The sequence below is a fragment of the Serratia montpellierensis genome (assembly GCF_020858655.1).
In the GTDB taxonomy this organism is placed as follows: Bacteria; Pseudomonadota; Gammaproteobacteria; order Enterobacterales; family Enterobacteriaceae; genus Serratia; species Serratia montpellierensis.
Map to the genome: position 1 here is coordinate 170940 of NZ_VOSN01000002.1, position 57261 is coordinate 228200.

At 60.3% G+C, this 57261-nt stretch carries 52 protein-coding genes, 1 tRNA gene and 1 pseudogene (1 of these 54 cut by a window edge); 16 read left to right on the plus strand and 38 right to left on the minus strand.

All coding sequences use genetic code 11. The features are described 5' to 3' along the window. Both FUU19_RS02075 and speFL read right to left on the minus strand, forming a co-directional pair. A partial coding sequence (locus FUU19_RS02075; protein ID WP_304622304.1) for an Orn/Lys/Arg decarboxylase N-terminal domain-containing protein occupies positions 1-936 on the minus strand: 936 nt, incomplete at its 3' end. Between the two features lie 273 nt (positions 937-1209). Beyond that, a complete protein-coding gene (gene speFL / locus FUU19_RS02080; protein ID WP_004933443.1) occupies positions 1210-1314 on the minus strand; it encodes a leader peptide SpeFL in 105 nt (34 codons plus the stop codon). A gap of 433 nt (positions 1315-1747) precedes the next feature. Here speFL and FUU19_RS02085 point away from each other — a divergent pair, with 433 nt between their 5' ends. Beyond that, a complete protein-coding gene (locus FUU19_RS02085; RefSeq protein ID WP_230491065.1) occupies positions 1748-2188 on the plus strand; it encodes a YhbP family protein in 441 nt (146 codons plus the stop codon). 30 nt (positions 2189-2218) lie between these two features. After that, a complete protein-coding gene (locus FUU19_RS02090; RefSeq protein WP_230491066.1) occupies positions 2219-2851 on the plus strand; it encodes an NAD(P)H-binding protein in 633 nt (210 codons plus the stop codon). On the opposite strand, the gene phnP is transcribed toward FUU19_RS02090, so the two are convergent. Genes phnP through phnF form a run of 11 tightly spaced genes read right to left on the minus strand, consistent with a single transcriptional unit; the run spans position 2808 to position 11111 of the window. After that, positions 2808-3590, minus strand: a complete 783-nt coding sequence (gene phnP, locus FUU19_RS02095) for a phosphonate metabolism protein PhnP (RefSeq protein ID WP_230491067.1) — start codon at positions 3588-3590, stop codon at positions 2808-2810. The two genes, FUU19_RS02090 and phnP, sit on opposite strands and share 44 nt — an antisense overlap. Before the next feature lie 12 nt (positions 3591-3602). Further along, entirely contained in the window at positions 3603-4205 is a 603-nt protein-coding gene (locus FUU19_RS02100) for a DapH/DapD/GlmU-related protein (RefSeq protein WP_230491068.1), read from the minus strand. Next, positions 4202-4771 carry a ribose 1,5-bisphosphokinase gene (gene phnN / locus FUU19_RS02105; protein WP_202670146.1) on the minus strand — a complete coding sequence of 190 codons (570 nt, stop codon included), beginning with the start codon at positions 4769-4771 and terminating at the stop codon, positions 4202-4204. The genes FUU19_RS02100 and phnN overlap by 4 nt, the downstream gene beginning before the upstream one ends. Further along, complete coding sequence (phnM, locus tag FUU19_RS02110) at positions 4771-5907, minus strand: alpha-D-ribose 1-methylphosphonate 5-triphosphate diphosphatase (RefSeq protein WP_015376433.1); 1137 nt, start codon at positions 5905-5907, stop codon at positions 4771-4773. Before phnM ends, phnN begins: the two co-directional genes overlap by 1 nt. Further along, entirely contained in the window at positions 5907-6611 is a 705-nt protein-coding gene (gene phnL / locus FUU19_RS02115) for a phosphonate C-P lyase system protein PhnL (RefSeq protein WP_047729228.1), read from the minus strand. Before phnL ends, phnM begins: the two co-directional genes overlap by 1 nt. A 16-nt stretch (positions 6612-6627) precedes the next feature. Next, the gene (phnK, locus tag FUU19_RS02120) at positions 6628-7416 is read right to left on the minus strand and encodes a phosphonate C-P lyase system protein PhnK (RefSeq protein ID WP_038879071.1); all 789 of its coding nucleotides are present in this window, start codon (positions 7414-7416) and stop codon (positions 6628-6630) included. Further along, positions 7416-8276 (minus strand): alpha-D-ribose 1-methylphosphonate 5-phosphate C-P-lyase PhnJ, encoded by an 861-nt coding sequence (locus FUU19_RS02125; RefSeq protein ID WP_016929301.1) that lies wholly within the window; start codon positions 8274-8276, stop codon positions 7416-7418. The genes phnK and FUU19_RS02125 overlap by 1 nt, the downstream gene beginning before the upstream one ends. Next, positions 8269-9354, minus strand: a complete 1086-nt coding sequence (locus FUU19_RS02130) for a carbon-phosphorus lyase complex subunit (protein ID WP_089195397.1) — start codon at positions 9352-9354, stop codon at positions 8269-8271. The genes FUU19_RS02125 and FUU19_RS02130 overlap by 8 nt, the downstream gene beginning before the upstream one ends. After that, positions 9354-9935 carry a phosphonate C-P lyase system protein PhnH gene (gene phnH, locus FUU19_RS02135; RefSeq protein ID WP_230491070.1) on the minus strand — a complete coding sequence of 194 codons (582 nt, stop codon included), beginning with the start codon at positions 9933-9935 and terminating at the stop codon, positions 9354-9356. Before phnH ends, FUU19_RS02130 begins: the two co-directional genes overlap by 1 nt. A 3-nt stretch (positions 9936-9938) precedes the next feature. Next, positions 9939-10382: a phosphonate C-P lyase system protein PhnG gene (phnG, locus tag FUU19_RS02140; protein ID WP_019453314.1), complete on the minus strand. Its 444-nt coding sequence runs from the start codon at positions 10380-10382 to the stop codon at positions 9939-9941. Next, positions 10383-11111, minus strand: a complete 729-nt coding sequence (phnF, locus tag FUU19_RS02145; RefSeq protein WP_015376439.1) for a phosphonate metabolism transcriptional regulator PhnF — start codon at positions 11109-11111, stop codon at positions 10383-10385. Between the two features lie 227 nt (positions 11112-11338). Here phnF and FUU19_RS02150 point away from each other — a divergent pair, with 227 nt between their 5' ends. Then, positions 11339-12394 (plus strand): permease, encoded by a 1056-nt coding sequence (locus FUU19_RS02150; protein WP_230491071.1) that lies wholly within the window; start codon positions 11339-11341, stop codon positions 12392-12394. A 231-nt stretch (positions 12395-12625) separates the two neighbouring features. Beyond that, the gene (locus FUU19_RS02155) at positions 12626-13069 is read left to right on the plus strand and encodes an acetyltransferase (RefSeq protein ID WP_202670142.1); all 444 of its coding nucleotides are present in this window, start codon (positions 12626-12628) and stop codon (positions 13067-13069) included. 19 nt (positions 13070-13088) lie between these two features. Here FUU19_RS02155 and FUU19_RS02160 read toward each other — a convergent pair whose 3' ends face one another. The 4 genes from FUU19_RS02160 to FUU19_RS02175 all read right to left on the minus strand — a co-directional run bounded on the left by FUU19_RS02160 (position 13089) and on the right by FUU19_RS02175 (position 17854). Next, positions 13089-13673, minus strand: a complete 585-nt coding sequence (locus tag FUU19_RS02160; protein ID WP_043139204.1) for a helix-turn-helix domain-containing protein — start codon at positions 13671-13673, stop codon at positions 13089-13091. Between the two features lie 250 nt (positions 13674-13923). Beyond that, positions 13924-14388 carry an anaerobic ribonucleoside-triphosphate reductase-activating protein gene (nrdG, locus tag FUU19_RS02165; protein WP_060434026.1) on the minus strand — a complete coding sequence of 155 codons (465 nt, stop codon included), beginning with the start codon at positions 14386-14388 and terminating at the stop codon, positions 13924-13926. A gap of 168 nt (positions 14389-14556) precedes the next feature. Further along, entirely contained in the window at positions 14557-16695 is a 2139-nt protein-coding gene (gene nrdD, locus FUU19_RS02170) for an anaerobic ribonucleoside-triphosphate reductase (protein WP_004933403.1), read from the minus strand. Positions 16696-16939: 244 nt separating this feature from the next. Then, entirely contained in the window at positions 16940-17854 is a 915-nt protein-coding gene (locus FUU19_RS02175; RefSeq protein ID WP_047572942.1) for a LysR family transcriptional regulator, read from the minus strand. Positions 17855-17959: 105 nt separating this feature from the next. On the opposite strand from FUU19_RS02175, the gene FUU19_RS02180 reads away from it, so the two are divergent. Next, a complete protein-coding gene (locus FUU19_RS02180) occupies positions 17960-18484 on the plus strand; it encodes an NAD(P)H-dependent oxidoreductase (RefSeq protein ID WP_141971246.1) in 525 nt (174 codons plus the stop codon). Between the two features lie 28 nt (positions 18485-18512). Here the strand turns inward: FUU19_RS02180 and treC are convergent, their stop codons facing one another. From treC to treR, 3 genes are all read right to left on the minus strand, one after another. Then, positions 18513-20177 carry an alpha,alpha-phosphotrehalase gene (gene treC / locus FUU19_RS02185; protein WP_230491072.1) on the minus strand — a complete coding sequence of 555 codons (1665 nt, stop codon included), beginning with the start codon at positions 20175-20177 and terminating at the stop codon, positions 18513-18515. A 67-nt stretch (positions 20178-20244) separates the two neighbouring features. Continuing rightward, entirely contained in the window at positions 20245-21660 is a 1416-nt protein-coding gene (treB, locus tag FUU19_RS02190; RefSeq protein WP_019453304.1) for a PTS trehalose transporter subunit IIBC, read from the minus strand. A 129-nt stretch (positions 21661-21789) separates the two neighbouring features. After that, complete coding sequence (gene treR / locus FUU19_RS02195) at positions 21790-22737, minus strand: trehalose operon repressor TreR (protein WP_230491073.1); 948 nt, start codon at positions 22735-22737, stop codon at positions 21790-21792. Positions 22738-23160: 423 nt separating this feature from the next. On the opposite strand from treR, the gene mgtA reads away from it, so the two are divergent. The 4 genes from mgtA to FUU19_RS02215 all read left to right on the plus strand — a co-directional run bounded on the left by mgtA (position 23161) and on the right by FUU19_RS02215 (position 29526). Further along, on the plus strand, positions 23161-25869 hold the full coding sequence (gene mgtA, locus FUU19_RS02200; protein ID WP_230491074.1) for a magnesium-translocating P-type ATPase: 2709 nt from the start codon (positions 23161-23163) through the stop codon (positions 25867-25869). A gap of 211 nt (positions 25870-26080) precedes the next feature. Next, positions 26081-28477 carry a family 20 glycosylhydrolase gene (locus FUU19_RS02205; protein ID WP_230491075.1) on the plus strand — a complete coding sequence of 799 codons (2397 nt, stop codon included), beginning with the start codon at positions 26081-26083 and terminating at the stop codon, positions 28475-28477. 141 nt (positions 28478-28618) lie between these two features. Further along, complete coding sequence (locus FUU19_RS02210) at positions 28619-29197, plus strand: hypothetical protein (protein ID WP_230491076.1); 579 nt, start codon at positions 28619-28621, stop codon at positions 29195-29197. A 62-nt stretch (positions 29198-29259) separates the two neighbouring features. Continuing rightward, positions 29260-29526 carry a hypothetical protein gene (locus tag FUU19_RS02215; RefSeq protein WP_197780727.1) on the plus strand — a complete coding sequence of 89 codons (267 nt, stop codon included), beginning with the start codon at positions 29260-29262 and terminating at the stop codon, positions 29524-29526. Positions 29527-29573: 47 nt separating this feature from the next. Here the strand turns inward: FUU19_RS02215 and ridA are convergent, their stop codons facing one another. The 5 genes from ridA to argF all read right to left on the minus strand — a co-directional run bounded on the left by ridA (position 29574) and on the right by argF (position 34736). Continuing rightward, positions 29574-29960 carry a 2-iminobutanoate/2-iminopropanoate deaminase gene (gene ridA, locus FUU19_RS02220; RefSeq protein WP_004933379.1) on the minus strand — a complete coding sequence of 129 codons (387 nt, stop codon included), beginning with the start codon at positions 29958-29960 and terminating at the stop codon, positions 29574-29576. 157 nt (positions 29961-30117) lie between these two features. Then, complete coding sequence (gene pyrI, locus FUU19_RS02225; RefSeq protein WP_038879023.1) at positions 30118-30582, minus strand: aspartate carbamoyltransferase regulatory subunit; 465 nt, start codon at positions 30580-30582, stop codon at positions 30118-30120. Between the two features lie 12 nt (positions 30583-30594). Next, a complete protein-coding gene (gene pyrB, locus FUU19_RS02230) occupies positions 30595-31530 on the minus strand; it encodes an aspartate carbamoyltransferase (protein ID WP_147823134.1) in 936 nt (311 codons plus the stop codon). A gap of 424 nt (positions 31531-31954) precedes the next feature. Further along, entirely contained in the window at positions 31955-33523 is a 1569-nt protein-coding gene (locus tag FUU19_RS02235) for an ABC transporter substrate-binding protein (protein ID WP_230491077.1), read from the minus strand. A gap of 193 nt (positions 33524-33716) precedes the next feature. After that, positions 33717-34736 carry an ornithine carbamoyltransferase gene (gene argF / locus FUU19_RS02240; RefSeq protein ID WP_230491078.1) on the minus strand — a complete coding sequence of 340 codons (1020 nt, stop codon included), beginning with the start codon at positions 34734-34736 and terminating at the stop codon, positions 33717-33719. Between the two features lie 162 nt (positions 34737-34898). Between argF and rraB the strand changes: the two genes are divergently transcribed. Continuing rightward, positions 34899-35324 (plus strand): ribonuclease E inhibitor RraB, encoded by a 426-nt coding sequence (gene rraB / locus FUU19_RS02245; RefSeq protein ID WP_004933365.1) that lies wholly within the window; start codon positions 34899-34901, stop codon positions 35322-35324. 178 nt (positions 35325-35502) lie between these two features. Continuing rightward, positions 35503-36267 carry a tRNA isopentenyl-2-thiomethyl-A-37 hydroxylase MiaE gene (gene miaE, locus FUU19_RS02250; protein WP_015376459.1) on the plus strand — a complete coding sequence of 255 codons (765 nt, stop codon included), beginning with the start codon at positions 35503-35505 and terminating at the stop codon, positions 36265-36267. 15 nt (positions 36268-36282) lie between these two features. On the opposite strand, the gene FUU19_RS02255 is transcribed toward miaE, so the two are convergent. The 5 genes from FUU19_RS02255 to pepA all read right to left on the minus strand — a co-directional run bounded on the left by FUU19_RS02255 (position 36283) and on the right by pepA (position 43754). Continuing rightward, a complete protein-coding gene (locus tag FUU19_RS02255; RefSeq protein ID WP_230491079.1) occupies positions 36283-37890 on the minus strand; it encodes a GMC family oxidoreductase in 1608 nt (535 codons plus the stop codon). Positions 37891-38116: 226 nt separating this feature from the next. Further along, a complete protein-coding gene (locus FUU19_RS02260) occupies positions 38117-38620 on the minus strand; it encodes a GNAT family N-acetyltransferase (RefSeq protein ID WP_004933360.1) in 504 nt (167 codons plus the stop codon). Between the two features lie 199 nt (positions 38621-38819). Beyond that, complete coding sequence (locus tag FUU19_RS02265; protein WP_063918055.1) at positions 38820-41696, minus strand: valine--tRNA ligase; 2877 nt, start codon at positions 41694-41696, stop codon at positions 38820-38822. 12 nt (positions 41697-41708) lie between these two features. After that, positions 41709-42158 carry a DNA polymerase III subunit chi gene (locus FUU19_RS02270; RefSeq protein WP_004933353.1) on the minus strand — a complete coding sequence of 150 codons (450 nt, stop codon included), beginning with the start codon at positions 42156-42158 and terminating at the stop codon, positions 41709-41711. A gap of 84 nt (positions 42159-42242) precedes the next feature. Then, the gene (gene pepA, locus FUU19_RS02275) at positions 42243-43754 is read right to left on the minus strand and encodes a leucyl aminopeptidase (protein ID WP_230491080.1); all 1512 of its coding nucleotides are present in this window, start codon (positions 43752-43754) and stop codon (positions 42243-42245) included. Positions 43755-44036: 282 nt separating this feature from the next. On the opposite strand from pepA, the gene lptF reads away from it, so the two are divergent. Next, positions 44037-45131, plus strand: a complete 1095-nt coding sequence (lptF, locus tag FUU19_RS02280; RefSeq protein WP_141971221.1) for an LPS export ABC transporter permease LptF — start codon at positions 44037-44039, stop codon at positions 45129-45131. Next, positions 45131-46201, plus strand: coding sequence for an LPS export ABC transporter permease LptG (gene lptG, locus FUU19_RS02285; RefSeq protein ID WP_019453290.1), 1071 nt, complete (start codon positions 45131-45133; stop codon positions 46199-46201). Before lptF ends, lptG begins: the two co-directional genes overlap by 1 nt. A gap of 61 nt (positions 46202-46262) precedes the next feature. On the opposite strand, the gene FUU19_RS02290 is transcribed toward lptG, so the two are convergent. Then, complete coding sequence (locus FUU19_RS02290; RefSeq protein ID WP_049271167.1) at positions 46263-47021, minus strand: DeoR/GlpR family DNA-binding transcription regulator; 759 nt, start codon at positions 47019-47021, stop codon at positions 46263-46265. A gap of 200 nt (positions 47022-47221) precedes the next feature. Here FUU19_RS02290 and FUU19_RS02295 point away from each other — a divergent pair, with 200 nt between their 5' ends. Further along, a complete protein-coding gene (locus FUU19_RS02295; RefSeq protein ID WP_033636878.1) occupies positions 47222-47938 on the plus strand; it encodes a helix-turn-helix transcriptional regulator in 717 nt (238 codons plus the stop codon). Here the strand turns inward: FUU19_RS02295 and FUU19_RS02300 are convergent, their stop codons facing one another. The 5 genes from FUU19_RS02300 to deoC all read right to left on the minus strand — a co-directional run bounded on the left by FUU19_RS02300 (position 47939) and on the right by deoC (position 53863). Further along, positions 47939-48631 (minus strand): acyl-homoserine-lactone synthase, encoded by a 693-nt coding sequence (locus tag FUU19_RS02300; RefSeq protein ID WP_080287126.1) that lies wholly within the window; start codon positions 48629-48631, stop codon positions 47939-47941. A gap of 1200 nt (positions 48632-49831) precedes the next feature. Then, positions 49832-50224, minus strand: coding sequence for a VOC family protein (locus FUU19_RS02305; RefSeq protein ID WP_230491081.1), 393 nt, complete (start codon positions 50222-50224; stop codon positions 49832-49834). Position 50225: 1 nt separating this feature from the next. Continuing rightward, complete coding sequence (fucP, locus tag FUU19_RS02310) at positions 50226-51557, minus strand: L-fucose:H+ symporter permease (RefSeq protein ID WP_230491082.1); 1332 nt, start codon at positions 51555-51557, stop codon at positions 50226-50228. Further along, positions 51554-53083: a xylulokinase gene (locus tag FUU19_RS02315; protein WP_230491083.1), complete on the minus strand. Its 1530-nt coding sequence runs from the start codon at positions 53081-53083 to the stop codon at positions 51554-51556. The genes fucP and FUU19_RS02315 overlap by 4 nt, the downstream gene beginning before the upstream one ends. Before the next feature lie 66 nt (positions 53084-53149). Beyond that, entirely contained in the window at positions 53150-53863 is a 714-nt protein-coding gene (deoC, locus tag FUU19_RS02320) for a deoxyribose-phosphate aldolase (protein ID WP_255703031.1), read from the minus strand. A gap of 279 nt (positions 53864-54142) precedes the next feature. Here deoC and FUU19_RS02325 point away from each other — a divergent pair. After that, positions 54143-54227: transfer RNA gene (locus FUU19_RS02325), tRNA-Leu, on the plus strand. Positions 54228-54433: 206 nt separating this feature from the next. Then, positions 54434-55694, plus strand: a pseudogene (locus FUU19_RS02330) (tyrosine-type recombinase/integrase). Between the two features lie 162 nt (positions 55695-55856). Here FUU19_RS02330 and FUU19_RS02335 read toward each other — a convergent pair. Together FUU19_RS02335 and FUU19_RS02340 are read right to left on the minus strand one after the other, a co-directional pair. After that, complete coding sequence (locus FUU19_RS02335; RefSeq protein WP_230491084.1) at positions 55857-56882, minus strand: Shedu immune nuclease family protein; 1026 nt, start codon at positions 56880-56882, stop codon at positions 55857-55859. Further along, positions 56872-57261: the 3' end of a hypothetical protein gene (locus FUU19_RS02340; RefSeq protein WP_087763045.1), read on the minus strand. It continues 1830 nt past the right edge of the window; only the last 390 of its 2220 coding nucleotides appear in the window; its start codon lies beyond the right edge, outside the window — the gene reads right to left on this strand; the stop codon is at positions 56872-56874. Before FUU19_RS02340 ends, FUU19_RS02335 begins: the two co-directional genes overlap by 11 nt.

Here is a 57261-nt window from a genome sequence, read left to right on the forward strand (position 1 = left end):
ATCGCACAGGTGGCCAATCTTGTCGACCACCTGGCGGGCGTTGTAGATGGTGCCGTCGTAGGTGCCGAGCTGGATGATCGCCAGGCGGAACGGGCGGGCTTCGTTGGCGCGTTCCGGCGCCACTTCGCGGATCTGCTGGCGCAGGTAGCGTTCGTCGAAGCAGTGCGCGTCGATGCCGCCGATAAAGCCGAACGGGTTGCGGGCGGTTTCCAGATACACCGGCGTGGCGCCGGCCTGGATCAACGCGCCGTGGTGGTTGGATTTATGGTTGTTGCGGTCGAACAGCACCAGGTCGCCGCGCGTCAGCAGGGCGTTGGTCGCCACCTTGTTCGAGGCCGAGGTGCCGTTGAGCACGAAGTAGGTCTTGTCGGCGTTGAACACCTTGGCGGCGTGCTGCTGCGCGGCGCAAGGCGCGCCTTCGTGGATCAACAGATCGCCCAGTTTGACGTCGGCGTTGCACATGTCGGAGCGGAAAAGCGTTTCGCCGTAGAAGTCGAAGAACTGGCGGCCCGCCGGGTGTTTGCGGAAGAACTCGCCGCCCTGATGGCCGGGGCAGGCGAAGGTGGCGTTGCCCATTTCTACGTATTGCGTCAGCGTGTTGAAGAACGGCGGCAGCAGCTCGCTCTCATATTTGGTGGCGGCGGCCTCCAGCTGTTTGCCGTAGAACTGGGTATTCTTGCCACACAGTTCAAACACGCCGTGTAGCGCCGGCAATACGGCGTTATCCAGCTCTTCTTCGCAGCAGACGGCGACGAACAGCGGGATGTTCAGGCCGTGTTCTTCGATGCGCGCCACCATGCCTTGCGTGACGTCGTCTACCGACAGCACGATGGCGGCGACGTCATTGAAATCGCTGTGATGCACATCGACGATGTCGCGTTCAGTTTCAAAGCAGCCGAGGGTTTGGGTGTTGGCGGCAATTTTTAAATTTTTCATTTTTCTCATTCTTCAGGCAAAGGCAGTCCGCCGGCAAATAATTCCATTTGCCGTTAACGCCTTCACGAAAATAAAGGTGTGCGAGAACCCAGTGATGCCGAAAGGCATTAACTGTGTTCGTTGTTTTATTTGGCTTGGATGCGCTTGGCCGAAATTAAAAATGCATTGCGTGTCCTTCCCGGTTAGCGAGAAAGAGACATTATCACCGGAGTGCGGAGAATAAGTAAAAACGCAAAGACACTCTTATCAACGGCGTAAGAGCGAAGGGGAGGGTTATCTGTAGTTGAAGAATGCGAAGCTAAAGCAGCTGCGATGAGCCATCATCATAATATGGGTTGTACGCCTGATGTGTGCCATTTTTCGGTTATTGTTTTCCATTTTCTAATCCACCTTGCTGAGTGAAAAGATGGCGCTATTTTAGCGCAAGATTCGCTGAAAATCGTGATGAGAATCACATAAATGCCGGTTTTGATAAATAACTATTCACCGGTTATGCAATGTGTTGCATAAGTATCATCCGGGTGCAGAGGTTGGCATGTAAATGAATTGCTAATGTTCGCGAGCCCTGAACGCTTAATTTCAATGGCGCTCGGGAAGGAATAAAAAAAGCGGTCAAATAACCGGCTGCATAACGATCAAATAAATCTGTATTGTGTTATTTATGTTATCAACCTGCTTTATGCTGAAATAAATAAAAATTCACTATCTGTGTTTTTATATTCATTTTTGTTTTTTGGCGATTATCGTTATTTGTGACTCGCTTCAACAACGCAGGGTAAGATGAGGCGAGTGAACAGGGAGGCGATTGACCTTGAATACCCCAGAACAACGGCAGCAGATTGCGGATTTCATCGGTAAGCAACACGTCTTGACGCTGTGCGCCGGCGACGGCCTCGACATGTGGTGCGCCAACTGTTTTTACGTGTTCGACGCCGCGACGATGGCGCTGTGGCTGATGACCGAACCGCACACCCGCCACGGCGGGCTGATGCTGAACAACGGCCGGGTGGTTGGCACCATCGCGCCGAAGCCGAAAAGCATCGCGCTGATCCGCGGCGTGCAGTACCGCGCCGAGGCGGTGCTGCTGAGCGGCGAAGAAGCCGAGGCGGCGCGGGCGCGTTACTGCAAGCGCTTCCCGATCGCCAGGGCGATGAAGGCCTCGGCTTGGCGGCTGGATCTGCACGAGGTGAAGATGACCGACAACACCCTCGGCTTCGGCAAGAAGCTGCACTGGGCGCGGTCTATACTTTAAGTCGACGTATCGATTACAACGGGAGATTGCATGGCGCGAGCACTGTTAGTCGGCGCAACCGGGCTGGTGGGGCGCGAGTTGTTGCAGCTGTTGCAAAGCGATCCGCAGATAACGGCCATCGTGGCGCCGACGCGCACGCCGTTGCCACCGCACGGCAAGCTGACCAATCCGGTCGGCGATGCGCTGTTCGAACTGCTGAGTAGCCTGCAGCAGCCGGTCGATCTGGTGTTCTGCTGCCTGGGCACCACCCGCCGGGCGGCGGGTAGCGCCGATGCCTTCCGCTACGTCGATTATCAACTGGTGGTGGAGAGTGCGCTGACCGGCCGCCGCTTGGGGGCGCAGCACTGTCTGGTGGTAAGCGCGCTGGGCGCCAACGCGGATTCCACCTTCCTGTATAACCGCACCAAAGGCGAGATGGAGCAGGCGCTGCGCGAACAGCACTGGCCGCGCCTGACGCTGGTGCGGCCTTCCATGCTGGTGGGGGATCGCCCCGCGCCGCGCCTGATGGAGCGCCTCACGCTGCCGCTGTTCAGGCTGCTGCCCGGCAAATGGCGCGCCGTCGCCGCCAAAGACGTGGCGCAAACGCTGCTGCAGCAGGCGTTCACGCCGGGCGAAGGGATCAGGGTGCTGGAGTCGGATCGGCTGCACTGCTACCGAGGCTGACGCTGAGGTGATCGAACGCCAGCTCCAGCCCGGCGGGCAGTTCATTGTCCAGCAGCCACAGATCGAGATGATGGCTGATGTGTGTCAGCAGCGTGCGTTTGGGCTGCAGCAACCGCTGCGTCTCCTGCGCGCGGGTCAGATCGTTGTGGTTGCGCGGCGCCTGCGGCTGAGGCGGCAGGCTGCAATCGAGCACCAGCAGATCCAGCGCCACGTTTTGCAGATAGTCGGCGGTGGCCGGCGGCAGGCCGACGGTGTCGGTCAGGTAGGCCAGCGCAGCGCCCGCCGCCTGGATCAGATAGCCGTGGGTCAGCTTGGAGTGTTGCAGCGGCAGCGGGGTGATGCGCATGCCGCCCAGCTCGACGGTGGCGAAGGGCGCCAGCGGCGGCTGAAACGCCAGAATGCCGGGGTGTTTGAACAGGTCGTCGCAGCCCTGTTCATCCGGCGGGCCATACACCGGAATGGAATTTCCGCACCCCCATCGCAAAGGAAATAACCCCTGAACGTGATCCATGTGGTAATGTGTCAGTAAAAAACGTTGAATTTGCCCCGCCGAAAATCGCCGCTCCAAAGTCGGCAATCCCGCATCCAATAAGGTCGTTTCCCCCTGATAGTTAAGCATGGCGCTGCACGCTCGCCGCCGAAATGCCGGCTCGCGCCGCGCCCGTTGGCAGATCGGGCAGTCGCAGCCGAACACCGGCACCTGCTGCGCGCCGCCGGTGCCGAGAAAGGTCAGTTGCATCGCTCCCCTCCGTTAAAGATACTTCTGCGCAAAGCGGTTGATGTCGCGAAAATCCGCCAGCCGCGCCTGCAGCGTGGCGTGATCCCAGTGCCACCACTGGCTGCGTTCGATGCGTTCTATCAGCGCATCGTCAAAGCGCATGCCGATCTTTCTGGCCGCCACGCCGGCGACGATGCTGTAAGGCTCCACGTCCTTGGTGACCACCGCCGCGCTGCCGATCACCGCGCCGTTGCCGACGCTGACGCCCGGCATCAGAATGGCGTTATGGCCGATCCACACGTCGTGGCCGACGGTGACGTGGTGCTCGCGCCGCCAGTCGAAGAACGCCGCGTCGTCTTCCCCCAGCCCGTATTCGGAAGCGCGGTAGGTGAAGTGATGCTGCGCGATGCGTTGGTAGGTCGGGTGGTTGCCGGGATTGATGCGCGCATAGGAGGCGATGGAGACGAACTTGCCGATGGTGGCGTAAAAAATCTGGTTGTGCCCGGCGGTGTAGGAGTAGTCCCCCATCTCCACCTCTTCCAGGATCGCATCGTCGGCCAGGTGCACATACTGGCCGAGCCGGGTGCGGTTAAGGGTCACGTTGTCGCCGATTTTCGGCTGGGCAAAGTCGTTCATGGCGTCGCATCCTGAGCTTGTCGGGTAGGGGTGGGCAGCAGCGCCAGCAGCGCCGCCAGGGTGTCGTCGAGTGGGCCGTCGTTGTGCAGCACCCGGCAGCCGGCGGGCAGACTCTGCTGATATTCCGCCGCCCGCGCCAGCCGCTGCTCGATCTGTTCGGCGCTTTCTCGCCCCCGATCCTGCAGGCGCCGGCGCAGGATCGCGGCGTTGACCTGCAGGCATACCGGCAGCAGCTGCGTACCATAGCGCTGCTGCGCCTGCGGCAGGTGGGCGCGCGAACCGTTGACCGCCACGTCGATCCCCTGCAGCAACCAAAGATCCACTTCGATCCCGAACGCGTAGTGCTGCTGGTGAGCCTGCCAGTCGAGCGCGAACAGCCCTTTGGCGCGGCGGCGTAGAAATTCCGGTTCGCTCAGCGCGATGTGATTCTCGCAGCCGGCGTCCGCCGGCCGGGTGATGTAACGGTGCGCCACCAGCGGCGCGCGGTCGGCGTCGGCCCGCAGTGCGGCCAGCAGGCTGTCCTTGCCTGCGCCGGAAGGCCCCATCAGGTAGATGAGCCGCGCCATCAGAACACCTGCCTACCCTGGCGCCACACGTTCTGCACATAAACGTGCTCGCCGTGCGGCCGCGCCAGCACCAGATCCGCCCGCAGCCCTTCGGCGAGGGTGCCGCGATCCTGCAGATCCAGCGCCCGCGCCGGGTTGCGGGTGATCATGCGCACCGCCTGGGGCAGATCGTAGGCGTTGCGTTCGTCCGCCGCGAGGCGAAACGCCGCGTCCAGCAGGCTGGCCGGGTAATAATCGGAAGAGAGAATATCCAGCACGCCCAGCGCCGCCAGGTGGTGCGCCGCCACGTTGCCGGAGTGGGAACCGCCGCGCACGATGTTCGGCGCGCCCATCAGCACCTGCAGGCCCTGCTGGTGCGAGGCGCGGGCGGCCGCCTCGGTGGTGGGGAACTCGGCGATCGCGCTGCCCAGCGCGCAGGATTCGGCCACGTGCGCGGCGGTGGCGTCGTCATGGCTGGCCAGCGAGATGCGGCGCGCGCGGCAGTGGGCGGCGATCGCCTCGCGGTTCGGCGCGGCCCAGCGGGCGGACAGGGCGACCTGCTGCTCCTCGTACTCGCTCATCTGCTGGTCGTTGAGGTGGTACTTGCCCTGATAATATTCGCGGTACTTTTCGCGCGAGGCGAACTGGCGCTGGCCCGGTGAATGGTCCATCAGCGACACCAGCGACACGCCCGGCTTGTCCATCAGCTGTTCGAACAGCGGCAGCGTGCTCTCGTGCGGCAGCTCGCAGCGCAGGTGCAGCCGGTGCTCGGCGCGGTTCACCCCGGCGCGCTGGCTGTGGATCACCGCGTCGATCATCTTCTGCAGGTTTTCAAGCCGGTGGCCGCCGTCGCGCACGTCGCCGATCGCCACCGCGTCCAGCACCGTGGTGATGCCGTTGGCCACCATCAGCGCGTCGTGGCTGCTCATCGCCGAATGGGCCGGCCAGTCGACGTTCGGGCGCGGGGTAAAGAACTTGTCCAGGTTGTCGGTATGCAGCTCGATCAGCCCCGGCAGCAGCCAGCCGCCATCGCCGTCCAGCGCCTGCGGCAGCCGGCTCGGGCCGTCGGCGAAGCTGCGGATCACGCCGTCCTGCATCTCCAGCGAGCCTTGCACCACCTGGTCATCCAGCACCAGCTTAACGTTATTGACGATCATCAGAGGGCCTCCAGCGCCTGTGGCGCCTGCATGTCATAAAGCCGGTCGGCGACCTGTTGGCGGACGCCTTCATCGTGGAAAATGCCGACGATCGCCGCGCCGCGCGCCTTGGCGCGTTCGATAAGCTGCACCACCGCCGCGCTGTTGCGGCTGTCGAGCGAGGCGGTCGGTTCGTCCAGCAACAGAATGGGGTAATCGACGATAAAGCCGCGTGCGATGTTCACCCGCTGCTGCTCGCCGCCGGAGAAGGTGGATGGCGCCAGCGGCCACAGGCGCTGCGGCACGTTGAGCGCAGCGAGCAGCGCTTCGGCGCGTTCACGGCACTCGGCGCGCTCGACGCCCTGTTCCAGTAGCGGCTGCATCACCACCTCCAGCGCGCTGATGCGTGGGATCACCCGCAGGAACTGGCTGACCCAGCCCAGCGTATGGCGGCGCACCGCCAGAATTTGGCGCGCGTCGGCGCTGACCATGTCCAGCCAGTCGCCCTGGTGGTTGATCCAGATATGGCCGCTGTCCGGCAGGTAGTTGGCGTACAGCGAGCGCAGCAGGGTGGATTTGCCGCTGCCGGAGTGGCCGTGCAGCACCACGCATTCGCCGCCGTGGACCGTCAGGTTGGCGTCGTGCAGCACCGGCAGGCGGGTGCCGTACTGCTGGTGCAGCACAAAGGTTTTACTGAGATGTTCAACTCGGATTTGCATAGTCATCTGTTATCGCCTTGGGTTACGACAGCACCGAAGAAACCAGCAGCTGGGTGTAAGGATGGTGCGGATCGTCCAGTACTCGGTCGGTCAGGCCGCTCTCCACCACTTCGCCCTGTTTCATCACCAGCAGACGGTGGGCCAGCAGCCGCGCCACGCCGAGATCGTGGGTGACGATCACCGCCGCCAGCTGCATCTCCACCACCAGGTTGCGCAGCAGATCGAGCAGGCGCGCCTGCACCGACACGTCCAGCCCGCCGGTCGGCTCATCCATAAACACCAGCTTGGGGTGGGTGACCAGGTTGCGGGCGATCTGCAGCCGCTGCTGCATGCCGCCGGAGAAGGTGGTCGGCAGATCGTCGAGGCGCGACAGCGGGATTTCGACGTCTTCCAGCCACTGGCCGGCCTGGCGGCGAATGTCGCCATAGTGGCGCTGGCCGATGGCCATCAGCCGCTCGCCGATGTTGCCGCCGGCGGAGACCTGCGGCCGCAGCCCGTCGAGCGGGTGTTGGTGCACTACGCCCCAGTCGGTGCGCAGCAGGCGGCGGCGATCGCTCTCCGCCATGGCGTACAGATCCTGTTCCTGGCCCGCCTGCGGGCGGTAAAGGATCTGCCCGCGCTGCGGCGCCAGCCGCGCCGAGATCGATTTCAGCAGCGTGGTTTTGCCGGAGCCGGATTCGCCGACGATGCCCAGCACTTCACCGGGGTAGATGTCGAACGACACGTCGCTGAAGCCCTTGCCGGGGGCGTACAGGTGGGTGAGCCGGTTCACCGACAGCAGCGGGGTGGTGCTCAAAGGGGTGGAAGTCATCAGTGCTGCGCCTCTTGCGAAGATTGCGCCAGCTGCTGCCGGCAGTAGTCGGTGTCCGAACAGACGAACATGCGGTTGCCCCGATCGTCGAGCACCACCTCGTCCAGGTAGCTGTGGCGCGAGCCGCACAGCGCGCAGGGTTCGTCCCACTGCTGCACGCTGAACGGATGGTCGTCGAAGTCCAGGCTCTCCACCTTGGTGAACGGCGGCAGGGCGTAGATGCGTTTCTCGCGTCCGGCGCCGAACAGCTGCAGCGCCGGCATCATGTGCATTTTCGGGTTGTCGAATTTTGGGATCGGCGACGGATCCATCACGTAGCGATCGTTGACCTTCACCGGATAGGCGTAGGTGGTGGCGATATGGCCGTAGCGCGCGATGTCTTCATACAGCTTCACCTGCATCACGCCGTACTCCTCCAGCGCGTGCATCTTGCGGGTCTCGGTTTCGCGCGGTTCGATAAAGCGCAGCGGCTCCGGGATCGGCACCTGATAGATCAGGATCTGGTCTTCGCGCAGCGCGGTTTCCGGAATGCGGTGACGGGTCTGGATCAGGGTGGCCTCCGGCGTGCGTTCGGTGGTGGCCACCCCGGCAACGCGCTGGAAGAAGCGGCGGATCGACACCGCGTTGGTGGTGTCGTCGGCGCCCTGGTCGATCACCTTCAGCACGTCGGCGCGGCCGATAACGCTGGCGGTGAGCTGAATGCCGCCGGTGCCCCAGCCGTAGGGCATCGGCATCTCGCGGCCGCCGAACGGCACCTGATAGCCGGGGATCGCCACCGCCTTCAGGATAGCGCGGCGGATCATGCGCTTGGTCTGCTCGTCCAGATAGCCGAGGTTATAGCCGGTCAATACTTCACTCATCGCGGGCCTCCTGACGCTCGCTGTATTCCTGTCGCAGCCGCTTGAGCAGTTCCAGTTCGGCCTGGAAATCGACGTAGTGCGGCAGCTTGAGATGGGAGACGAACCCGGCGGCCTCGACGTTGTCGGCGTGGGCCAGCACGAACTCTTCGTCCTGCGCCGGGCCGGCGACGCCTTCGCCGTAGTCGGGGCTTTGCAATGCGCGATCCACCAACGCCATTGCCATCGCCTTGCGTTCGGCGCGGCCGAACACCAGCCCGTAGCCGCGGGTGAAGTGCGGCGGATGGTCCTTGGGATCGACGAAGCCGTTGACCATTTCGCACTCGGTCAGCAGGATTTCGCCGATATCGATGGCGAAACCGAGCTCTTCAGGCACGATCTCCACCGAAACGTGGCCGGTGCGGATCTCGCCGGCGAACGGGTGGTTGCGGCCGTAGCCGCGCTGGGTGGCGTAGCCGAGCGCCAGCAGAAAACCTTCGTCGCCGCGCACCAGCTGCTGCAGGCGCGCCGAGCGCGAGCAGGGGTAGACCGGCGGGTTGCGGGTGATGTCGTCCGGCGCGCTGCCGTCGTCCTGTTCCTCCCGCGCCAGCTGCTGGCGACACAATAGATCGAACACGTGGCTGCAGTTGTCCGGCAGCGGTTCGTCGGCCTGCGGCGCACGTGGCGCTTCGCCCTCCGCCAGCAGCGCGAAGTCCAGCAGCCGGTGGGTGTAGTCGTAGGTCGGCCCCAGCACCTGCCCGCCGGGCAAGTCCTTGTAAACCGCCGAGATGCGCCGCTCCAGCCGCATGTTTTCGCTGGCCAGCGGCTCGCTGACCGCCAGGCGCGGCAGGGTGGTGCGGTAGGCGCGCAGCAGGAAGATCGCCTCCACCAAATCGCCGCTGGCCTGTTTGATGGCCAGCGCCGCCAGCTCGCGATCGTAGATGCCGCCTTCGGTCATCACCCGATCCACCGCCAGGCCCAGCTGCTGTTCGATGTGTTCCGCGCCGAGCGCCGGCAGCGCGTCGTCGCCGCGCCGCAGCTGTTCCTGCAGCTGATGGGCGGCCTCAATGGCTTTTTCGCCCCCTTTTACCGCTACGTACATCAGCACACCTCCACGCGGGTGGTCCGCGGGATCGCCAGCAGGCGATCGCCGCAGGTCAGCAAAATATCCAGCCCCAGCGGGAAGCGCTGCGGGCGATTGACCAGGTAATCCAGCAGCGCCGGCGGCAGGCGCGGCGCAATCAGGCGATGATTCTCGATGCCGGGGCCGGTCAGGCGCAGCGCGGCGCCGTTCTCCAGCTCAGCAAGCTGCACCACCACCGTGGCGCCGCATTCCGGCGAGATTTCCGTGCCGTGCGGCAACGCCTGCAGATCGGCGGCCTGCAGTTGTTCATCGAACAGGGCAAAACAGACCTCCTGCGCCGCGGTGGCCAGCGGCGCGCCGCTGTGAAAACGAATGTTTGTTAGCACTTGCTCACTTTTGAGCGCAGCGCACAGTTGCAGCGGCGTTTCCTGATCGGCCAGCGTCAGCAGCGCGGCGGTGCTGGCGGCGTTCAGCGGCGCCCAGGCCGGGCCGTTCGGCAGCGTCACCCGGTGGCCCGGTTCGCTCAAGGCTTTAAGAATCAAACGGAAAGCGTGCTGCGATTGGTCTATCGGTTGTTCAAAACCGGTCAATAAACTCATGGCTTAATCCCCTCGCACCAGCGTAAAGAAATCCACCCGGCTGGCGGCGATCGCCCGGGCGCGCAGCTGGCGCTGTTCGTGCTGCAGCGCGGCCAGCGGCGCGATCAGCTGTTGTTGCAGGCGTTCGCCGTGTTCCGGCTGTTGCAGCAGCGCATCGGCCAGCGCGCACAGCTCGGCGTGCGCCTTGTCGCGCCCGGCGATATAGCTGTAGCCGTAGCCGCCGTTGTCCAGCTGCACCACCGCGCGGGTGACCGTCATGTCCCCCAACACGAAGCGGCGGCCGGTGGCGCCCATGCGCCCCTGCAGCTGGGCCAGGCCGATCTCCGGCGCGCGGATGCTGCGGTAACCCGGGCTGAGGTTCAGCGCCTGCCAGTGGCTGCGCAGCTGCTCGGGCCGGCTGTGCGCCAGCACCGACATCCAGCGTTGTCTCGACTCTAAGGCTTGCATTCAGTGCTCCATCGTCAGTTCAATCATGTCGGCGCGGGCCAGGCTGACGGAGTATTCCGCCACGTCTTCGCCGCCGCTGCGGACGTTAAGGGTGCGCACGCACAGCAGCGGCGCGTGGGTGGCGATCTCCAGCAGCCGGCTCTCTTTGGCCTGCGCGCGGCGCGCGCTGATGCGCGTCTGGCGGCGGGTCAGCGGCTGCTGCAGGTGCTGTTCGATAAACTGGTGCAGCGAACCGCTGTGGAACTGCTGCAGCGCCGGCCACCAGTCCAGATCGGGCAGATAGTGGTCGATGACGCTCATCGGCACGCCGTTGACCCGGCGCAGGGTGCGCAGGTGGATCACCATTTCGCCTTCTTCACGCGAGAGTGCGCTGGCAACATGCCCATTGCACGGGCGCAAGACAGCGAGTAAGCGCTCACTGGTGGGATGGCTGCCCTGCTCGAACAGGTTCTGGCTGAAGCGGGTGTTGGCGTGCAGCGGGTAGTCGTAAGGCCGCATCAGCACCAGAATGCCGACGCCGTGGCGGCGCTGCAGCCAGCCGCGCTCCACCAACTGATCCACCGCGCGGCGCAGGGTGTGGCGATTAACCTGGTAACGTTCGGCCAGCTGCTGTTCCGAAGGCAGGTAGTCGCCGCAGCGGTATTGCGTGCGCAGCTCCTGTTCCAGCTGCGCGGCGATCTGCTGATAGCGGGTGGGGTAAGTGGTCGGATGTCTAGATAACTCCATCATAATAAAAACCTCGTCATACCGATGGCTGTGCGATGAAGGCGGAAGCGGTGCGTTTCATCGTGCGTCTACCCTGTGGTTTTCAAGTTGGCATCATGGTGCCGGGCGCAGATGACAATCGCGTTACGCGTCGGTGGCGAACAGATGAACTATTTAGGACAGCCCGGGCGTGCACGGGCGGCGACGGCGCGCTATGCTGGCGCCTCTGTTGACTGACTCTGGCCGCTACCATGCCGCAACCTCTGAACGCCCCTGAACCCGCCCCACGCGCCTGGCCGCTGTGGAAACCGATCCTGTTTCTGCTGGTGGTGGCCGTCGGCCTCTACTACGTCAAATGGCAGCCTTACTACGGCAAGGCGTTCGTGGCGGCGGACAGCCACTCGATCGGCAAATCGATCTTGGCCGACGGCGCCGCGAGCCCCTGGCTGGCAGCCTGGCAGTATGCGCTGGTCTACTTCACCGCGGTATGGAAGGCGGCGCTGCTCGGGGTGCTGTTAGGTTCGCTGGTGCAGGTGCTGATCCCGCGCGACTGGCTGGCGCGCACGCTCGGCCACCGGCGTTTTTCCGGCACCGTGCTGGGGGCGCTGATCGCGCTGCCGGGCATGATGTGCACCTGCTGCGCCGCGCCGGTTGCCGCCGGCATGCGCCGCCAGTCGGTGTCCAGCGGCGCTGCGCTGGCCTTTTGGCTCGCCAACCCGGTATTGAACCCGGCGACGCTGGTATTCATGGGGTTTGTGCTCGGTTGGCCGTTCGCCGCCATCCGCCTGGTGGCGGGCGTGGTGATGGTGCTGGGCATCGCCTGGCTGGTGCAGCGCGTGACCGCCAACGATCCGCAGCCCGCCGCGCCGCAGCCGCCGGTGATGACGGCGCAGAGCGACGAACGGCCGTTCCTCGCCCGCTGGGGCAAAGCGCTGTGGGCGCTGTTTTGGTCGACCATCCCGATCTACGTGCTGGCGGTGCTGGCGCTGGGCGCGGCGCGGGTCTGGCTGTTCCCGCACGCCGACGGCGCCGTCGACAATAGCCTGCTGTGGATCATCGGCCTGGCGATCGTCGGCTGCCTGTTTGTTATCCCCACCGCGGCGGAAATCCCGATCGTACAGACCATGATGCTGGCGGGCATGGGCGCAGGCCCGGCGCTGGCGCTGCTGATGACCCTACCGGCGGTCAGCCTGCCTTCGCTGTTGATGCTCAACAAGGCCTTCTCCGCCCGGGCGCTGTGCCTGACGGCGGCGCTGGTGGCGCTGTGCGGCGTGCTGACCGGCGTGGTGGGGATGGGGTTGGTGTAACTTACCGCTGCTGCTGAGTGGCCCGATGCTGTCTCAAGGAGGAGACGGCAATGGCCACGTTTAACAACCGGTCAAGCGGATCAATGGAGTCAGTGAGTTAACGCCTCTCCTGTCGGATATCATGACATGATATCGAATGTACTATTGTGAATTTAAATTCACTATAGTAAATTTGCGTGGACTAATTTTGTGTGTAAATACACCCAGTAATGACCACGGTAAGGTAGAAGAATGTTAAAAATCAGAATGTCACGTCCATCTGAAGCGTCAGAAATTATACAAATCTGGAAAAATTCTGTAGATGCTACGCACGACTTTCTCACTGCGCACGATCGACAAGAGATCGAAAAAGAGGTTGTCGGTTTTTTTTCTGAAACCCCCGTGTGGGTTGCCGCCGATCGGGAAGACCATCCGCTGGGATTTATGTTTTTACACGATGGTCATCTGGAGGCGCTTTTTGTCGATGCTGCAGCTCGCGGACGTGGCGTCGGAAAGCAGTTGATATCACATGCGCTGGCGCTTCATCCTGATTTAAGCGTCGATGTGAATGAACAAAACCAACAGGCCGTCGGATTTTATCAACATATGGGCTTTGAAGTTTCAGGGCGTTCCGAGTTGGATAATCAAGGCAGGGCCTATCCCCTATTGCACCTAAGCCGATCGGCGGGAATGTAGCCGTCGTGGCAGTGGCGCCTCATGGATTTTTTTGGCTAAAAGCAACGACGTACGCACAACCCTGCTCACTGTCGGGATTGCTCATTTGGTACTCGCTGGCAAAGGTCAGGGCAAAACAGTCGCCGGCGCGTAAATGATGGGTTTGATTATTGACCCGAAAATCAAGGCTGCCACTCAACACCCACAGCGTTTGGCCGGAAAGATGCTCACTGGCGGAAGCGGGTATCGTAAGTTGACCCAGAGCAGGAATTTCAACTTTGATAAGTTCGGGGCATGCGCCCGCTGGGGACAGAGACCAGCGGGTAATGCCCGATTTTTCATCTGTCCAATGCTGCTGCTGATGAGCAAAGAGCACCAGTGAGTTCTGGTGTTGCTCAAGCTCTGCGAAAAGTTTTGATAGCGTGATATTCATGGCGTTGGCTAAACGGCCGAGGATCGTGGCGCTGGGACTGGAAGCTCCCCGTTCAACCTTGCTGATCATGGCCTGACTGACGCCCGACCGTTGGGCAAGCTCTGCTACCGTCCAGTTGCGTGCCTTTCTATGTTTAAGCAATAAACGTGCAATGTCGCTGTCTACTATCTGATTTTTAGATGTTTTATCCATTCTCACCCTCACTTTCGCCAGCCTGATTATGCCATTACCGCAATGAGGCTGAAATCACTGATTTTACAAGTTTGAAAATCAGTCGCTCTCTCAGTCAATCATAACCTCTGTAGTATCTACGGCATCATTAGAGCAAGGTTTGCAACCCTAACATCCGCTCTTGGCACAGAGCCGCCTGTCAGATGACTCTATGCTGCCGATGCGTCAGGTCGAGTTTGGATGAATACCCATTGATATGTGTGTTGCGGGCTCAGCGCAACCTATGCACCACCTGGTTGCTGCTGCCGCGCCAGATCAGCGCCGGGTCTTTCAAATCCTGCACGAACTTGCCGTCGATCAGCACGTTGATCCTGTCCACTACCTGCATTTGGTGTGCGTCCAGTTCCGCCAGCCGGTAGCCGGTCCACAGCCAGATATCCTTGCCGGGGCACTCGGCGCGCACCCGTTTCACCAGTTGCAAGATGCTCGGCACGTTGGCCGGATGCAGCGGATCGCCGCCGGAGAGCGACAGCCCCTGGCGCGGCACGCGCGTATCGTTCAGATCGGCGATGATGCGGTCTTCCAGCGCCGGGGTAAACGGCTGGCCGGAGTTGAGCCGCCAGGTGCTTTTGTTGTAGCAGCCGGGGCACTGGTGCACGCAGCCGGCGACAAACAGCGTGCAGCGGGTGCCGGGGCCGTTGATGACGTCGATTGGGTAATACTGGTGATAATTCATGTGAGGCCTGCCCATCAGGCTATTTTACTGGCCATTTTGCCTCCGGGCAGTGCCCCCAATCCTCACGTACTGCGTGTACGCTCCGGTTGGTGCGCGCTGGCCGAAGGCAAACTGGCTGCGACAATCACGCCTGATGACCAGGCTTCTGCATAGGTTGCACAGCGTTTCTCAGCCGAGCTGCCCATTACCGAGGTGTTTCACCCGGCGTTTCACCTCTTCCTGCTTGCCGGCGTTGAACGGCCGGGCATCGGGGCTGCCGAGATAGCCGCACACCCGGCGGGTGACCGAGACCTTGGCCGAGTCGTGGTTGCCGCATTTCGGGCAGGTGAAGCCTTTGCTGGTGCAGGAGAATTCACCGGTAAAGCCGCATTCGTAGCACTCGTCGATCGGCGTGTTGGTGCCGTAGTAAGGCACCCGGCTGTAGCTGTAGTCCCACACGTCTTCCAGCGCCTTCAGGTTGTGCTGCAGGTTCGGGTATTCGCCGTAGCAGATGAAGCCGCCGCTGGCCAACGGCGGGTAGGGCGCTTCGAAGTCCAGCTTGTCGTACGGATTGACCTTCTTCTCCACGTCAAGGTGGAAGCTGTTGGTGTAATAGCCCTTGTCGGTGACGCCCGGCACCACGCCGAAATCGGCGGTGTCCAGCCGGCAGAAGCGATCGCACAGGTTCTCGCTCGGCGTGCTGTAGAGGCTGAAGCCGTAGCCGGTCTCGTCTTTCCAGGCGTCGACGGCGGCGCGCAGCCGCGCGACGATCGCCACCGCTTTGGCGCGCAGCGCCTCGTCGTCATACACGTGGTTCTCGCCGCCGAACAGCGCATTGATGGTCTCGTGCAGGCCGATGTAGCCCAGCGAAATTGAGGCGCGGCCATTCTTGAAGATATCCGCGATGTTGTCGTCGGCCTTGAGCCGCACGCCGCAGGCGCCTTCCATGTACAAGATTGGCGCCACCCGCGCCTTGATGCCTTCCAGCCGGGCGATGCGCGTCATCAGGGCCTTTTTCGCCAGCTGCAGGCGCTGATCCAGCAGCGCCCAGAAGCGCGACTCATCGCCCATCGCCTCCAGCGCGATGCGCGGCAGGTTGAGGCTGATGACGCCGATGTTGTTGCGGCCGTCGTGCACCAGCTCGCCGTCCTGCTCGTAGGTGCCGAGGAAGCTGCGGCAGCCCATCGGCGTTTTGAACGAGCCGGTGACCTTCACCACCTGATCGTAGTTGAGGATATCCGGGTACATGCGCTTGCTGGCGCACTCCAGCGCCAGCTGTTTGATGTCGTAGTTCGGATCGCCGTACTGGTGGTTGAGGCCGTCGCGGATGGCGAACACCAGCTTGGGGAACACGGCGGTCTTGCGGTTTTTGCCCAGCCCGGCGATGCGGTTTTTCAGGATCGAGCGCTGGATCAGGCGCGACTCCCAGCTGGTGCCGAGGCCGAAGCCGAAGGTGACGAACGGCGTCTGGCCGTTGGCGGTGTGCAGGGTGTTGACCTCGTACTCCAGCGACTGGAAGGCGTCGTAACACTCTTTCTCGGTGCGCGCCATGGCATAGCCTTTGGCATCCGGGATCTGCCACTCTTCCGCCACCTGCAGGTGTTTGCGGAAGCTCTCGTCGACGAACGGCGCCAGGATTTCATCGATGCGGTTGATGGTGGTGCCGCCATAGATATGGCTGGCGACCTGGGCGATGATCTGCGCGGTCACGGCGGTGGCGGTGGAGATCGACTTCGGCGGCTCGATTTCGGCGTTGCCCATTTTGAAGCCGTTGGTCAGCATGCCTTTCAGATCGATCAGCATGCAGTTGAACATCGGGAAGAACGGCGAGTAGTCGAGATCGTGGTAGTGAATTTCGCCGCGTTCATGGGCCAGCACCACGTCGCGCGGCAGGATGTGCTGCTTGGCGTAGTGTTTGGCGACGATGCCCGCCAGCAGGTCGCGCTGGGTGGGGATCACCTTGCTGTCCTTGTTGGCGTTCTCGTTCAGCAGCGCGCGGTTGCTTTGCTCGACCAGGCCGCGAATTTCCTGGTTCAGGCGGCCGCGCAGCTCGCGCGCCACGTCGCGATCGTGGCGGTATTCGATATAGGCGCGCGCCAGCTGTTTGTATTCACCGGCCATCAGCTGGTTTTCCACCGCCTGCTGGATCTCGTGGATATCGACGCGCGGCTGCTGCTCCATGCGCTGAGCGACCACGCGGGCGACGGTGGCGCAGTAGTCGGCGTCGACCACGCCCACCGCCAGCGCGGCGCGCTCGATGGCCTGCGCGATGCGCGCTTCGTCAAAAGGTACCTGGCAACCGTCCCGCTTAATCACTACTGGTTTCACGTTGTACTCCTTGTTCCCCGAGGGAGCGTTCATACCCGCCTGGCATGGCGAGCAACCGTCAAATTTCGCTTATCCACAGGGCAAAGCCGCAGCGCGTAAGGGCTGTGGCGACGTGTGGATGATTTTGTGGATAACTACTATATATAGGTGTTCGTAATTCTTAATGCACTATATATAGATATTGGCGAGATTCTTTTGATGTAGAACAAGGAAAACGGAAGAGCGTGTGCAAGCTGAACAGACGTCAATCGCCGGTTGGCCGATCGCGAAAATGCGCCAGCAGAAAATCGACCCAGACGCGCACCCGCGGCGGCAGATCCGCCGAAGCGTAATAGAGCCACAGCTGCACCGGGCGCGGCCAGCATTCCGCCAGCACCGGCCGCAGCGTGCCCTGTTCGAAGTGCTTGTCGAGGTACCAGCGCGCCAGGTTGACGATGCCCAGCCCGGCCAGCGCCGCATCCAGCAACATCTCCGGGCGGCTGACCACCAGCCGGCCGTTCAGATCCAGCGCCAGCGTTTCGCCCTGATGGCGAAGCTGCCATTTGACGTGGCGGCCGTTGGCCGGGTTGCGGTGCAGCAGACAGTCGTGGCGCAGCAGATCGTGCGGCGTTTGCGGTTCACCGCGCCGCGCCAGATAGTCGGGTGACGCCGCCAGCACCATGTGCATCGGGTAGAGCGGGCGGGCCACCAGCCGGCTGTCGGGATCGACCCGGCTGCCGATGCCGACGTCGAAACCTTCGCCCACCAGATTCACTACCCGCGCATCCAGCGACAGATCGAGATCGATCTGCGGGTAGCGCGCCAGAAATTGCGGGATCAACGGCATCAGCATCTGGCGGCCGAAGCCGGGGATCATCGTGACGCGCACCACCCCGGCCGGCGCCTGCCGTTCGCCGCCGGCGCTTTCCAGCGTCGCCGCCAATGCCTGCCACAGCGGCGCCACCTGCGCCAGCAGCGCTTTGCCCTCATCGGTCAGCAGCACGTTGTGGGTGTTGCGCTGAAACAGCCGCAGCGCCAGCTTTTCTTCCAGCGCGCGGATGTTTTTGCTGACCGCTGCCGGCGTCACGCCCAGCTGGCGGGCGGCGGCGGAGAAATTTTGCGCCTGCGCGGCGGCGAGGAAGGCCGGCAACAGGCGATGCACGTCAAAGGGTAGTGACATAGTGGTTGATACTTTCGGTTGAAATTGAAGTGACCTCTAACAGCCTACACCCGAAGCGGCGGAAATGGAAAAATGCCCCCATCTTCTTATGACCGAGGAATCGTTATGTCACGCATTTTAGTGTTAACCGCTCACCGCACCCCCGACGAGTCACGCATTAACCAGGCGCTGATCGAGGCCGTACGCACACTGCCTAACGTGACCGTACATGAGCTGATCCGCGCGTACCCGGATTACCGCATCGACGTGGCGCGCGAACAGGAGTTGCTGCAGAACCATGATGCGGTAGTGATGTTGTTCCCGTTTTACTGGTATAGCTCGCCGGCGATCCTCAGCGAATGGCAAGATGCGGTATTAACCTACGGTTTCGCCTACGGCAGCGAGGGCACTAAACTGCACGGCAAGCCGCTGCAGCTGGTGGTGAGCACCGGCGGAAACGCGCAGGCTTATACGGCGGAAGGGTACAACCGTTATCCGGTGCAGGATCTGCTGCTGCCGTTCCACGCCATGGCCAACCTGACCGGCATGGATTATCTGTCGCCGCATCTGGTGCAGGGCGTGTTCGACATGAGCGATGAACGCCTGGCGCAAGAGGCCGCCGGGGTGGTGGCGCTGCTGGGGAAATGGTAGGGCGCAGCGCTCGCCGCGCCCTGCGGGGTTAGTCTTCGAGCAGCCACCACACCGCTTCGAACGGCCGTAGCGTCAGCGCCTGCGGCTGGTCTGCCGAATCGGCGTAGTTGCTCATCAGCGGGCGCCACTGCGCGGAGGCTTCCACGTCTTCCGCCGCCCAGGCCAACGGTTCGCGGCTCAGGTTGGCCGCCACCAGCAGGCGCTGGCCGTTCCAGCTGCGCTGATAGCACCACAGCGCCGGGTGATCCGGCGCCAGATCTTGATAGTCGCCGTGGGTCAGCAGCGGATACTGCTTACGCAGGGTGATCAGCTGGCGGTAGGCGTAAAACACCGAGTCGAGGTCGGCCAGCGCCGCGTCGGCATTGATCTGCGGGTAGTTCTCGGCGCAGCCGATCCACGGCGTGCCGGTGGTGAAACCGGCGTGCGGCGCGGCGCTCCACTGCATCGGGGTGCGGCCGTTGTCGCGCGATTTGTCCGCCAGGATCGCCAGCAGTTCGGCATCGCTGCGGCCCTGGGCGCTCAGTTCGGCGTACATGTTCAGGCTTTCCACGTCGCGATACTGCTCGATGGCGCGGAAGCCGGGGTTGGTCATGCCGATCTCTTCACCCTGGTAGATATAAGGCGTGCCCTGCATGCCGTGCAGCACCATCGCCAGCATTTTGGCGGCCGGTACCCGCAGTGCGCCTTCATCGCCGAAGCGCGACACGATGCGCGGCTGATCGTGGTTACACCAGAACAGCGCGTTCCAGGCGCGGTTATGCATCCCTTGCTGCCAGTGGCGGAAGATCTGCTTCAGTTCCACGTAATCCGGCGCCGCCCGCGTCCATTTTTCGCCGTTGGCGTAGTCCACCTTCAGGTGGTGGAAGTTGAAGGTCATCGACAGCTCTTCGCCGCTCTGCGCCGCGTACTGCTGGCAATGCTCAAGCGTGGTGGAAGACATCTCGCCCACCGTCATCAGGCCGCGCGGCTGAAACACCTCGCGGCTCATTTCCTGCAGGAACTCGTGGATGCGCGGGCCGTCGGTGTAGAAGCGGCGGCCGTCGCCCAGGCTGTCGGACGGGAAATCCTGCTGTTTGGACACCAGGTTGATCACGTCGAGGCGCAGGCCGTCGACGCCTTTGTCCGCCCAGAACTGGCACACTTTCTTCAGCTCTTCCCGCACCGGTGGGTGTTCCCAGTTGAGATCCGCCTGCTCGGCGGCGAACAGGTGCAGGTAGTACTGGCCGCTGTCGGCGTGCCATTGCCAGGCGTTGCCGCCGAATTTGGAGCGCCAGTTGTTCGGCGGCGTATCGCCTTCGCCGTCGCGCCAGACGTAGAACTGACGATACGGGCTGTGGCGATCCTGCGCGGCCTTGAACCACGGATGTTCGGTCGAAGTGTGGTTGAACACCATGTCCATCACGATGCGGATGCCGCGCCGGTGGGCGGCGGCGACCAGCTGCTCGAAGTCCGCCATCGTGCCGTAAGCCGGATCGATGGCGCAGTAGTCCGCCACGTCATAGCCGTTGTCCACCTGCGGCGATACGTAGACCGGCGTCAGCCAGATGGCGTCGATGCCCAGCTCCTGCAGATAGTCCAGCCGCCGCGTTACGCCGGCCAAATCGCCGTAGCCGTTGCCGGTGCTGTCCTGAAAACTCTTCGGATAAATTTGGTAGATGACGCCGTTCTGCCACCAGGGGGTTGGGTTGCTCATAGCTGTATACCTTTGAATCGTGACAACGGGCCCGCGTGAGCGGGCCCCTACATTCATATTGCGTCAATTAAACCGGCAGCTCGCCGCGGGCGGCCTTGCGTTTGTAGACCATGATGGTCAGCACCAGCGGGATGACGATCGCCACCAGAATCGCCAGCGAGTAAATCAGCCAGAACTGCGGCTTGATAGACAGGATGCCCGGCAGGCCACCGACGCCGATGCCGTTGGCCATTACGCCGTCCAGGCCGCAGATAAGGCCCGCGATCGCGGAGCCGATCATCGCGCACAGCATCGGGAAGCGGTATTTGAGGTTGATGCCGTACATCGCCGGTTCGGTCACGCCGAGGTAGGCGGAGATCGCCGCCGGCACTGAGATTTCACGCTCGTTGGCCTTGCGGCTGATGATGATGATGCCGAGCACTGCCGAGGCCTGCGCGATGTTGGACAGCGCAATCAGCGGCCATACCGGGGTGCCGCCCATGCTCTGGATCATCTGCATGTCGATGGCCAGCGTGGTCTGGTGCACGCCGGTGATCACCAGCGGTGCATACAGGAAGCCGAACAGCGCGGCGCCCACCGGGGCGAAGCTGCCGGTCATCACCGCTTTCACCGCCCAGGCGACGCCATCGCCGATCATGCGGCCGAACGGCCCGATCAGCGCGTGCGCCAGGAACACCGCCAGCAGCAGCGAAACCACCGGCACCACCACCAGATAGAGATAGTCGGGGACGATCTTTTTCAGCCGGGTTTCGATCCAGCCCAGCGCCATGCCCGCCAGGATCGACGGGATCACCTGCGCCTGATAGCCCACTTTCTGGATCACGAACCAGCCGAAGTTCCACACTTCCGGCGTTTGCTGGCCGAGCAGGTAGGAGTTCATCAGCTGCGGCGACACCAGGGTGACGCCCAGCACGATGCCGAGCACCGGCGTGCCGCCCATCTTTTTCACCGTCGACCAGCAGATGGCCACCGGCAGGAACATGAAGATCGCTTCACCCAGCAGCCACAGGAAGTCGTAAACGGTTTTCCACGCCGGGTGCATCTGCGCCAGCGTTTGGCCGCCGGACATCGGGATGTCGCCGATCACGTTGCGGAAGCCGAGGATCAGACCGCCGCTGATCAGCGCCGGCAGCAGCGGGAAGAAGATCTCGGCGAAGTGGGAGATGGTGCGCTCGGTCCAGGTCATGTTCTGGCGCGCGGCCACCTTGGCCTGTTCTTTGTCAGCCTCGTTGACGCCGGTGCTGGCGATCAGCGCCTGATAGTAGTCGCCGACGTCGGTGCCGATCACCACCTGGAACTGCCCGGCGTTGGTGAAGCACCCTTTGACCATCGGCAGCTCTTCGATTTCTTTGGGGCTGGCCTTGCTGGGGTCATTGAGGACGAAACGCAGCCGGGTAATGCAGTGGCTGACGGTGGCGATGTTCTCGCGGCCGCCGACCAAAACAATCAGGCGATCAATATCCTGCTGTTTTACTTTGCTCATTATGGGATACCTGCAGAGGTGTTGACTGAGTAATGATCAAAGCTTAGCCACTCGGCTTTTTGAATGAAATGGGAACGTTCCCGGTTTGGGGCGAGGATCACAAAATGACAAAAAATGGTCAACTTCTAATCAGGAAAGTTTGCTGGGCACCACCAGGCGGCGGATCCCCTGTTCGCCGCTGAGCTGCGCCAACAGCTGCTGCGCCGCCAGCTGGCCGGCGCTGCCGTAGCCGAACTCGACCGACAGAGTATCGGGGAACAGGAAGCTGAGCAGCGGGGTGTTGCCGATGGCGCACACCTGAATGGCGCGCGCCGGCTGCTGCTGCAGGTATTTGATCGCCCCTAGGGCGATGCTGTCGGAGGCGCAGATCAGCGCGCTGGTGTGCGAGTCGATCACCTCGGCGGCGTGCTGGAAACCGCTCTGGTAGCTCAGCTCGCCCAGCGTGGCGCGCGGCGTAAGCGTGAGGCGTTCACAGGCGTCGAGATAGGCCTGGTAGCGGCGTTGGCCGGTGGTGGCGTCGCTGAGCTGCACCCCCAGATAGCCGATATGCCGATGCCCTTGCCGGTACAGACGGTCCATCAGCAGGTTCACCGCACCGGCGTCGTCGTAGCAGACGGACGAGAAGCCGTCATATTCGCGCACCATCACCACCATTTTTTCCTGCCACGGTTTGAGCATCGCCGCGGTCAGGCCGGTGAAGCCGAACAGGATCACGCCGTCGACGTTGCGCTGGCGTAGCACGTGCAGGTGCTCCTGCACCAGGCGGGTTTCGAACTGGCTCTCCATCACGATCGGATCGAAGCCCTGCTGGTACAGCAGCGGCAGCATGGTGCGCACCGCCTGGTTTTCCGACGGCGAATCGAGACGGGAAACGATGATGCCCACCACCTTGTCGCTCTGGCCGCGCATGGCGCGCGCCGACTTGGAGGGGGTAAACCCCTGCTGACGGATCACCGCTTCCACCCGTTCGCGGGTTTGCGGGCTCACGCTGCCTTCATTGTTCAGCACGCGTGAGACGGTGGATTTGCCTACGCCGCTCAGGCGTGCGATGTCCTTGATGGTCAGCCGGTTTTGCATGGTTTACTTGTCGTTTAGGTTGTAAGGCGTAAATTGACGGCCAATAATGAATGCCCGTCAGCATAGCTCATTTTCCGACGCGGATCTTGATGCAAAACGGGATTGTGACATTGCGATGAACGGCCGCTCCTGCCGCTCTGTTTTTCCCTTTACCGGAGGTTATACCCCATATGGACCCCGACCCGACTGCTTTAGACACTCACTCGGTTCTCCGGTAAAACCTCTCCGCCTGGCGCTGCTGTTTTACCGGTGAAGTACATCACGGTAACCGGTGGCGCGCGCTTCGTCGTTCGCTCCTGCTGCTGAAAAAAAGAATAAGGATCTGCATTGGCAGAGGCTTTTTGGCGTGCCCGCCATCCGCCCGGCCGATGACGATCCCCGTTTACCCGCTGCCGTGAGGCACCGGGCGACGAGGTGCGAACCATGAAACTGAAAAAACTCCCCCGTCAGCTGCTGGGCCTGTTTGCCCGCGGCCTTCCGCGCCGTTTGGTGCGCCGCGACAGCCTGCTGGACAGCGTCGGTGGCGCTGCGCGCGATATGCCGGCCGGCCTGGCGCAGCAGCGGCTGGAATGCGCCGCCGCAGAGACGATGCAGCTGTTTGAGCGTTTCCACAGCCACCCGGAAGGCATCACCGCCCATGAGGCGGAACAGGTGCGCCAGCGCTGCGGCGAGAACGTCATCGACGATCAACAGAAAGAGGCCTGGTGGCAACACCTCTGGCACTGCTACCGCAACCCGTTCAACCTGCTGCTGACCGCGCTCGGCATGATCTCTTATGCCACCGAGGATCTGACCGGCGCCTTGGTGATCGCGCTGATGGTGGTGATCTCCACGCTGCTGAACTTCATCCAGGAGGCGCGCTCCAACCGGGCGGCCGACGCGCTGAAGGCCATGGTGAGTAACACCGCCACGGTGATCCGCAGCGATGCGCTCACCGGCAGGAGCGAGCACGTGGAGCTGCCGATCGCGCAGCTGGTGCCGGGCGATATCATCAAGCTGGCGGCCGGCGACATGATCCCAGCGGATCTGCGCGTGCTGTCGGCCAAGGATCTGTTCATCAGCCAGGCGGCGCTGACCGGCGAATCGCTGCCGGTGGAAAAATCCGCGGCGCCGCAGGCGTTGGCGGCCGATCCGCTCGACTGCCAGAACCTGTGTTTCATGGGCACCAACGTGGTCAGCGGCACCGCGCTGGCGATGGTGATCGGCACCGGCGGCAACACCTATTTCGGCCAGCTGGCGCAGCGCGTCACCAGCCAGGATGAGCAGCCGAATGCCTTCCAGAGCGGCATCAGCAAGGTCAGCTGGCTGCTGATCCGCTTTATGCTGGTGATGACGCCGATCGTGCTGTTGATCAACGGCTACACCAAGGGCGATTGGTGGGAAGCGGCGCTGTTCGCGCTGTCGGTAGCGGTCGGGCTGACGCCGGAAATGCTGCCGATGATCGTCACCTCGACGCTGGCCAAAGGGGCGGTGAAGCTGTCGCGCCAGAAGGTGATCGTCAAACGCCTGGACGCCATCCAGAACTTCGGCGCGATGGACATACTGTGCACCGACAAGACCGGCACCCTGACCCAGGACAAGATCGTGCTGGAGCGCCACACCGACGTGTTCGGCGCCAGCAGCGAGCGGGTGCTGCGCTACGCCTGGCTGAACAGCTTCTACCAGACCGGGCTGAAAAACCTGCTCGACGTAGCGGTGCTGAGCTGCGCGGAGCAAAATCAGCAGCCGGAAGCGCTGCAGCACTACCGCAAGGTGGATGAGATCCCGTTCGACTTCGTGCGCCGCCGCATGTCGGTGGTGGTGGCCAAGGACAACGAGTATCACGAGCTGGTGTGCAAGGGCGCGCTGGAAGAGATGCTGGCGATTTGCAGCCACGTGCGCCACGAAGACGAGGTGATCCCGCTGAGCGAGGCGCTGCTGGCGCGCATTCGCCGCATCACCGACGATCTCAACCAGCAGGGGCTGCGGGTGGTGGCGGTGGCCAACAAGATCCTGCCGGCACAAACCCATGAATACGGCGTGGCGGACGAGTCGGATCTGATCCTCGAAGGCTACGTCGCCTTCCTCGATCCGCCGAAGGAGAGCACCGCACCGGCGCTGGCGGCGCTGAAACAGAACGGCGTCACGGTGAAGATCCTCACCGGCGACAACGAGCTGGTGGCCGCCAAAGTGTGCCGGGACGTCGGGCTGGCGGCCGAGCACCTGCTGCGCGGCAGCGAGATCGAACAGATGGACGACGAGCAGCTGGCGCAGGCGGCGGCGCGCACCACGGTGTTCGCCAAGCTGACGCCGCTGCACAAGGAGCGCATCGTCAAACTGCTACGCCGTCAGGGGCACGTGGTGGGCTTTATGGGCGACGGCATCAACGACGCGCCGGCGCTGCGCGCGGCTGATATCGGCATCTCCGTCGATTCGGCGGTGGACATCGCCAAGGAAGCGGCGGACATCATCCTGCTGGAAAAAAGCCTGATGGTGTTGGAACAGGGGGTGATCGAAGGGCGCCGTACCTTCGCCAACATGCTGAAATACATCAAGATGACCGCCAGCTCCAACTTTGGCAACGTGTTCAGCGTGCTGATTGCCAGCGCCTTCCTGCCGTTCCTGCCGATGTTGCCGCTGCACCTGTTGATTCAGAACCTGATGTACGATATCTCGCAGATCGCCATCCCGTTCGATAACGTCGACGACGATCAGATCACCCAGCCGCAGCGCTGGAACTCCGCCGATCTGGGGCGGTTTATGGTGTTCTTCGGGCCGATCAGCTCGATCTTCGACGTGCTGACCTTCTGCCTGATGTGGTGGGTATTCAAGGCCAATACCCCGGAAATGCAGACGCTGTTCCAGTCCGGCTGGTTCGTGGAAGGGCTGCTGTCGCAAACGCTGATCGTGCACATGATCCGCACGCGCAAAATTCCGTTTATCCAGAGCCGCCCGTCCTGGCCGCTGTGCATCATGACGCTGGCGGTGATCGCCACCGGCATCGGCCTGGTGTTCTCGCCGCTGGCCGGCTTCCTGCAGCTGCAGGCGCTGCCGCTCGGCTACTTCCCGTGGCTGGTGCTGATCCTCGCCGGTTACATGGTGCTGACCCAGTGCGTGAAAGGCTGGTTCGTGCGCCGCTACGGCTGGCAATAACCCGTTCGCCCCCTCCGGCCGGGAGGGGGCAACTGTGATCCCGTCCGCTTTTTCACCGCAACGGTTGGACATCTGTTCTGTGCTGCGTCTTTATCTACAGCGTTGGCTGTTTTCCCCTGCGCCTTTCAAGCCACCACGTTGTTGTTTATTGCCTAGCGGTGGTTTGAAATTCATTGGGGATATTTTGTTTTTTTCCTCTGAGGAATTTCCGATGCACAGACCTTTCCGTTATACGCTACTGGCTTCATCGTTATGGTTTTCTTGCGGCGCGCTGGCGCAGCCGGCGGGCGATCTGCCGCTGATGCCCTGGCCGCAGCAGGTGGAAGTGACGCAACCGGCGGGCAAGCTGGTGCTGGATCACCGCTTGTCCCTGACGCTGCAGGGTGATGACTTGGGCGACGCGCTGCCGCGCTGGCGCCAACGCATCGAACTGCAGACCGGCTGGACGCTGGCGCCGGCGGGTGAAGCGAAGGGCGGCGCGACGATCAGGGTGATGATCAAAGATCGGGTGGCGGCGCAGCCGCTGCCGGGCAGCGACGAGAGTTACCGGCTGGCGGTCACGCCGCAGGGCGCCACGCTGACCGCCAACACCCGCTTCGGCGCGCTGCGCGGCATGGAAACCCTGCTGCAGCTGCTGCAGACCGACGGGCAAAACACCTTCCTGCCGCTGGTGGATATCCGCGACGTGCCGCGCTTCCCGTGGCGTGGCGTGCTGCTGGATTCGGCGCGCCATTTCCTGCCGCTGTCGGACATTTTGCGCCAACTCGACGGCATGGCGGCGGCCAAGCTCAACGTATTCCACTGGCACCTGACCGACGATCAGGGCTGGCGCTTCGCCTCCGAGCATTACCCCAAATTGCAGCAGCAGGCCAGCGACGGCCTGTTTTACACCCGTGAGCAAATGCGGCAGGTGGTGGCTTACGCCACGGCGCGCGGCATTCGCGTGGTGCCGGAGATAGACATGCCGGGGCACGCTTCCAGCATCGCGGTGGCCTATCCCGACCTGATGAGCGCGCCGGGGCCGTATCGCATGGAGCGCGAGTGGGGCGTGCATAAGCCGACGCTCGATCCGACCCGCGACGAGGTGTATCAGTTTGTCGACACGATCGTCGGCGAGCTGGCGGCGATCTTCCCCGATCCCTATCTGCACATCGGCGGCGATGAGGTGGACGCCAGCCAGTGGCGGGCGTCGCCGTCGATTCAGGCGTTTATGCAGAAGAACGGGCTGGCGGATACCCATGCGCTGCAGGCCTACTTCAACCAGAAGCTGGAAAAGATCCTCGAGAAACACCAGCGGCAGATGGTCGGCTGGGATGAGATCTACCATCCGTCGCTGCCGCGCTCGATCGTCATTCAGTCCTGGCAGGGGCAAGACTCGCTGGGCGCCAGCGCGCAGGACGGCTATCAGGGCATTCTTTCCACCGGTTTCTACCTCGATCAGCCGCAAAGCACTGCCTATCACTACCGCAATGAAATTCTGCCGCAGCCGCTGGGGGTCGAGACGGCGGTGCAACCCGGCGAACAGGCGCAAAGCTGGCGTTTCAGCATGCCGCGCCAGAAGGGCAGCGCGGTGGAGGGCAGCTTCACGCTGATCGAGGGCAAGCAGGGCTGGCGCGGCTTTATCGATTTCAACGGCAAATCGCGCCGCGCGGTGCACGACATCGTCTGGCGTACGCCGCAGCAGGTGACGTTCCGCGTCGATACCTGGATGGGCGACACGCGGCCGGTGTTCACGCTGCAGCAGGACAAGCTCAGCGGCTATACGTTGATCGGCAACGTGCGTTACCCCACGCGCGGCGACAAGCTGGCGGCGGCGCCGGCGGGCAAGATGCCGGTGGTGCCGGACAAGAAGGGACAGGCCAACATTCTCGGCGGTGAAGCGGCGCTGTGGGCGGAAAACGTGCGTGCGCCGCTGATCGATCTCAAGCTGTGGCCGCGCGCCTTCGCGGTGGCGGAGCGGCTGTGGTCGGCGCAGGACGTCACCGACGAGAGCAACATGTACCGGCGGCTGGCGGCGATCAATGCCTGGTCGGTGGTATCGGTCGGCCTGCAGCAGCACGCGGAAACGGCGCGCGAATTCACCCGGCTGAGCAACAGCGTGCAGATCCTGCCGCTGCAGATCTTGGCCGAGGCGGTGGAGCCGGCGCACTATTACACCCGCCAGCACCTGAAGTTCCAGGCCGGTAACTATCACCAGTTCGAACCGCTGAACCGCTTTGCCGATGCGCTGCCGCCGGAGAGCGGCGCGGTGCGCGACATGCATGCGCAGGTCGCGGCCTTGTTGAAGGATAAGCGCGATAAGGCGGCCGCGCAGGCGCTGCGCGAACGGCTGCAGCGCTGGCAGGCGAATGGCACGGCGTTGCAAACGGCGATCGCGGGCAACCGCACGTTGCGGGATCTGGCGCCGGTGGCGCAGGACGTCGGTGCCTTGGCCTCGCTGGGCTTAACGCTGCTGGATCGCCATCAGCAGGGCAAACCGCTGAGCCGGGCCGAGGCCGAGCAAGCGCAGCGCCAGCTGGATGCGGCGGCGCAGACGCGCGACGAAGTGGTGATTGCGGCGGTGTACCCGCTGGAGGCGCTGCTGCGCGGGATGCAAATGGCGCCGTAAGGAGAGGTGGCGAAGAAACTGCGGGGCGTATTCCATATCTCGACATTGCGATGTGGTTGAAAGAGCAGAAACGACGGGCTGGTTGTAAAATCCAGCCCGATTTGTTCATTCAATACGGTTTACGCATTCAAGGGATTGATAATGCCGCATGTTTTTAATGTCCGATTGATTGGAGAAGGCGCACTGGCTGCAGCCAATGATCTCTTTGCTGAGGCCGGGTATGGCGTCCGGGTGCAAATGATGAATGCTGAAGATTTTGAGTGGTGCGTTGCGTTGGCTCGCCAACAACCCGAAGAGCGCCGTATTCCCTGGGCGTTGAATGGCGCCGCGTTGGGCGATCCTGACGGCTTTATGTTTAGCTTTAAGATACAGGGTATCGATGACCGGCCGGCAGGCGCCTGTCTCTGCCGGTTTTGTCCGGCGGCGGGCGAGCAGCTGGCGATGTTAAATATTGAGATGCTGCAAAACTTTCGTATTAGAGACTCGAGCCTTGATGGAAATACGCTACGTTTTGCGCTCTATGTCGCCGTGCTCTTTATGGTGGATACGGCATGCGCAGGTTTGCGCTTAATATCGCCGATTAATACGGAGTTGGCTGATTATTATATAAATCATCATCATTTTGTCGACCTCACCGGGGGGCTCAAACAGATACTTTATCGAGACGCTGAGGCGCTTTTCCTGTGGTTCCAGGAAGGTTTTTCGCCGCCGGCCTCATAATTGAAGGTGGGTGAAATTTGCGCAATAATGGCGAAATGCCGGTAGGGTCACAGGAGGTTCGCATGGTGATAAAGTCAACAAAACGTCAGGTAACACAACCTGCCTCTTATGAGCTGAAGGTGTATAAATTCGGCATGGAAGGTGTAGATGCAGTGAACACCTATACATCTGAACAGATTGACCGCATAACGCCTCGCGGTAAACCGATTACGGCTTCGCGAGAAGAGGTTATCGCCGTTTTAAAACAGTCGGTTAAACAGGTTAACGCTTTATCCTCTCCGGCTGCTGAAACTCTGGGCTGTGTCCGTCGGCGCCCAGCATTCAAGTAATGTAAAAACGGCCAGTCTGCACTGGCCGTGATTCGCGTGTGTGTCGATTAACGACGCACGGCGATGGCTTCGATTTCGATCTTCACGTCTTTCGGCAGACGCGCCACTTCTACGCAAGAACGGGCCGGGAACGGCGCGCTGTGCTCGGTGAAGAAGGCTTCGTACGCGGCATTGACGGTGGCGAAGTCGTTCAGGTCTTTCACGAACACGGTGGTTTTCACGATGTCGGCAACGATCAGGCCGGCGGCTTCGACGATCGCTTTGACGTTTTCCAGCGACTGGCGCGCCTGAGCGGCCACGTCGTCGGCGACGGCGCCGGTTTTCGGATCGACCGGGATCTGGCCGGAAGTGATGATCATGCTGCCCAGATCAACGCCCTGCACGTAAGGACCAATGGCTGCCGGGGCGAGTTCAGTGCTGATGTTACGTGACATGTTTTCTCCTGATAGACCCGTTGTCTTTCACGCCGCCGCGCGGTCGGCCGCAGCTTGAAATTCGGTGGGTAGCAACGTGGGTAGAGTTATTTTCAGGCATCCATTATAGGGAGTGGCGCGCAGATTAACAGCGCCGCTCCCGCTAAAGGGGCAGAATTCAGTCGGCCTGCAGCACCACCTGATGCTCGAACTCTTTCTCGCAATAGCGGCACTTCAGGTGCACTTCGCCGTCGCGCGGCTTCACGCTGAAGCTCGACGCCACCGGCTCGCTGCGGCTGATGCAGTTGCTGTTCGGGCAGGTCAGCACGCCGTCGATGTGGTCAGGCAGGCTGAGAGTCAGTTTGCGCACCACTTCATAGTTATCGATGCGGTTTACCGTGGCCTTCGGCGCGTACATCGCCAGCTGGTTGGCCTGCTGCTCGGTCAGAAAGGTGTTCTCGATCTTGATCAGATCCTTGCGGCCCAGCTCGTTGGAGGGCAGGTTCAGGCCGATGGTGATGCGCTGGTCGGTGGCGGTCAGCTTGAACAGCGTCAGCAGTTTGAAACCGATCTGCGCCGGAATGTGGTCGATCACCGTGCCGCATTTGATCGCTTCGACCTGCAGTTTGTTGTCGTGAGTCATGGCGGTTCCCCCTTAAAGATCCAAATCTGCGTTGAGCACCAGCGCCAGCAGCGCCTGGCGGGCGAAGATGCCGTTGCCCGCCTGCTGGAAGTAGTAAGCGTACGGCGTTTTATCCACGTCGGTGGCGATCTCGTCGATGCGCGGCAGCGGGTGCAGCACCTTGAGGTTGGCGCGTGCGCCGGCCAGATCCGCAGCGCGCAGGACGAACTGCGCCTTCACGTTGGCGTACTCGGACGGATCGAGGCGCTCTTTCTGCACCCGGGTCATGTAGAGAATATCCAGCTCCGGCACCACTTCTTCAATGCTGCTGTGCAGGCTGTACTCGATGCCTTTCTCTTCCAGCATTTTCAGGATGTAGGCCGGCATCGCCAGCGCGTCCGGGGCGATGAAGTAGAAGCGGTTGCCTTCGAACTTGGCCAGCGCCTGGGTGAGCGAGTGTACGGTGCGGCCGTACTTCAGGTCGCCGACCATGGCGATGCTGAGGTTGCTCAGGCGGCCCTGGGTTTCCTGGATGGTGAACAGATCCAGCAGGGTCTGGGTCGGGTGCTGGTTGGCGCCGTCGCCGGCGTTGAGCACCGGCACGTTACCGGAGAATTCCGAGGCCATGCGCGCTGCGCCTTCCTGCGGGTGGCGCATCACGATGGCGTCCACGTAGGTGCTGATCACCGAGATGGTGTCGGCCAGGGTTTCGCCTTTCTTGCCGAGCGAGGTGTTGCTGCCGTCGGCGAAACCCACCACCGAGGCGCCGAGGCGGTGCATCGAGGTTTCGAACGACAGGCGAGTACGGGTCGAGGCTTCGAAGAAGCAGCTGGCGATCACCTTGTGTTTCAACAGTTCCGGCTGCGGGTTGGCTTTCAGACCGGCGGCGGTGCGCAGCACCAGCTCCAGATCCTCGCGGCTGAGATCGTTAATAGAGATGATGTGTTTGTGATACAGCGGGTTGGCCATTTTTCACTCCTCCTCGACGCGTGCCCGTGGCGCGGGACTTTGGGTATGCCCTTTATCTTTCAAGCCGCAGCGGCGTTGGCTGCCCGCCGTCACCCCAGTCACTTAGTTGTCTAAGCTCCTGGGGACTCCAGCGGTTGCCGCCTGGCTGCGCCCCGAAATCTTTCGGGCATAATTTTTTAAGGCAAAAAAAAGCCCCTCAATGAGGGGCTTGAAACGATCGGTTTAGCAACAGGAGAAACAACGGCAGCTGGCCGCCGATAGGCAGTCGGTTTTGTCGATTGCGGCTAACAAAACAAACGTCGTTTTTCATGCTTTCTCCTGGCAAATTGTGGCGCATTATACTCGCGCTTTTCGCCACTGCAAGCGTTAAAACGCCGTTTTTTGCCGCCCCGCAATCGATTGGCCGGCGATGGCCGTCCGCGGGCTATTTGCTGACGCGATCGTAGTAGACCATGTCGGCGTTCAGCCCCTGTTGGTAGCCTTTGACGTTGTCGCGCAGCACCACTTCGGTTTTGGCCTGATCGATAAATACGTACGGCGAACTGCGCTGCAGCTCCTGCTGCATGGCGGTGTATAGCGCGCGGCGCTTGGCCGGATCGGCTTCGGCCAGCGCCGCCAGCGTCTGCTTATTCAACTGCGGGATCTGCCAGCCGTTCAGCCCGGCCACCGTGCTGCTCTTGCCGTCGTTGTAGGCGAAGGCGCTGGCGTTGGAGTGGGCGTCGAAATAATCCGGGATCCACAGGCGGATCGCCGCCTGATGCTGCCTGGCGCGCACGCGGGAGTAAACCTGGCTACCCGCGGCCGGCAGCAGCTCGACCTTCACACCGGCGGCGGCGAAGCTGCCCTGCAGCGCCTGCGCGATGGTGATGAACGGCGGCTTGTTCTCTACGTCCAGCGTAAAGGCGGCGTGGGTGATGCCCGCCTTGGCCAGGATGGCTTTCGCCTTGGCCGGATCGTAGCTGAACGGGTTGGTCTCCAGCGCGCCCGGCAGCCCGACCGGCAGGAAGCTCTGGTGCACGAAGTATTGCCCCTTCAGCAGATCCTGGGTGATGCCCTGATAATCCACCAGGTAGCGCGCCGCTTCCCAGAAGGCCGGGTTGTTCAGCAGCGGATTGGCGCCGTTGCCGGTGTTGAACACCAGGTAGTTTTGCTCGGCGGACGGGATCTCCAGCACCTTGACGCCCGGCTGGTTTTTCAGCGTGTCGGTCTGATCGGCGCCCAGTTCGCGGGCGATATCGGCGTCGCCCTGCTGGATCAGCAGGCGGCGGGTGGCCGGATCCGGCACGTTTTTAATGATGATGTTTTTCAGCTGCGGCTTGTCGCCCGGCGAGGTGGGGTTGGCGTCCAGCACGATCGCCTGATGCGGCTGATAGACGCGCATCTTGAACGGGCCGCTGCCGGCGGAGTGCATTTTCAGCCAGGCGTTGCCGAAGTCGCCGTCTTTAACGTTGGCCAGCGCCGCTTTGCTGTCGACGATCGAGGCGATCGGCGTCGAGAGGATATTTAGCGCTACCGCCGGGCTGACGTCCGCCGTCCAGCGCAGCTGCACGGTATGTTCGTCGATCTTCTTCAGCTGCGCGTCGATGTTGTCCGGCTGCCAGCCGAGCACGTTGAGGATGAACGCCGGCGATTTGTTCATCTTGACCGCGCGGCTGTAGGAGAAGATCACGTCGTCGGCGGTCAGCGGGTTGCCGGAGGCAAACGCCGCCTTCGGCCGCAGTTTCACCGTCAGCGTTTTGGCCGCCGCATCGCTCTGCCAGCTTTCCGCCAGCACCGGTGCCACCTTGGCCGGATCGTCGCGATCCGCCTGCACCAATCGTTGATACAGGCTGGGCACCGTCTGGATGCTGGAGAGTTCGTTGGCTTCCGCCGGATCGAGGCTGACGATGTCATCCAGCGATTGCACCACCACCAGCGTATTCGGCGGCGTGGCGGCTAACGCGGCGGCGGGCAGGGCGGCGAGCAGGAACAGCGGCAAGAGTTTGGCTTTCATCGGTGTATATCCCCTGAAGGCGCCACAAGGCGGCGCTGAGAACGGTTTGTTATCGTTGGTTTTTACGGCGCGGGCGCCGTCGGCCTGTCACGGTAGAACCTTTGCCGGCGGTGGGCAAAGGTCAATCCGCTATTTGATATTCCAGGAATATATTAGCCGCCCTGGCCGGGGGCGCCAGGGCGGAGGGGGATTGTCAGAGGGTGTTGCTCAGCGTGGCGACCAGCACCGCCTTGATGGTATGCAGCCGGTTTTCCGCCTGATCGAACACCACGCTGTGCGCCGATTCGAACACTTCGTCGGTCACTTCCATGCCGCCGTGCAGATCATACTGCTGCGCCATCTGCTTGCCGAGGGTGGTTTGGTCGTCGTGGAACGCTGGCAGGCAGTGCAGGAACTTCACGTTCGGATTGCCGGTCAGCTTCAGCATCGCCATGTTGACCTGATACGGCCGCAGCAGCGCGATACGCTCCTGCCAGGTCTCTTTCGGTTCGCCCATCGACACCCAGACGTCGGTGTAGAGGAAGTCGGCGTCTTGCACCCCTTCGGCGATGTCTTCGGTCAGGGTGAGCTTCGCGCCGGTTTGCTGCGCCAGCGCCTGACACTCGGCCACCAGCTCCGGCTGCGGCCAGCAGGCCTTCGGCGCCACCAGCCGCAGATCCATGCCCGCCAGCGCGGCGGCTTCCAGCAGCGTGTTGCCCATGTTGTTGCGCGCGTCGCCGACGTACGCCAGTTTCACCTCGCTCAGCGCCTTGCCCGGCAGATGCTCTTGCACGGTGAGCAGATCCGCCAGCAATTGGGTGGGATGGAACTCGTCGGTCAGGCCGTTCCACACCGGCACGCCGGCGTGTTGCGCCAGGGTTTCCACCAGCGCCTGGCCGTAGCCGCGATACTGAATACCGTCGTACAGGCGGCCCAGCACCCGGGCGGTGTCTTTCATCGACTCTTTATGGCCGATCTGGCTGCCGCTTGGGCCGAGATAGGTCACCTGTGCGCCCTGATCGAATGCGGCAACTTCGAAAGAGCATCGCGTACGGGTCGAGTCTTTTTCGAAGATGAGCGCAATGTTTTTGCCCTGCAGCCGGCGCTGTTCCTGCCCCAGCTTTTTGGCCTGTTTCAGATCGGCCGACAGCCGCAGCAGCGCCTGCAGCTCGGCGGGGGTGAAATCCATTAACCTCAGAAAGTGACGTTGGTAGAACGCATTGCCGGTGCTCATAGTCCGATTCCCTGATTGCTCAATTGAATTAAAATTCACTTTATATGTATGAATATTCAATTTCAACCCCGACGAGGAAATCTTTCACGTTTATCGTGGAAGCAATGTCGGCGGTGTGTGAAAATAGAAGGAATGAAGGCCATTTGACTTGAGGATATAGGCATGGCAAACCGCGAATTGCTGGAAGAACAACGTGAAGAGACCCGCCTGATCATCGAAGAGCTGCTGGAAGACGGCAGCGATCCGGACGCGCTCTACACCATCGAGCACCATCTGTCCGCCGAGAAATTTGAGGTTCTGGAGCAGGCCGCCGTTGAAGCCTTCAAGCTGGGCTACGAAGTGACCGACGCCGAAGAGCTGGAAGTGGAAGACGGTTCGCTGGTGATGTGCTGCGACGTGATCAGCGAAGTCGGCCTGAACGCCGAGCTGATCGACGCCCAGGTAGAGCAGCTGGTGGCGCTGGCGGAGCGCTGCGGCGTCAACTACGACGGCTGGGGCACCTACTTCGAAGATCCGAACGGTGAAGACGGTGAGGATGACGAAGACGGCGACTACATCGACGAAGACGACGACGGCAAACGCCACTGATTAACCCCCGCTTATTCACATGGGCCGGTTCTCGCCGGCCCCTGATATCCCCGTCGTCTTTCAAGCTGCAGCGTTGTTGGCTGCACTCCCTCACCCCAGTCACTTACCTGAGTAAGCTCCTGGGGATGAGTGAGCTGGCCGCCTAGCTGCAACTTGAAATACATAGGGCAATGACGCCATGACATACCAATCCCTGTTAGCCCCGATTTTAAGCTTCCTGCACTGTGAAACCCCCGACGCCTGGATCGACGCCGCGCGCCGTCCGGAAAACCTGCAGCTGTTGCTGACCGACCATCTGGTGTGCGAGCTGAAAGCCGCGCAGACCGGCATGTGGCTGATCCGCCGCTACGTGGCGGACAAAGAGAGCGGCGACGCGCTGTTGGCGCTGCTGCGCCCTTACGAGGCGTTTCTGCACGAAGCGCAGGGCGCGCCGGACACGCTGTTCCGCCAGGGCCAGTTCACCCGCAAGATCCTGCCGAAAAACGGCTCGGCCTACGGCCAGGATCTGGCGGATCGCATGGTGCTGTTGATCAAGGAAGAGTTGCACCACTTCTCGCAGGTGCTGGAGATCATGCAGGCGCGCGGGATCCCGTATCGCAAGATCACCGCCAGCCGCTACGCCAAGGGCATGATCCGCGAGATCCGCACCCACGATCCGGCGACGCTGATCGACAAACTGATCTGCGGCGCTTACATCGAAGCGCGATCCTGCGAACGCTTCGCCAAACTGGCGCCGCATTTGGACGACGAGCTGAACCGCTTTTACGTCTCGCTGCTGCGATCCGAAGCGCGCCACTATCAGGACTACCTGACGCTGGCCGAACAGATCGCCGGCGGCGACATCAGCGAACGGGTGGCGCATTTCGGCCGCCTCGAAGCTGAACTGATCCTGTCGCCGGACAGCGAACTGCGTTTCCACAGCGGCGTGCCCGCCGCCGCCTGATGTTGAGGCGCGCCCCTACTGCGGCGCGCCCAGCAACAGATCCACCGCCTTTTCCGCCAGCATGATGGTCGGCGCATTGGTGTTGCCGCTGGTGAGCTGCGGCATCACCGAGCAGTCTATCACCCGCAGCTGTTCAAAACCGTGCACCCGCAGCTGCGGATCGGTCACCGCGTCCTGCGGCGATGGCCCCATGCGGCAGCTGCCCACCGGGTGATACACCGTCTTGCAGAAGTTGCGCACGAACTCTTCCAGCTGCGCCTCGTCGCGCGTCCACTCCGGCTGCGGCATCAGCAGATCTTTGATCAGCGGCTTCAGCGCCGCGGTTTGCAGGAAGCCCAGGCCGAACTTCACCGCGCGCACGCTGCCGGCCAGATCGTCCGGGTGGCCGAGGTAGTTGGCGTGCAGCCTGACCGGATCGCGCGGGTTGCTGCTGCGCAGCTGCACTTCGCCGCGCGCCTTCGGCTGCAGGTAGCCGACCTTGAGCGTGAAGCCGTGAATGTTCGGCAGCGGCTCGCCGGGCACGTCGTCCCAGCTGTCCAGCAGCGGCAGGAAGTGGATCTGCACGTCCGGCCGGCCGTCGCCCTGGCTGTCGGTGAAGGCGGCGCCTTCCAGCACGTTGGATGAGAGCACGCCGCTGCGAAACGCCAGCCACTGCGCGCCGTGGCTCAGCGCCTGCAGGCCGCGGTCGGCGCCGAACAGGCTGATCGGCTCGCGGGTGCTGACGTTGATCGACATGTGCAGGTGGTCGTGGAAGTTTTTACCCACCGGCAGATCCGCCCGCACCTCGATGCCCAACTGCTGCAGGTGGTCGCGCGGGCCGATGCCGGACAGCATCAGCAGCTTCGGCGAACCGACCGCGCCGGCGCTGACGATCACCTCTTTGGTGGCGCGCGCGGTGACTTCCGCGCCGCCGTTCTGGCTGTAGACCACGCCGGTGGCGACGTTGCCCTCAAAGGTCAGCCGGTGCGCCAGGGTGTTCAGTTTCACCACCAGCCGCCGTTCGTCGCGCACCGCCTTCAGGTAGGTGCGGGCGGTGCTGGCACGTTCGCCGTTGTGGGTGGTGGTTTGGTAGAAACCGACGCCGTGCTGGCTGTCGCCGTTGAAGTCGTTGCGGTAGGGCAGGTTCAACTCCTGGCCGGCGCGGATAAACGCCATGCTGAGCGGGTGGCGGTAGCGGTTTTCGCTGACCGGCAGCAGCCCGTTGGCGCCGTGGTAGTCGTCGGACAGGCTTTCGTTGGCCTCGGCGCGTTTGAAATAGGGCAGCACCTCCCGGTAGCTCCAGCCGGTGCAGCCGTAGCGGTCGGCCCAGTCGTCGTAGTCCTGCGGCTGGCCGCGCAGGTAGATCATGCCGTTGACCGAACTGCTGCCGCCCAGCACCTTGCCCTGCGCGATTTGCATGCGGCGGTTGTTGGCGTGCGGTTCCGGTTCCGTCTCGTAGGGCCAGCTTTTTTTGGCGATGATCTTGGCCACCCCGGCCGGCATCTTGATGAACAGGTTATTGTCGTCGCCGCCGGCTTCCAGCAGCAGCACCCGCGCCTGGGTGCGGCGGATCAGCTGCGCCGCCAGCACGCAGCCGGCGGATCCGGCGCCGACGATGATGTAATCAAAGGTATTTTCCGACATGACAGCTCTCCGTGCGCGATTGGGATACTGGCAGAGTAACGCGGGGGAAAAAGCGGTCAATTTGCGATCGTTAATTTATTAACGAACTTCACATTAAATTTACATCATGGTTTTTAACGTCAGTTTATCTGCTTGAAAAACGGCGTTATAGCGAGTTTTACTGATTGATTGCGATATTAATAAAATGGTGCAGCACGCTGCGCCATGATAGAGAGACGGGGGACGATTACAGCGTTTTCAGCATGGTGACTTCGCAATCGACGTGGCCGGTGGCGCCCATCGCGTGGTCGATGTGTTCGAAGCCCAGATGTTCGTACAGTGCAACGGCCTGCGTCAGGCTGGCGGTGGTCTCGAGGTAACAACAGCGGAAGCCGTGCTGGCGGGCGAAATCCAGCGCCTGCAGCGCCAGGCGTTTCGCCAATCCTTTGCCGCGCAACACCGGCAGGAAATACATCTTCTGCAATTCGCAAATATCGTCTGCGCCGCCCTGCAGCGGCGCGATGCCGCCGCCGCCGGCGACCTGACCGTCCACCTCGATCACCCAGTAAGCGCTGCGCGGCAGGCTGTAGAGCTGATACAGGGCGTCCAGATTGGGATCGGAGACGGTATAGCCTTTATCCGCCGTCAGGCCGTGCTCGGCGGAGACTTCGCGAATGACGTGAGCAATGGCGGGATTGTCTTCCGCCGTGATGGGGCGCACCAGCAGGCGCGCCGGGGTTGCTGTTGTCATGTTTACACTCGCCATTGAAAGAGACCACGTTCGTTTTCGTTTTTATCGCAGCACGAAACGCGCCGGGGGTTATTTCCCGGCGGCGTCCCTGCAGCAGTAATATCTTGTAATAACATCTAACCCGGCTCGGATGCAACGGCGATAAAAAAACAGCGGGGAAGACCCCGCTGTTTTTCAGGCGTTGGCGTGAGCCGGTGGATTACAGCGCGGCGATGGTCGCCTGCTGTTCCTGCAGCTTCACTTTTCCTTCTTTGCAGGCCGCCAGACGATCGCGCTCTTTGGCGACCACCGCTTCCGGCGCGCGCGCCACGAAGCCTTCGTTCGCCAGCTTGCCTTCGATCGAAGCGATTTCCGCATCCAGTTTGCCCATCTCTTTGGCCAGACGCGCGATCTCGGCGTCCTTGTCGATGAAACCGGCCATCGGGATCAGCAGCTCGGCACCGTCCACCAGCTTGGTGACGGAGACCGGGCCTTTCTCACCGGCCGGCAGCAGCGCGATAGATTCCAGGCGCGCCAGACGGGCGATAAAGCTTTGGTTCTCCTGCACGCGGCGCTGGGCGTCGGCGCTGCAGTTGCGCAGCAGCACGTCGAGCGCTTTGCTTGGCGCGATGTTCATCTCGGCGCGGATGTTGCGCACGGCGATGATGGTTTGCTTGATCCACTCCAGATCGTTCAGCGCCTGCTCGTCTTCCAGCGCGGCGTCGTAGGCCGGGAACGGCTGCAGCATGATGGTGTCTGCGGTCGTGCCGGTCAGCGGCTTCACGCGCTGCCAGATGGTTTCGGTGATGAACGGAATGATCGGGTGCGCCAGGCGCAGCAGCGCTTCCAGCACGGTGATCAGCGTGTGGCGGGTGCCGCGCTGTTCCGCTTCGCTGCCGTTGCTCACGACAGGCTTGGTCAGCTCCAGATACCAGTCGCAGAACTGGTTCCAGGTGAACTCGTACAGGATGTTGGCCGCCAGATCGAAGCGGTAGGTGTCCAGCGCTTCGCGGTAGGCTTTCACCGTGCGGTTGAATTCGGCCAGGATCCAGCGATCCGCCAGCGACAGCACTTTCTCGCCGCCGTTGAAGCCGCAGTCGTGCGCTTCGGTGTTCATCAGCACGAAGCGGCTGGCGTTCCACAGCTTGTTACAGAAGTTGCGGTAGCCTTCCAGGCGCTTCATGTCCCAGTTGATGTCGCGGCCGGTCGAGGCCAGCGCCGCCAGGGTGAAGCGCAGGGCGTCGGTGCCGTGTGGCTCGATGCCGTTCGGGAATTGCTTCTCGGTGCGCTTGCGGATTTTTTCCGCCAGCTGCGGCTGCATCATGTTGCCGGTGCGTTTTTCCAGCAGATCTTCCAGCGAGATACCGTCGACCATGTCCAGCGGATCGATCACGTTGCCTTTCGACTTGGACATCTTCTGGCCTTCGTCGTCGCGGATCAGGCCAGTCATGTAGACGGTCTTGAACGGCACCTGCGGCTTGCCGTTTTCATCCTTGATGAAGTGCATGGTCAGCATGATCATGCGCGCGATCCAGAAGAAGATGATGTCGAAGCCGCTGACCATCACGCTGGTCGGATGGAAGGTTTTCAGCGCCTCGGTCTGCTCCGGCCAGCCCAGGGTGGAGAAGGTCCACAGGCCGGACGAGAACCAGGTGTCCAGCACGTCTTCGTCCTGGGTCAGCACCACGTCGGCGCCCAGGTTGTTCTCGCTGCGCACTTCTTCTTCGCTGCGGCCCACGTAGACTTTGCCGTTCACGTCATACCAGGCCGGGATGCGGTGGCCCCACCACAGCTGACGCGAGATGCACCAGTCCTGAATGTCGCGCATCCAGCTGAAGTACATGTTTTCGTACTGCTTCGGCACGAACTGGATTTCGCCCTGTTCGACCGCTTCCACCGCCACTTTGGCCAGCGGCGCGGTGCGCACGTACCATTGGTCGGTCAGCATCGGCTCGATCACCACGCCGCCGCGATCGCCGTAAGGCACCGTCAGGTCGTGCGGTTTGATCTCGTCCAGCAGGCCCAGCTGGTCGAAGGCGGCCACTACCGCTTTACGCGCCGCGAAGCGCTCCAGGCCGCGGAACTCGGCCGGGATTTCGTTGCAGTAGTCGGTGCAGACTTCGCCCAGGGTGTTGAACACTTCCGCTTCCTGGCGGATGTCGCCGTCGAAGGTCAGAATGTTGATCATCGGCAGGCCGTGGCGTTTGCCGACTTCGTAGTCGTTGAAATCGTGCGCCGGGGTGATCTTCACGCAGCCGGTGCCTTTTTCCATATCGGCGTGTTCGTCGCCGACGATGCGGATGCGGCGGCCGACCAGCGGCAGAATGATCTCTTTGCCGATCAGATCTTTATAGCGCGGATCTTCCGGGTTGACGGCCACGCCGGTATCGCCCAGCACGGTTTCCGGACGGGTGGTGGCGACCACCAGGTAGTCTTTGCCCTCGGCGGTTTTCGCGCCGTCGGCCAGCGGGTAGCGCAGGTGCCACATGGAGCCTTTGGATTCGCGGTTTTCCACTTCCAGATCGGAGATGGCGGTGCGCAGCTTCGGATCCCAGTTCACCAGGCGCTTGCCGCGGTAGATCAGGTCTTCTTTGTGCAGACGGACAAACACTTCGCGCACCGCGTTCGACAGGCCTTCGTCCATGGTGAAGCGCTCGCGCTCCCAGTCCACGGAGTTGCCCAGACGGCGCATCTGGCGGGTGATGGTACCGCCGGACTCCGCCTTCCACTGCCAGATTTTGTCGATGAACGCGTCACGGCCGTAGTCGTGGCGGGTTTTGCCTTCTTCCGCGGCGATCTTGCGCTCCACCACCATCTGGGTAGCGATGCCGGCGTGGTCGGTGCCCGCCTGCCACAGGGTGTTTTTACCCTGCATGCGCTGATAGCGAATCATGGTGTCCATGATGGTCTGCTGGAACGCGTGGCCCATGTGCAGGCTGCCGGTGACGTTCGGCGGCGGGATCATGATGCAGAAGCTTTCCTGGCTGGTGTCGCCGTTCGGCTTGAAGTAACCCTGATTCTCCCAATGATCGTACAGCTTCTGTTCGATCTGTTTTGGGTCGTATGCGGTGTCGAGCTGACTGTTTGTCTTTTCCATTCTTTATCGTATTCAGTGAGTTGGCGGCGTAGCCGTGGTCAAATGGAAGCCGACGCTGCGATAGGCCTTGTAACGGTCGCGCGCCAACTGTTTCAGAGTGTCTTCGTAAGGAACGAAGTCTACCACTTCATGGAAAGCGGTAGCAAAATCGGCAAACTGCGGCAGCAGGGCGATCAGCAGATCGCGCGGGGCATTGCCGCGCTTGCCGGGCCAGCACAGTTCCACCGGCGCGCCGTAGTGCGGCCCTTCGCCGGCCAGGTTGTGCGGCACGAATTCATGCGGCTCGCGCTGCCACAGCGCTTCGTCCAGCCGCTGGGCCTGCTCCTGGCTCTCGCAGGCGATCAGCACCCGCTTGCCGGCGCGGAAGCCGTTGGCGGCAACGGCGCAGGCCACGGCCTCATGGGCGCTGAGCGCACCAGACGGTTCCGCGTTGTCGAGCAAATAAAACGTCGCCTGTTTCATTAAGGATCCACCGCTGCCGATAAAAAAATGTAGGGGCACAGCATGCTGTGCCCCTTGGGATTATACCTGAATTACCGCTCAGATTTAATCGTCGCCGTTCAGACCTGCACGGTTGAGCAGGAACTGCGACAGCAGCGCCACCGGGCGGCCGGTCGCGCCCTTGGCTTTACCGGAGCGCCAGGCGGTGCCGGCGATATCCAGGTGCGCCCAGGTGTACTTGCGGGTGAAGCGCGACAGGAAGCAGGCAGCGGTGATGGCGCCGCCAGGGCGGCCACCGATGTTTGCCATATCGGCGAAGTTGGAGTCCAACTGCTCGTAGTACTCGTCGGCCATCGGCAGGCGCCAGGCGCGGTCGCCGGCCTGCTCGGAAGCGCCCAGCAGATCGTGCGCCAGCGGGTTGTGGTTCGACATCAGGCCGGTGATGTGGTGGCCCAAGGCGATCACGCAGGCGCCGGTCAGGGTGGCAATGTCGATCACCAGCTCCGGCTCAAAGCGCTCGACGTAGGTCAGGGTGTCGCACAGCACCAGGCGGCCTTCGGCGTCGGTGTTGAGCACCTCGACGGTCTGGCCGGACATGGTGGTCAGCACGTCGCCCGGACGATACGCCCGGCCGCCCGGCATGTTTTCACAGCCGGCCAGCACGCCGATCACGTTCAGCGGCAGGTTCAGCTCCGCCACCACGCGCATCACGCCGTACACGGTCGCCGCGCCGCACATGTCGTATTTCATCTCGTCCATGCCGTCGGCCGGTTTGATCGAGATGCCGCCGGAGTCGAAGGTCAGCCCTTTACCTACCAGCACGATCGGCTTAGCGTCCGGATTTGGGTTGCCCTTATATTCCATCACCGACATCAATGATTCGTTCTGCGAACCGGCGCCGACCGCCAGATAGGCGTTCATGCCCAGCTCTTTCATCTGCTGTTCGCCGATGACGCGGGTGGTGATGTTGGTGCTGAAGGCGTCCGCCAACTGGCGGGCCTGCGAGGCCAGGTAGCCAGCGTTACAGATGTTCGGCGGCATGTTGCCGAGATCTTTGGCCGCCTTGATGCCGGAAGCCACCGCCAGACCGTGCTGAATCGCGCGCTCGCCGCTGGTGAGCTCACGGCGGGTCGGCACGTTGAACACCATTTTGCGCAGCGGACGGCGCGGCTCCACCTTGTTGCTTTTCAGCTGATCGAAGGTGTAGAGCGTCTCTTTGGCGGTTTCCACCGCCTGACGCACTTTCCAGTAGGTGTTGCGGCCTTTCACGTGCAGTTCGGTCAGGAAGCAGACCGCTTCCATCGAGCCGGTGTCGTTGAGGGTATTGATGGTTTTCTGGATCACCTGCTTGTATTGGCGCTCATCGAGCTCGCGCTCTTTGCCGCAACCGATCAGCAGGATGCGCTCGGAGAGAATGTTGGGCACATGGTGCAGTAGCAGCGTCTGCCCGACCTTGCCTTCCAGTTCGCCACGGCGCAGCAATGCGCTGATATAACCATCACTGATTTTGTCGAGTTGTTCTGCGATAGGGGACAGGCGGCGCGGTTCGAAAACGCCGACTACAATACAGGCACTGCGCTGTTTTTCCGGGCTACCGCTTTTTACACTGAACTCCATGCACTCTCCTGAATCTTAAAGACAAAGGCGGACGCTACGGCTAGAATAACCGACTCCGTAACGATCTCCTGCCATTTGAGTTAACGGATTATGTTAACCTGAACGGCATAAATTGCTCTGTTTTGGCGACTATAAGCAAGTTCCTATAGGACACCCAAACGGCTTGATGTTGTAATACTATTTTAGCTGTGAAGGTTGCCATATGATGAGAATAAATGGCGGATTAACGATGAAATTATCGATTTTCCTGCAAAAAGACAAGTTTTCACAGGCGTAATAAGCGTGATCATCATAAGATATCTGGTACGGGAAACGCTCAAGAGCCAAATCGCCATCCTGTTCATCCTGCTTCTGATCTTCTTTTGTCAGAATTTGGTCAGGGTGTTGGGCGACGCGGTGGACGGCAATATCCCGACAAACTTAGTACTCTCCCTGCTCGCGTTGGGCGTGCCGAAAATGGCGCAGCTCATCCTGCCTTTGAGCCTGTTTCTCGGCTTGCTGATGACGCTTGGGCGGTTGTATACCGAGAGCGAAATCACCGTTATGCACGCCTGCGGGCTGGGCAAACGCACCCTGATTATCGCCGCCATGATCCTGGCGCTGCTCACCTCTGCGGTCGCAGCGGTGAACGTGTTTTGGGCCGGCCCCTGGGCCTCGCGTTATCAGGACGTGGTGGTGAACGAAGCCAAGGCCAACCCGAGCATCGCCGGGCTGGCGGAAGGGCAGTTCAAACCCTCGCAGGACGGCAACGCGGTGCTGTTTATCGGCAACGTGAAGGGCAGCACCTTCAACGACGTGTTCCTGGCGCAGCTGCGGCCGAACGGCAACCAACGCCCGTCGGTGGTGGTGGCCGAGCACGGCAACATCGTGCAGCAGAAAGACGGCTCGCAGGTGGTGACGCTCGACAAGGGCACCCGCTTTGAAGGCACCGCGCTGCTGCGCGACTTCCGCATTACTGACTTCACCGACTACAAGGCGGTGATTGGCCACCGCACCGTGGTGGCGGACAACACCGAATCCGAACAGATGTCGATGCAGACGCTGTGGGAGTCCGACGATCCGGATGCGCGCGCCGAGCTGCACTGGCGCCTGACGCTGGTGGTGTCGGTGGCGCTGATGGCGCTGCTGGTGGTGCCGCTCAGCGTGGTGAACCCGCGCCAGGGCCGCGTGCTGAGCATGCTGCCGGCCATCCTGCTGTATCTGATCTTCTTCCTGCTGCAGACCTCGCTGCGCTCCAACGCCGGCAAGGGCAAGCTGGATCCGATGCTGTGGCTGTGGCTGGTTAACGGCGTTTACTTGGCGATCGCGCTGGCGCTGAACCTGTGGGATACCGTGCCGATGCGCAAGCTGCGCGCACGCCTGAGAGGAGCGGCCTGATGTTTGGCGTATTAGACCGGTATATCGGCAAAACGATTTTCAACACCATCATCATGACGCTGTTCATGCTGGTGTCGCTGTCCGGCATCATCAAGTTCGTCGATCAGCTGCGCAAGGTCGGCCAGGGCGAATACACCGCGCTGAGCGCCGGCATGTACACCCTGCTGAGTGTGCCGAAAGACATCGAGATCTTCTTCCCGATGGCGGCGCTGCTCGGCGCGCTGCTCGGCCTGGGCCAGCTGGCGACGCGCAGTGAACTGGTAGTGATGCAGGCTTCCGGCTTCACCCGCCTGCAGATCGCCGGCTCGGTGATGAAAACCGCCATTCCGCTGGTGCTGTTGACCATGGCGATCGGCGAATGGGTGGCGCCGCAGGGCGAGCAGATGGCGCGTAACTACCGCGCCCAGCAGATGTACGGCGGCTCGCTGCTCTCCACCAAGAGCGGGCTGTGGGCGAAGGACGGCAACGACTTCATCTATATCGAGCGCGTCTCCGGCGATAAAGAACTCTCCGGCGTGAACATCTACCACTTCAACGACCAGCGTCGCCTGGAGACGGTGCGCTATGCCGCTACCGCCAGCTTCGAGAACGGCCTGTGGCAGCTTTCGCAGGTGGACACCTCGGATCTGACCAACCCGAAACAGGTGACCGGTACCCAGACGCTGACCGGCGAATGGAAAACCAACCTGACCCCGGACAAGCTGGGCGTGGTGGCGCTGGATCCGGATTCGCTCTCCATCAGCGGGCTGCACAACTACGTGAAGTACCTGAAGCAGAGCGGCCAGGAATCCAACCGTTACCAGCTCAACATGTGGAGCAAAATCTTCTCGCCGCTGTCGGTGGCGGTGATGATGCTGATGGCGCTGTCGTTCATCTTCGGCCCGCTGCGCAGCGTGCCGATGGGTATCCGCGTGGTGACCGGCATCAGCTTCGGCTTCCTGTTCTACGTGCTGGATCAGATCTTCGGCCCGCTGAGCATGGTCTACAGCATGCCGCCGGTGCTGGGCGCGCTGCTGCCGAGCATGCTGTTCCTGCTGATCAGCGTGTATATGCTGCTCAAACGCAAGTAGCGGGGCGAGCGGTAGTGAAGAAAGGCGTGGCCGCAGGGCCGCGCCTTTTTTGTTGGGGGGATCAACCGACGCTCAGCAGCGCGATGCCGGCATCCTGATAGGCCTGCGCGTCTTCCGGCAGACGATCCAGCACCAGGGTATCGATCTGTGCAGGGGAGGCGAACTGCGCCAGCGAGGTGTTGCTCAGCTTGGAGTGATCGCACACCACGATCACCTGATTGGCATGCTCCACCATCGCGCGCTTGGTTTCGGCAAGCATGATATCGGCCACGCAGGCGCCCTGTTTCAACGACAGCGCGTTGGTGCCCATAAACGCCTTGTCGATGTTCAGCGTATCCAGCAGTGAACGGCCGTTGATGGCGACCGCGCAGTGATAACCCTTTTTGACGATGCCGCCCAGCAGGATGATCTGGATCGATTCGACGTCTTCCAGACTCTTGGCGATCATGAAATCGTTGGTGACCACGGTCAGGTTGCGGCGCTGGCGCAGATGGCGGGCGATCTGCAGGGTGGTGGTGCCGGTATCCAATACGATGATGTCGCCGTCTTCCACCAGGCCGGCGGCCAATTGACCGATTTGCTCCTTGGCGCTGAGGTTCACCTCTTCACGCTGATCGGAGCCGACCTCGAAGCTGGCACGGGTGCGCAGAATGGCGCCGCCGTGGGTGCGTGTCAGCATACCGGCGTCTTCAAGAATGCGCAGATCGGTGCGGATGGTGGCGCCGGAGACGTTAAAGCGCGAGCTCATTTCCCCCACGGAGAGCTTGCGCTTCTCCTTGAGAATGGCGAGGAGTTTTTCCTGGCGCTCTTCTGCGAACATGCTCACTCATTCACTCCTGACAGGCACAATGGACGTGCGGCTAATATACCCCGCGTATCGGCGGCAGGCAAAGCGCTTGCCGGCCGCCGCTGGCAATATTCCACCGGGCATTATCCGTGCGAGATGTGAAGGTTACGGCGCGTCGATCCTTTTTGGTATAGTCTACCCAGCAGCGTATTGGGTAGCGGGGCAGGCAGTTAATGGAATATGAAGAGAATATCAGTCACATTATCAGCAAGCATCTGGAAGCGGCATTAGGCGATTTCGGCGAGCTTATCTGGGCCTACGTGGTGTTATCCAAGAAAGATATGTCATGTATCTTTGGCGTCACCAATTATCCCGGTGAATGGGTAAAGCAATATAAAGAGCAAGGGCTACAATATACCGATCCGGTAGTCATTACGGCGCTCAATCGCCTGACGCCTTTTGCCTGGGATGAGAATCTGATGGCCGGTGCCGGCTTCCGCTTTTCTGAGTTGTTCGAGCAAGCACGCGAATTCGGCGTAGCCGACGGCTATACCTTCGTGTTGCATGATTTTAATAATAATCTGGTGACCCTTTCCTTTACCCTGGCTGCCGAGCGCAAGGCGGAAACCATGCAGATGCTGAATCAGCATAAAGGCGATATTTCGTTGCTACTGGCATCGACCCATGAGATGTATTTGACGCTGACTTCACTGTCCGAAAAAAACACCGCGCGCCAGGAAAAAAACGCCCGTTTTACCGAGAGAGAAAACGAGATCCTCTATTGGGCCAGCGTAGGGAAAACCTACCAGGAAATGGGTATGATCCTGGGGATCAAAACCTGCACCATCAAGTTTCATATGGGAAATATTGTCAAAAAGCTGGGGGTGGCGAATGCCCGGCATGCTATCCGTTTAGGGATGGAACTTCAGCTGATTAAACCGGTGGGGTGATTAGAACGCAGGTTCGTCGCTCAACGGCCAGGCGTTTAGCATGTGCTCGTCTTGCGTATTCAACTTTTTGAATATTTTGTTTTTTAATGCCTCCTGGCTCTGACGATCAACGTGGCCCAACAGCAAATGAACGGGCTCGTTCTTTTCCGATATGCCTGTCTTCAGCAGCGTGACGTTCCAGCCGGAGCTTTTGATGATATGCAACATCGGATGGCTGGAGACGGCCAGTATACCGTCATAGCCGTGTTGCCGCGCATAGTTGATCAGCGACAAGAACAGCGCCAGAGTCACAGGGAACCGGCGACCCAGCAGTGACTGGGTTCTTTCTTTATCGACGAAAAAGCGTGTGGATTCGATGAAATTCCCTTCTGGAATGACGATGTCATGAAAGAAAGAGGAAAATGCGCTGTTCAGCATATTCTTGTGTTTCATATCAATCATCCTGGTACCACAAACTATCATGTTGTCCTTTACGCCAAATATATAGTTTGTCTTATCATTATCAAACTCATCCAGCTCCTTGCCGTCTGAACAGTTCACGGCCCATTGCAGTCTATCTTTAAAGACGTTTTTCCTTAAAACATAAAGATCTGCTGATTTTTCGGTGCTCATTGATGCGTAGTTGGTGCTGTAAATATTAAACATAATGTTACCTTTGAATAAATTAAGAGAAATAACTTTATCCAGTAACATCAGAGAAGTTTCACTACGAGCATGCCGGTGCGTAAGAATGATAAGGCTTTTTAAGCGATCGGCGCTAACCTTATTATGCCGTGTGGCAAGGCAGTTTCAGGGCAATTGAACGGTGAACACAGCAAGTCGGCGAGATTGAACGCCCTGGCCGATAAGGCAGGAGTTGATTTCAATTTGCTATCATTGGCTGACAGACGTTTCCTGCCATGGCGAAATATTAACCAGTAATTTTATAATGAATGGCGTTATCATTATTTTAATATTGAATTGGTGATATTTTCTTACTGGAGATATGCCGATAAGGCATGACTTTTTCGGCCGACAGAGTAATAAGCGTGTAAAGGGCGGCTGGTGATGTCCCAGGACCTGAACTCCTGCAGCGGTTAAATTCTATCTTAAAAAATATCTGATAGAGATCACATTATTGTAATGACAGGAACGGTGCTATTTCGTGATGGTTCTGCGGGTATGTTGGGCTGCTGGGTGAAATGAGCTATGTGTGGTGGTCTTGATAGAACACCGTGGCGGCTGAGATACAGAGCGAAAAATAGTGCTGGCAGCCGATTTCCGCTATGTGAAATAATAACCCAACTGAACTGATGAAGGTCTAGTGGGGTACTATACTTTAGTCTAACTAGCTTCTAACTCCCTAAGGCGATACACTTTTCTAGTCAATTTTTGATGAAAAAAACATAAAAAAAACCTGACCTCGTAGGGTCAGGCTGCCAAGATCGGCCAACACCAGGGAAAATTTTCTTACACCATCTTAAAGCTATCAACTCAGCAGAGGCAAGTGTTCTCTGCTGGTTTTTAGCTTTGGGTTGCTGTTTTGTTACGTATGCACGCTATTTTCTGTTGGTTCCAGATAAAATCCCCTCTCAACAAATAACATCCCTCCCCTGACAACCCCGTTCCCATTGGCTTATTCCAGCCATGACTGCCATAAATGAAAAAATATTGTTCCTGCAATGTTACGTAAACTCATTTTTATTGGCTGACACATTGTTATGCAATTATTTTCAGCGTTGTCATTGCGGCTGGGGATTATTTGGCGCTGCCCGTTAGGGCGATTGAGGAAATGTAGGCGATGGCCGATAAGGTGCATGGCTATGGCGGTAAAGGCTCGTGAGCTGACAAAAAAGCGAATGAGGCCGATGGCTTATAACCGCCATCGGGCCTTGTGCTACGTGGGAAGAAACATTACAGCGGTTGGCTGAACTCCACCCGCTCACCGTCCGGCCCGGCGATCATCAGATAACGCACGCCGTTGGCACCGCTGGGCTGCAGCTTCGGCCCTTCAATCACCGGATACCCCAGCTCCGCCAGCCAGCGTTGCGTGGCCGCCAGATCGGTGACCCGCAAAGCGATATGGTCGATACCATAGGCGCTGGCGGGGCGAGTCAGCCCTTCGTCTGTTAACTGGTATAACTCAAGCGTTAGCTCACCCAACTGCAAAAACTGTACGGCGACGGGGCCGCCGAGCGCCAGCGTTTGTCGGGGTTCGAAACCGAGTGAACGATAGAAGCCGGCGGCTCGTTCGATATCGGCGCAGCGCAGACCGACGTGCATCAACCCGTTAATCTGGTGTGCCATATCAAATCCCCTTGCGCGCGCAGTAGAAGCCATAGAAGGCGACGTAGGCGAAGCAGACCAGCGGTACTGCGAAGGCGATCTGCATATCGCCGCCGTTGAGATCGGAGATGATGCCCATGATTAACGGCACCACCGCACCGCCGATGATCGACATCACTACGATCGAACCGGCCACCTGAGTTTCTTCGCCCAGCCCTTTGATCGTCAGGCCAAAGTTGGTTGGCCAGCACAGCGCCATGCAGAAGTTGACGCCCATGATCGCCACCACCGCCAGCAGGCTTTGGATGTTGACGGCCAGCAGCAATAGCAGCACGCATACCGAACAGAACACGCCGAGCAACCGCGCCGGGCTGAACTTTTTCATCAGCGCGGTGGTGACCACCTTGCCGGCCGAGTAACAGACCAGCGTGGCCAGCAGCCAGTAGGTGGCCGAATGCTCGGTTGCCCCCTGTTCAATCATTTGCACAAAACGAATGGTGAAACTCCACAGCCCTACCTGCGCGCCGACATACAGGAACTGCGACAGCACCCCCAATCGGAAGCGCGGCAGTGCCAGCAGGATCTTCAGCGATTGCATCAGCGGCTTGCCCGCTCCCTGGTGCGAGCGTTGGGTTTTGCAGGCGGGGAATTTCACCGCCACGAAGATCAGTGCCAACACGATTAGCACGCTGCCGATGATCAGATAAGGTGTGACCACCTGCGACACCATCTGGGTGCGTGCCGCTTCGGCCGCCGCCGGTGGCATCTGCAGCAATTCGGCGTGGCTGGGATCGTTTTTGCCGAACACCAGCTGCTGGCCGATCAATACGCCAAAAATGATCCCCAGCGAGTTGAAGATCTGCGAGAAGTTGATGCGCTGGGTGGAGGTTTCCAGCGGCCCCAGCAGGCTGGAGTAAGTATTGGCTGAGGTTTCCAGGAACGACAGCCCGGTGGCGATCACCCCCAGGCAGGCCAGGAAGGCACCGTAGGTCATGATCTGCGCTGCCGGGATAAACAGGAAGCAGCCGAGCGCGTACAGGCACAGGCCGATTACGATCGCCACCTTGTACGAGTAGCGTTTGATCACCGCTGCGGCGGGCAGCGCCATCACGAAGTAGCCGAGGAAGAAGATCGACTGCACCAGTGCGGTTTGGGTATCCGACAGATCGAACCCCTTTTTGAACTGGGCGATCAGAATATCGTTCAGGTTGCCGGCCATGCCCCATAGGGCGAACAGGCAGCAGACCAGCATCAGCTGCAGCCAGGGCGTGACGGGCAGATAGGCGCTGCGGTCGATACTTTCGGCCGCGGCGTGCTGCGCGATGTCGCCCTTGTTAATCAGAGAGTCGCTCATTGCGGTGTTCCTTCATCCGGAGAAAAAGAGAACGAGCTAATAACGTCAAGCTGTTCGTAGAGGGGCTGCGCCTGGCGGTAGAGCTGTTCGAACAGCTCGAAGCAGCGCAGGTAGTGTTCGTGCTGGCGCGGATCGGGAGTAAATTCGCGCTCGATGCTGACGGTGCGGCTCACCCCCTGGGCAAAACTGCTGAACAGCCCGACGCCGACCCCGGCGACGATCGCGCAGCCGGTGGTGCCGTTCTCCTGATTGCGCGTCTGCAGCAGCGGCAGGTTATAGACCGAGGCTTTGATCTGCAGCCACAGCGGGCTGCGTGCGCCGCCGCCGGAGGCGATCATTGCCTCCGGCTCCTGTGCGTGGCGCCTGAGTTGCTGGAGATTACGCAGGGAGGCCAGCGCTACGCCTTCCAGCACCGCGCGGTAGAGATGCGGCTGCCTATGCTTGCGCTGCAGGCCGAAGAACTGCGCGCGCGAGTTGGTGTGTTCCGCCAGCCGCTCGCCGGTCAGGTAGGGCAGGAACAGCAGCCCCTCGGCACCCGGCGGCACCTCGGCCGCCATATCGAGCATCTGCTGATGGCTGAGTTGGCCGGCGCTCAGCGCCGAACGCGCCCAGCGCATGGCGTCGCCACCGGCATCGAGCAGGGTAAAACCGCCCCAGGCCGAGTTGGCCAGGTGCAGGTTGTTGACGCTGGCAGAGAGCAGCGGGTGTTCCGAGACCACGGTGAGCAGCGTGGAGGTGCCGGTGCTGTCGGAGGCGATGCCGGCCTGATAGACGCCGGAACCGAGCAGGGTAGCGGCCATATCCGCCGTGCCTGCTACCACCGGTACGCCCGGCGGCAGACCGGTCACGCGTGCCGCTGCGGGCGTAATGTGGCCAATCACCTCGCTGGAAAGATGGATGGCGGGCAGCTGATCGGCGCGCAGCCCGAACTGCCGCAGCGCCTCTGGCGACCACTGCAGCGTGGCGCTGTCCATCAGGTAATAGCAGGAGGCTTCGCTGTAATCGGTGGCGCGTACGCCGCAGAGCCGGAAATTGACGTAATCCTTCGGCATCAACACCGTAGCGATGCGCTCCCACTGCGATGGGTGATGCTCGCGCAGCCAGGCCAGCTTGAACGCCGGCCAGGCGGCGGTAGGGGGATTGTTCAACAGTTCAAGCCAGGGCTGCGGCGGCTGTTGGTGGCTAAAGCGCGCCACCTGCGGCTGCGCGCGTTTGTCGTTCCACAGCATGGCGCGATCGACGACCAGCTCGCCGTCGGCATCGAGCAAGACCGTGCCGTGCATTTGCCCGCAGGCGCCGACGGCGGCGATACGCGGCCAGTATTCGGCGTAGCGCGCGTACAGCTCCTGCGTACACTGGCAGACACTCTGCCACCACAGTGAAGGCGGTTGTTCCGACCAACCGGCCTGCGGCATGATCTGCTCGTACTCGCGCTGCGCGAAGCCAAGGATTTCCCCGGTGTTGGTGACCAGCCCGGCGCGAGTGCTGCCGGTGCCAATATCAAGGGTAAGAAGTAAATCTTTCATTGTTATCACTCCCGTGGCGGATGGCGCGGGCCACCCGCAGAAGCGTGCGCTGGGATCGCGCAGGATTTAGTTATCGTTCAGTTCCGGGAACAGGCCTGGATCCTGTTCGAGCTGCTCCAGCACGCGCTGGGTGGCCGCCGCGCTCATGCCAAAGCGGCGTACGCCCAGCCGATACAACGCGCGCACCGTGTCCAGATCGCGAATGCCACCGGCCCCTTTGATCGGGATGCGGCCACGCAACTGATCGGCGATGATCGCCACTTTCTCTACCGTGGCGCCGGTCGGTGCCCAGCCGGTGGAGGTTTTCACCCAGGCCATGCCGACCTCGACGGCGATATCGCACACCTGACGGATCTGCTGCTCGTTCAGATAGTGCGTCTCCAGAATGACTTTGGCCGGTACCGGCGCGGCGGCCTCGACTACCCGGTGCAGATCTTCGCGCACATAGTCGTAATCCCCCGACAGCACCTTGCCGATGTTCACCACCATATCGACTTCGCGCGCGCCCTCGGCGATCAGCTGGCGCACCTCCTGCACCTTGAGATCGGTGGTCTGCCCACCGCCGGGAAAGCCGACCGGCCCGCCAATCATCACGTCCGCTTGGCCGCGCTCCGGCAGCAGGGTGCTGAGGAAACGCGTCCAGCACGGCAGCACGTGTACCGAGATGATGCGATAGCGGCTGGCCAGCGCGGCGCAGTGGCGCACGTCTTCCTCGGTATTGGTGGCCTGCACCGCGCTCAGATCGATCAACCTGGCCATGCGTTTGGTTGTTTCATTCATTACGTTTATCCTTCTTTTATTTTCATTTGATTTTATTTGTTCACCTTATTCTCTTTCATATGGCTTTAAAATCAGCATTTGGTGAAATTGTGATCGGATCTGCGGTTTTGCTGTGAGGGGCGTGAAAGTGCGGGAGAAAGATGCGGTAAACGCCGCAATAAGAGGGTAAACGGGGATTGTGACGCTTTTTTCAACATTTAACTCATTGAATGCCTGATAACTCTTGCGCACCGATCGCGGGAAGGTATAATGCACCCGTTTTCCGCATACTACTTCAGTGCCGAAGTGGCGAAATCGGTAGACGCAGTTGATTCAAAATCAACCGTAGAGATACGTGCCGGTTCGAGTCCGGCCTTCGGCACCATTAAGTACCGCGCGAACAAGAAGCCACCGAGAGGTGGTTTTTTTGTGCCTGGGATCCAGTATCGGCAAGGCTTTCCTCGCTTTTTCACTCAACCTAAGTCAACCCTGACTCAATCTGCATCAACTTACTGATGTGGGTACATCTGCGGGTATATCCCAGTTCGATAATGTTTGTACCCACACAGAATCCTTGAAAGGATACTCATCATGGCTCTGAGTGATGTGAAGGTTCGTTCGGCTAAGCCTGAAGCTAAAGCCTATAAACTTACTGACGGTGAAGGCATGGTGCTGCTGGTTCACCCTAACGGCTCCAAATACTGGTGGCGACGTTACCGCTTTGGGGGCAAAGAGAAGATGCTGGTGCTGGGGAAATACCCGGAAGTGTCGTTGGCTGATGCCCGGGCACGCCGGGATGAAGCCCGTAAGCTGTTAGCTAATGGCGTCGATCTCAGTGAGAACAAGAAAGCCGTAAAGGTAGAGCAGGAGCAAGAGGCGATAACGTTTGAAGTGGTTGCCAGAGACTAGACTGGCACGCCAGCAATCAGAAGCGGTCTGCATCGCACAGTACCCGTGTTTTGAAAAGCCTTGAAGATAATCTCTTTGCTGTTATCGGTAAGCGGAACATTGCGGAGCTAAAGACTCGTGATCTTCTTGTACCCATCAAAGCGGTGGAATCATCTGGACGCCTTGAAGTTGCCGCCCGTTTACAGCAGCGTACTACCGCAATTATGCGCTTTGCCGTTCATAGCGGCTTAATCGATTACAACCCCGCTCAAGAGATTGCCGGTGCGTTGCTACGGCGAAAAGACAGCATCGTGCTGCATTAGAACTTAGCAGCATTCCCGAATTACTTCATCGTATCGATCACTATTCTGGAAGAACGTTAACACGATTGGCTATCGAACTGAAGTTGTTGGTTTTAATCCGATCAAGCGAGCTGCGTTTTGCCCGCTGGTCAGAAGTGGATTTTGAAACTGCCATGTGGACGATTCCAGGTGAGCGTGAACCGTTGGAAAGTGTTAAGTATTCTCAGCGTGGTTCAAAGATGCGGACTCCTCATCTTGTTCCTTTGTCGCGACAAGCTCTCGCTATCTTGGAAAAGATCAAAAGCATGAATGGGAACCGAGTGCTGATTTTCGTGGGTGATCATGATCCGCGTAAACCTATGAGTGAGAACACGGTGAACAAGGCTTTGCGAGTGATGGACTATGACACGAAAACGGAAGTCTGTGAGCATGGTTTCAGGACGATGGCGTGTAGTTCTTTGATTGAATCTGAATTGTGGTCGAGGGATGCGGTGGAAAGGCAGATGAGCCATCAAGAGCATAGCTCAGTTCGGGCAGCCTACATCCATAAGGCGGAGCATCTGGGAGAGCGTAGGTTGATGTTGCAGTGGTGGGCGGATTATCTGGATGCTAATCGGGAGAAAGGGGTTAGTCAGTTTGATTTTGGAAAAATAAAAGCATGAATTAACAGTTGTTTAACGCCAACTCAAATTAAAGATATTAAATAGTAATGCCGGGAATACATGACGTGTTCCCGGCGCGAGTTATGCTTGAATATTTTCATTATTCAAAATAATTGCACTTTGCCGTATTTTTTAATTATTATTGTATGCCGCATTTGGTTTTTATAATTTTATTTTCCGCTTAGGCTCTAGAATATCCGTTGGGCTGAGAATATTGAGTAATAGTTCAAGTTTATGTAGAAGCTCATCAAAGGTAATTATTTCAACGTTTGTATGAGCACACCTGAATGTTTCGAATGAGCGTAGTATTTTTGTCTCAATAGGAAGTGTACCAGCAATGATGACACAACGGGTATTGTCAGGTCTTGTATTTGAAAGCTCACCATTTTCACGATGAATGCTCCAAGCAGATTGAAGTGAGTGGCGTTGGTATAATATTTGGCTTACAGCACCACTTAACTCTGAATCAGGAGCATGAACACCACCACCACTGCGATACTCTCTCTTTTGAATCAGCGGGGTATCTGGTTTTTTGATCTCGATGATAGCCAATGCCTGTCCCATACCACGAAACAGGTAGTCGCCTATTTGTGCACCTTTTCCTGTAATTCCACTTGGCTGTGCGTGAAATTGGCTGCAAACAAGGTGTACTGGTCCGCAAAACAACATGGTCAAAATAAATATATTTTGATCAAAAAATTTCTGCCAAGCGTTCTCTGAAAGATTTTTACTGAGCATTTCACGATACTTATCAATCATTTGTTCTAGTGATACTCGTTCAATCTCAGCATGCAACTCCATTAATTCACGGGGTTGCTCAGCAGCCAGTATCGGTAATTTATCGTGAACTTGCACAATCACCTGTTGTCGAGCAGCATAAATATGCTTCGCACGTGAGAGGTACAAACGAACGCCTAGTAATAAAGGCGCTAGACTAGACGCAAGATTGTAGTCATTTATCACCCATGTAAGGGGCGTTGATTGTTTGAACACCCCGTATGCTTGCCCGGCAATCAGCGAACGCTCAATATCGGCAGCTCTAGCTTGTGGTAGACCAATGCGGGTACAAATAGAGTGCAAATCTAAAGGTATATCAAGGAAACCTTTTGAGGCAGCATCACATAAAGCGGCACTTACCTCGCAATGAGGCACAAGTGCATCAAAGGCATTAAGCATCTCATTTTTCATCAATATCATTCACTATTTCAAGGAAACCTTTGATACGTTGCCCCTTATGAGTTGCATCCTCACGAGGTGGATGCCCTCCTTTTAACACTGCACGAGACAGTAACTGATTCTGAGCAAGGCAAGACGTCTCTGGAATCATAATACAGTCAGGACATGCCCCCCCCGTGCTATCACATAGTCGTCCAGAATTGCAACGATGTGTCGAGTTCTCAAGCAATCGTGCAAGAAATCTGTTATTTTCATTACGCCACAAAGAGGATAAATTACCAAGATCCATAGTGGTACCGTTTCGATATACCACGAATGCAAAATCTAGCGGGAATATATACTCCCCCATAGACCCTAAATCCAAGCCAGATAACTCTGCTACGTTTTTCAT

Coding starts and splice junctions, on each gene's coding strand:
- FUU19_RS02100 (WP_230491068.1), bottom strand. CDS start 4,205: ATGAACGACTTTGCCCAGCCGAAAATCGGCGACAACGTGACCCTTAAC.
- FUU19_RS02335 (WP_230491084.1), bottom strand. CDS start 56,882: ATGAAAAATGAGATGCTTAATGCCTTTGATGCACTTGTGCCTCATTGC.
- FUU19_RS02175 (WP_047572942.1), bottom strand. CDS start 17,854: ATGTCACTACCCTTTGACGTGCATCGCCTGTTGCCGGCCTTCCTCGCC.
- speFL (WP_004933443.1), bottom strand. CDS start 1,314: ATGGAAAACAATAACCGAAAAATGGCACACATCAGGCGTACAACCCAT.
- FUU19_RS02205 (WP_230491075.1), top strand. CDS start 26,081: ATGCACAGACCTTTCCGTTATACGCTACTGGCTTCATCGTTATGGTTT.
- treR (WP_230491073.1), bottom strand. CDS start 22,737: ATGCAAAACCGGCTGACCATCAAGGACATCGCACGCCTGAGCGGCGTA.
- phnL (WP_047729228.1), bottom strand. CDS start 6,611: ATGACTATGCAAATCCGAGTTGAACATCTCAGTAAAACCTTTGTGCTG.
- FUU19_RS02260 (WP_004933360.1), bottom strand. CDS start 38,620: ATGACAACAGCAACCCCGGCGCGCCTGCTGGTGCGCCCCATCACGGCG.
- deoC (WP_255703031.1), bottom strand. CDS start 53,863: ATGAATGAAACAACCAAACGCATGGCCAGGTTGATCGATCTGAGCGCG.
- phnH (WP_230491070.1), bottom strand. CDS start 9,935: ATGAGTTTATTGACCGGTTTTGAACAACCGATAGACCAATCGCAGCAC.
- FUU19_RS02130 (WP_089195397.1), bottom strand. CDS start 9,354: ATGTACGTAGCGGTAAAAGGGGGCGAAAAAGCCATTGAGGCCGCCCAT.
- phnK (WP_038879071.1), bottom strand. CDS start 7,416: ATGACTTCCACCCCTTTGAGCACCACCCCGCTGCTGTCGGTGAACCGG.
- FUU19_RS02090 (WP_230491066.1), top strand. CDS start 2,219: ATGGCGCGAGCACTGTTAGTCGGCGCAACCGGGCTGGTGGGGCGCGAG.
- FUU19_RS02290 (WP_049271167.1), bottom strand. CDS start 47,021: ATGTTCGCAGAAGAGCGCCAGGAAAAACTCCTCGCCATTCTCAAGGAG.
- treC (WP_230491072.1), bottom strand. CDS start 20,177: ATGAGCAACCCAACCCCCTGGTGGCAGAACGGCGTCATCTACCAAATT.
- pyrB (WP_147823134.1), bottom strand. CDS start 31,530: ATGGCCAACCCGCTGTATCACAAACACATCATCTCTATTAACGATCTC.
- treB (WP_019453304.1), bottom strand. CDS start 21,660: ATGAGCAAAGTAAAACAGCAGGATATTGATCGCCTGATTGTTTTGGTC.
- FUU19_RS02255 (WP_230491079.1), bottom strand. CDS start 37,890: ATGTCGGAAAATACCTTTGATTACATCATCGTCGGCGCCGGATCCGCC.
- FUU19_RS02265 (WP_063918055.1), bottom strand. CDS start 41,696: ATGGAAAAGACAAACAGTCAGCTCGACACCGCATACGACCCAAAACAG.
- FUU19_RS02235 (WP_230491077.1), bottom strand. CDS start 33,523: ATGAAAGCCAAACTCTTGCCGCTGTTCCTGCTCGCCGCCCTGCCCGCC.
- FUU19_RS02210 (WP_230491076.1), top strand. CDS start 28,619: ATGCCGCATGTTTTTAATGTCCGATTGATTGGAGAAGGCGCACTGGCT.
- lptG (WP_019453290.1), top strand. CDS start 45,131: ATGTTTGGCGTATTAGACCGGTATATCGGCAAAACGATTTTCAACACC.
- FUU19_RS02295 (WP_033636878.1), top strand. CDS start 47,222: ATGGAATATGAAGAGAATATCAGTCACATTATCAGCAAGCATCTGGAA.
- miaE (WP_015376459.1), top strand. CDS start 35,503: ATGACATACCAATCCCTGTTAGCCCCGATTTTAAGCTTCCTGCACTGT.
- FUU19_RS02270 (WP_004933353.1), bottom strand. CDS start 42,158: ATGAAACAGGCGACGTTTTATTTGCTCGACAACGCGGAACCGTCTGGT.
- FUU19_RS02300 (WP_080287126.1), bottom strand. CDS start 48,631: ATGTTACTGGATAAAGTTATTTCTCTTAATTTATTCAAAGGTAACATT.
- argF (WP_230491078.1), bottom strand. CDS start 34,736: ATGAGCACCGGCAATGCGTTCTACCAACGTCACTTTCTGAGGTTAATG.
- FUU19_RS02215 (WP_197780727.1), top strand. CDS start 29,260: ATGGTGATAAAGTCAACAAAACGTCAGGTAACACAACCTGCCTCTTAT.
- FUU19_RS02305 (WP_230491081.1), bottom strand. CDS start 50,224: ATGGCACACCAGATTAACGGGTTGATGCACGTCGGTCTGCGCTGCGCC.
- FUU19_RS02150 (WP_230491071.1), top strand. CDS start 11,339: ATGCCGCAACCTCTGAACGCCCCTGAACCCGCCCCACGCGCCTGGCCG.
- phnG (WP_019453314.1), bottom strand. CDS start 10,382: ATGCAAGCCTTAGAGTCGAGACAACGCTGGATGTCGGTGCTGGCGCAC.
- fucP (WP_230491082.1), bottom strand. CDS start 51,557: ATGAGCGACTCTCTGATTAACAAGGGCGACATCGCGCAGCACGCCGCG.
- rraB (WP_004933365.1), top strand. CDS start 34,899: ATGGCAAACCGCGAATTGCTGGAAGAACAACGTGAAGAGACCCGCCTG.
- pyrI (WP_038879023.1), bottom strand. CDS start 30,582: ATGACTCACGACAACAAACTGCAGGTCGAAGCGATCAAATGCGGCACG.
- FUU19_RS02315 (WP_230491083.1), bottom strand. CDS start 53,083: ATGAAAGATTTACTTCTTACCCTTGATATTGGCACCGGCAGCACTCGC.
- pepA (WP_230491080.1), bottom strand. CDS start 43,754: ATGGAGTTCAGTGTAAAAAGCGGTAGCCCGGAAAAACAGCGCAGTGCC.
- FUU19_RS02180 (WP_141971246.1), top strand. CDS start 17,960: ATGTCACGCATTTTAGTGTTAACCGCTCACCGCACCCCCGACGAGTCA.
- FUU19_RS02160 (WP_043139204.1), bottom strand. CDS start 13,673: ATGGATAAAACATCTAAAAATCAGATAGTAGACAGCGACATTGCACGT.
- ridA (WP_004933379.1), bottom strand. CDS start 29,960: ATGTCACGTAACATCAGCACTGAACTCGCCCCGGCAGCCATTGGTCCT.
- FUU19_RS02125 (WP_016929301.1), bottom strand. CDS start 8,276: ATGAGTGAAGTATTGACCGGCTATAACCTCGGCTATCTGGACGAGCAG.
- phnP (WP_230491067.1), bottom strand. CDS start 3,590: ATGCAACTGACCTTTCTCGGCACCGGCGGCGCGCAGCAGGTGCCGGTG.
- phnF (WP_015376439.1), bottom strand. CDS start 11,111: ATGATGGAGTTATCTAGACATCCGACCACTTACCCCACCCGCTATCAG.
- phnN (WP_202670146.1), bottom strand. CDS start 4,771: ATGGCGCGGCTCATCTACCTGATGGGGCCTTCCGGCGCAGGCAAGGAC.
- mgtA (WP_230491074.1), top strand. CDS start 23,161: ATGAAACTGAAAAAACTCCCCCGTCAGCTGCTGGGCCTGTTTGCCCGC.
- FUU19_RS02155 (WP_202670142.1), top strand. CDS start 12,626: ATGTTAAAAATCAGAATGTCACGTCCATCTGAAGCGTCAGAAATTATA.
- nrdG (WP_060434026.1), bottom strand. CDS start 14,388: ATGAATTATCACCAGTATTACCCAATCGACGTCATCAACGGCCCCGGC.
- phnM (WP_015376433.1), bottom strand. CDS start 5,907: ATGATCGTCAATAACGTTAAGCTGGTGCTGGATGACCAGGTGGTGCAA.